61 protein-coding genes and 1 pseudogene (2 of these 62 only partly in view) are annotated in these 53,235 nt (G+C 70.6%); 35 read left to right on the forward strand and 27 right to left on the reverse strand.

What is annotated here, in order from left to right:
- Together pstA and pstB are read left to right on the forward strand one after the other, a co-directional pair.
- Positions 1-503, forward strand: partial view of a phosphate ABC transporter permease PstA gene (pstA, locus tag ACZ9QC_RS22485; RefSeq protein WP_472914765.1) — the end only. It extends 562 nt beyond the left edge of the window; only the last 503 of its 1,065 coding nucleotides appear in the window; its start codon lies off the left edge, out of view; it ends in the stop codon at positions 501-503.
- A 67-nt stretch (positions 504-570) separates the two neighbouring features.
- Positions 571-1,347, forward strand: coding sequence for a phosphate ABC transporter ATP-binding protein PstB (pstB, locus tag ACZ9QC_RS22490; RefSeq protein ID WP_037726303.1), 777 nt, complete (start codon positions 571-573; stop codon positions 1,345-1,347).
- A 441-nt stretch (positions 1,348-1,788) separates the two neighbouring features.
- Here the strand turns inward: pstB and ACZ9QC_RS22495 are convergent, their stop codons facing one another.
- Entirely contained in the window at positions 1,789-2,856 is a 1,068-nt protein-coding gene (locus ACZ9QC_RS22495; protein ID WP_472914766.1) for an alkene reductase, read from the reverse strand.
- A 129-nt stretch (positions 2,857-2,985) separates the two neighbouring features.
- On the opposite strand from ACZ9QC_RS22495, the gene ACZ9QC_RS22500 reads away from it, so the two are divergent.
- Together ACZ9QC_RS22500 and ACZ9QC_RS22505 are read left to right on the forward strand one after the other, a co-directional pair.
- Entirely contained in the window at positions 2,986-3,435 is a 450-nt protein-coding gene (locus ACZ9QC_RS22500) for a MarR family winged helix-turn-helix transcriptional regulator (protein ID WP_420802715.1), read from the forward strand.
- A gap of 69 nt (positions 3,436-3,504) precedes the next feature.
- Complete coding sequence (locus tag ACZ9QC_RS22505) at positions 3,505-4,002, forward strand: transposase (RefSeq protein WP_472914767.1); 498 nt, start codon at positions 3,505-3,507, stop codon at positions 4,000-4,002.
- On the opposite strand, the gene ACZ9QC_RS22510 is transcribed toward ACZ9QC_RS22505, so the two are convergent.
- The 3 genes from ACZ9QC_RS22510 to ACZ9QC_RS22520 all read right to left on the reverse strand — a co-directional run bounded on the left by ACZ9QC_RS22510 (position 3,959) and on the right by ACZ9QC_RS22520 (position 6,374).
- Complete coding sequence (locus tag ACZ9QC_RS22510) at positions 3,959-4,495, reverse strand: hypothetical protein (protein ID WP_472914768.1); 537 nt, start codon at positions 4,493-4,495, stop codon at positions 3,959-3,961. The two genes, ACZ9QC_RS22505 and ACZ9QC_RS22510, sit on opposite strands and share 44 nt — an antisense overlap.
- 252 nt (positions 4,496-4,747) lie before the next feature.
- Positions 4,748-5,746, reverse strand: a complete 999-nt coding sequence (locus ACZ9QC_RS22515) for an inorganic phosphate transporter (RefSeq protein ID WP_230217123.1) — start codon at positions 5,744-5,746, stop codon at positions 4,748-4,750.
- Positions 5,747-5,753: 7 nt separating this feature from the next.
- A complete protein-coding gene (locus ACZ9QC_RS22520) occupies positions 5,754-6,374 on the reverse strand; it encodes a DUF47 domain-containing protein (RefSeq protein ID WP_009326469.1) in 621 nt (206 codons plus the stop codon).
- Between the two features lie 188 nt (positions 6,375-6,562).
- On the opposite strand from ACZ9QC_RS22520, the gene ACZ9QC_RS22525 reads away from it, so the two are divergent.
- On the forward strand, positions 6,563-6,964 hold the full coding sequence (locus tag ACZ9QC_RS22525; RefSeq protein ID WP_472914769.1) for a metal-sensitive transcriptional regulator: 402 nt from the start codon (positions 6,563-6,565) through the stop codon (positions 6,962-6,964).
- Between the two features lie 132 nt (positions 6,965-7,096).
- Here ACZ9QC_RS22525 and ACZ9QC_RS22530 read toward each other — a convergent pair whose 3' ends face one another.
- A complete protein-coding gene (locus ACZ9QC_RS22530; RefSeq protein ID WP_467339168.1) occupies positions 7,097-7,282 on the reverse strand; it encodes a hypothetical protein in 186 nt (61 codons plus the stop codon).
- Between the two features lie 144 nt (positions 7,283-7,426).
- On the reverse strand, positions 7,427-8,260 hold the full coding sequence (locus tag ACZ9QC_RS22535; RefSeq protein ID WP_472914770.1) for an SCO4651 family lipoprotein: 834 nt from the start codon (positions 8,258-8,260) through the stop codon (positions 7,427-7,429).
- 295 nt (positions 8,261-8,555) lie between these two features.
- On the opposite strand from ACZ9QC_RS22535, the gene ACZ9QC_RS22540 reads away from it, so the two are divergent.
- Positions 8,556-8,723, forward strand: coding sequence for a hypothetical protein (locus tag ACZ9QC_RS22540; RefSeq protein WP_472914771.1), 168 nt, complete (start codon positions 8,556-8,558; stop codon positions 8,721-8,723).
- Positions 8,724-8,766: 43 nt separating this feature from the next.
- On the opposite strand, the gene ACZ9QC_RS22545 is transcribed toward ACZ9QC_RS22540, so the two are convergent.
- The 9 genes from ACZ9QC_RS22545 to mshD form a co-directional block, all read right to left on the reverse strand.
- Positions 8,767-9,189 (reverse strand): NUDIX hydrolase, encoded by a 423-nt coding sequence (locus ACZ9QC_RS22545; RefSeq protein ID WP_472914772.1) that lies wholly within the window; start codon positions 9,187-9,189, stop codon positions 8,767-8,769.
- On the reverse strand, positions 9,186-10,325 hold the full coding sequence (locus tag ACZ9QC_RS22550) for a CHAD domain-containing protein (protein WP_472914773.1): 1,140 nt from the start codon (positions 10,323-10,325) through the stop codon (positions 9,186-9,188). Before ACZ9QC_RS22550 ends, ACZ9QC_RS22545 begins: the two co-directional genes overlap by 4 nt.
- Entirely contained in the window at positions 10,306-12,540 is a 2,235-nt protein-coding gene (locus tag ACZ9QC_RS22555; RefSeq protein WP_472921764.1) for an RNA degradosome polyphosphate kinase, read from the reverse strand. Before ACZ9QC_RS22555 ends, ACZ9QC_RS22550 begins: the two co-directional genes overlap by 20 nt.
- Before the next feature lie 487 nt (positions 12,541-13,027).
- A complete protein-coding gene (locus tag ACZ9QC_RS22560) occupies positions 13,028-13,837 on the reverse strand; it encodes an ABC transporter permease (RefSeq protein WP_472914774.1) in 810 nt (269 codons plus the stop codon).
- On the reverse strand, positions 13,834-14,883 hold the full coding sequence (locus ACZ9QC_RS22565) for an ABC transporter permease (RefSeq protein WP_472914775.1): 1,050 nt from the start codon (positions 14,881-14,883) through the stop codon (positions 13,834-13,836). The genes ACZ9QC_RS22560 and ACZ9QC_RS22565 overlap by 4 nt, the downstream gene beginning before the upstream one ends.
- On the reverse strand, positions 14,880-15,905 hold the full coding sequence (locus tag ACZ9QC_RS22570) for an ABC transporter permease (RefSeq protein WP_472914776.1): 1,026 nt from the start codon (positions 15,903-15,905) through the stop codon (positions 14,880-14,882). The genes ACZ9QC_RS22565 and ACZ9QC_RS22570 overlap by 4 nt, the downstream gene beginning before the upstream one ends.
- Complete coding sequence (locus tag ACZ9QC_RS22575; protein WP_472914777.1) at positions 15,902-16,870, reverse strand: ABC transporter ATP-binding protein; 969 nt, start codon at positions 16,868-16,870, stop codon at positions 15,902-15,904. Before ACZ9QC_RS22575 ends, ACZ9QC_RS22570 begins: the two co-directional genes overlap by 4 nt.
- Positions 16,867-17,271, reverse strand: coding sequence for a GntR family transcriptional regulator (locus ACZ9QC_RS22580; RefSeq protein ID WP_472914778.1), 405 nt, complete (start codon positions 17,269-17,271; stop codon positions 16,867-16,869). Before ACZ9QC_RS22580 ends, ACZ9QC_RS22575 begins: the two co-directional genes overlap by 4 nt.
- A 113-nt stretch (positions 17,272-17,384) precedes the next feature.
- Positions 17,385-18,311, reverse strand: a complete 927-nt coding sequence (gene mshD / locus ACZ9QC_RS22585) for a mycothiol synthase (protein ID WP_472914779.1) — start codon at positions 18,309-18,311, stop codon at positions 17,385-17,387.
- Positions 18,312-18,575: 264 nt separating this feature from the next.
- Here mshD and ACZ9QC_RS22590 point away from each other — a divergent pair, with 264 nt between their 5' ends.
- On the forward strand, positions 18,576-20,378 hold the full coding sequence (locus ACZ9QC_RS22590) for a bifunctional metallophosphatase/5'-nucleotidase (protein WP_472914780.1): 1,803 nt from the start codon (positions 18,576-18,578) through the stop codon (positions 20,376-20,378).
- Between the two features lie 242 nt (positions 20,379-20,620).
- Positions 20,621-21,574, forward strand: a complete 954-nt coding sequence (locus ACZ9QC_RS22595; RefSeq protein WP_472914781.1) for an immunity 49 family protein — start codon at positions 20,621-20,623, stop codon at positions 21,572-21,574.
- 25 nt (positions 21,575-21,599) lie between these two features.
- Here ACZ9QC_RS22595 and ACZ9QC_RS22600 read toward each other — a convergent pair whose 3' ends face one another.
- Positions 21,600-21,908 (reverse strand): hypothetical protein, encoded by a 309-nt coding sequence (locus ACZ9QC_RS22600; RefSeq protein ID WP_472914782.1) that lies wholly within the window; start codon positions 21,906-21,908, stop codon positions 21,600-21,602.
- Positions 21,905-22,132, reverse strand: a complete 228-nt coding sequence (locus ACZ9QC_RS22605) for a hypothetical protein (protein ID WP_472914783.1) — start codon at positions 22,130-22,132, stop codon at positions 21,905-21,907. The genes ACZ9QC_RS22600 and ACZ9QC_RS22605 overlap by 4 nt, the downstream gene beginning before the upstream one ends.
- Before the next feature lie 149 nt (positions 22,133-22,281).
- Between ACZ9QC_RS22605 and ACZ9QC_RS22610 the strand changes: the two are divergent.
- The 4 genes and pseudogenes from ACZ9QC_RS22610 to ACZ9QC_RS22625 all read left to right on the forward strand — a co-directional run bounded on the left by ACZ9QC_RS22610 (position 22,282) and on the right by ACZ9QC_RS22625 (position 24,083).
- Positions 22,282-23,116, forward strand: a pseudogene (locus ACZ9QC_RS22610) (helix-turn-helix domain-containing protein).
- A complete protein-coding gene (locus tag ACZ9QC_RS22615) occupies positions 23,113-23,313 on the forward strand; it encodes a DUF397 domain-containing protein (RefSeq protein ID WP_472914784.1) in 201 nt (66 codons plus the stop codon). Before ACZ9QC_RS22610 ends, ACZ9QC_RS22615 begins: the two are co-directional and overlap by 4 nt.
- 66 nt (positions 23,314-23,379) lie before the next feature.
- Positions 23,380-23,688 carry a hypothetical protein gene (locus tag ACZ9QC_RS22620; protein ID WP_472914785.1) on the forward strand — a complete coding sequence of 103 codons (309 nt, stop codon included), beginning with the start codon at positions 23,380-23,382 and terminating at the stop codon, positions 23,686-23,688.
- The gene (locus ACZ9QC_RS22625) at positions 23,685-24,083 is read left to right on the forward strand and encodes a hypothetical protein (RefSeq protein WP_184892324.1); all 399 of its coding nucleotides are present in this window, start codon (positions 23,685-23,687) and stop codon (positions 24,081-24,083) included. Before ACZ9QC_RS22620 ends, ACZ9QC_RS22625 begins: the two co-directional genes overlap by 4 nt.
- A 24-nt stretch (positions 24,084-24,107) precedes the next feature.
- On the opposite strand, the gene ACZ9QC_RS22630 is transcribed toward ACZ9QC_RS22625, so the two are convergent.
- The 4 genes from ACZ9QC_RS22630 to ACZ9QC_RS22645 form a co-directional block, all read right to left on the reverse strand.
- Positions 24,108-25,577 (reverse strand): sensor histidine kinase, encoded by a 1,470-nt coding sequence (locus tag ACZ9QC_RS22630; RefSeq protein ID WP_472914786.1) that lies wholly within the window; start codon positions 25,575-25,577, stop codon positions 24,108-24,110.
- Positions 25,574-26,314: a response regulator transcription factor gene (locus ACZ9QC_RS22635; protein WP_472914787.1), complete on the reverse strand. Its 741-nt coding sequence runs from the start codon at positions 26,312-26,314 to the stop codon at positions 25,574-25,576. The genes ACZ9QC_RS22630 and ACZ9QC_RS22635 overlap by 4 nt, the downstream gene beginning before the upstream one ends.
- A 180-nt stretch (positions 26,315-26,494) precedes the next feature.
- The gene (locus tag ACZ9QC_RS22640) at positions 26,495-26,677 is read right to left on the reverse strand and encodes a hypothetical protein (protein WP_472914788.1); all 183 of its coding nucleotides are present in this window, start codon (positions 26,675-26,677) and stop codon (positions 26,495-26,497) included.
- A 124-nt stretch (positions 26,678-26,801) separates the two neighbouring features.
- The gene (locus tag ACZ9QC_RS22645) at positions 26,802-27,902 is read right to left on the reverse strand and encodes a S1C family serine protease (RefSeq protein WP_472914789.1); all 1,101 of its coding nucleotides are present in this window, start codon (positions 27,900-27,902) and stop codon (positions 26,802-26,804) included.
- Between the two features lie 337 nt (positions 27,903-28,239).
- On the opposite strand from ACZ9QC_RS22645, the gene ACZ9QC_RS22650 reads away from it, so the two are divergent.
- Positions 28,240-30,009, forward strand: coding sequence for a trypsin-like serine protease (locus tag ACZ9QC_RS22650; protein ID WP_472914790.1), 1,770 nt, complete (start codon positions 28,240-28,242; stop codon positions 30,007-30,009).
- A gap of 64 nt (positions 30,010-30,073) precedes the next feature.
- Here ACZ9QC_RS22650 and ACZ9QC_RS22655 read toward each other — a convergent pair whose 3' ends face one another.
- The gene (locus ACZ9QC_RS22655; RefSeq protein ID WP_472914791.1) at positions 30,074-31,096 is read right to left on the reverse strand and encodes a LacI family DNA-binding transcriptional regulator; all 1,023 of its coding nucleotides are present in this window, start codon (positions 31,094-31,096) and stop codon (positions 30,074-30,076) included.
- Positions 31,097-31,190: 94 nt separating this feature from the next.
- Positions 31,191-31,970 (reverse strand): response regulator transcription factor, encoded by a 780-nt coding sequence (locus tag ACZ9QC_RS22660; RefSeq protein WP_215456448.1) that lies wholly within the window; start codon positions 31,968-31,970, stop codon positions 31,191-31,193.
- 159 nt (positions 31,971-32,129) lie between these two features.
- On the opposite strand from ACZ9QC_RS22660, the gene ACZ9QC_RS22665 reads away from it, so the two are divergent.
- The 7 genes from ACZ9QC_RS22665 (at position 32,130) to ACZ9QC_RS22695 (ending at position 37,806) form a co-directional block, all read left to right on the forward strand.
- Positions 32,130-33,041: an alpha/beta hydrolase gene (locus tag ACZ9QC_RS22665; protein ID WP_472914792.1), complete on the forward strand. Its 912-nt coding sequence runs from the start codon at positions 32,130-32,132 to the stop codon at positions 33,039-33,041.
- A 31-nt stretch (positions 33,042-33,072) separates the two neighbouring features.
- Positions 33,073-33,327 (forward strand): MoaD/ThiS family protein, encoded by a 255-nt coding sequence (locus tag ACZ9QC_RS22670; protein ID WP_184892340.1) that lies wholly within the window; start codon positions 33,073-33,075, stop codon positions 33,325-33,327.
- Between the two features lie 10 nt (positions 33,328-33,337).
- Complete coding sequence (locus ACZ9QC_RS22675) at positions 33,338-34,627, forward strand: hypothetical protein (protein ID WP_472914793.1); 1,290 nt, start codon at positions 33,338-33,340, stop codon at positions 34,625-34,627.
- A gap of 394 nt (positions 34,628-35,021) precedes the next feature.
- The gene (locus ACZ9QC_RS22680) at positions 35,022-35,756 is read left to right on the forward strand and encodes an LmeA family phospholipid-binding protein (protein ID WP_472914794.1); all 735 of its coding nucleotides are present in this window, start codon (positions 35,022-35,024) and stop codon (positions 35,754-35,756) included.
- Between the two features lie 454 nt (positions 35,757-36,210).
- Entirely contained in the window at positions 36,211-37,050 is an 840-nt protein-coding gene (locus ACZ9QC_RS22685; RefSeq protein WP_184892347.1) for a sulfurtransferase, read from the forward strand.
- 112 nt (positions 37,051-37,162) lie between these two features.
- Positions 37,163-37,453, forward strand: coding sequence for a DUF1416 domain-containing protein (locus tag ACZ9QC_RS22690; protein ID WP_184892349.1), 291 nt, complete (start codon positions 37,163-37,165; stop codon positions 37,451-37,453).
- A gap of 89 nt (positions 37,454-37,542) precedes the next feature.
- Positions 37,543-37,806 (forward strand): DUF3099 domain-containing protein, encoded by a 264-nt coding sequence (locus tag ACZ9QC_RS22695; RefSeq protein ID WP_005476872.1) that lies wholly within the window; start codon positions 37,543-37,545, stop codon positions 37,804-37,806.
- 21 nt (positions 37,807-37,827) lie between these two features.
- On the opposite strand, the gene ACZ9QC_RS22700 is transcribed toward ACZ9QC_RS22695, so the two are convergent.
- Positions 37,828-38,190: a DsrE family protein gene (locus tag ACZ9QC_RS22700; protein WP_059084269.1), complete on the reverse strand. Its 363-nt coding sequence runs from the start codon at positions 38,188-38,190 to the stop codon at positions 37,828-37,830.
- Between the two features lie 228 nt (positions 38,191-38,418).
- Between ACZ9QC_RS22700 and ACZ9QC_RS22705 the strand changes: the two genes are divergently transcribed.
- From ACZ9QC_RS22705 to ygfZ, 6 genes are all read left to right on the forward strand, one after another.
- Positions 38,419-39,186: a hypothetical protein gene (locus ACZ9QC_RS22705; RefSeq protein ID WP_472914795.1), complete on the forward strand. Its 768-nt coding sequence runs from the start codon at positions 38,419-38,421 to the stop codon at positions 39,184-39,186.
- Complete coding sequence (locus ACZ9QC_RS22710) at positions 39,183-40,100, forward strand: hypothetical protein (RefSeq protein ID WP_472914796.1); 918 nt, start codon at positions 39,183-39,185, stop codon at positions 40,098-40,100. The genes ACZ9QC_RS22705 and ACZ9QC_RS22710 overlap by 4 nt, the downstream gene beginning before the upstream one ends.
- Entirely contained in the window at positions 40,097-41,071 is a 975-nt protein-coding gene (locus ACZ9QC_RS22715; protein ID WP_472914797.1) for a hypothetical protein, read from the forward strand. The genes ACZ9QC_RS22710 and ACZ9QC_RS22715 overlap by 4 nt, the downstream gene beginning before the upstream one ends.
- A 230-nt stretch (positions 41,072-41,301) precedes the next feature.
- The gene (locus tag ACZ9QC_RS22720) at positions 41,302-41,877 is read left to right on the forward strand and encodes a heme-binding beta-barrel domain-containing protein (RefSeq protein ID WP_472914798.1); all 576 of its coding nucleotides are present in this window, start codon (positions 41,302-41,304) and stop codon (positions 41,875-41,877) included.
- Positions 41,878-42,179: 302 nt separating this feature from the next.
- The gene (locus ACZ9QC_RS22725; RefSeq protein WP_472914799.1) at positions 42,180-42,617 is read left to right on the forward strand and encodes a Fur family transcriptional regulator; all 438 of its coding nucleotides are present in this window, start codon (positions 42,180-42,182) and stop codon (positions 42,615-42,617) included.
- A gap of 10 nt (positions 42,618-42,627) precedes the next feature.
- Entirely contained in the window at positions 42,628-43,593 is a 966-nt protein-coding gene (gene ygfZ / locus ACZ9QC_RS22730) for a CAF17-like 4Fe-4S cluster assembly/insertion protein YgfZ (protein WP_472914800.1), read from the forward strand.
- Between the two features lie 68 nt (positions 43,594-43,661).
- On the opposite strand, the gene dtd is transcribed toward ygfZ, so the two are convergent.
- Positions 43,662-44,087 carry a D-aminoacyl-tRNA deacylase gene (gene dtd / locus ACZ9QC_RS22735; protein ID WP_215457916.1) on the reverse strand — a complete coding sequence of 142 codons (426 nt, stop codon included), beginning with the start codon at positions 44,085-44,087 and terminating at the stop codon, positions 43,662-43,664.
- A gap of 216 nt (positions 44,088-44,303) precedes the next feature.
- On the opposite strand from dtd, the gene ACZ9QC_RS22740 reads away from it, so the two are divergent.
- From ACZ9QC_RS22740 to ACZ9QC_RS22750, 3 genes are all read left to right on the forward strand, one after another.
- Positions 44,304-44,948, forward strand: coding sequence for an RsiG family protein (locus ACZ9QC_RS22740; protein WP_472914801.1), 645 nt, complete (start codon positions 44,304-44,306; stop codon positions 44,946-44,948).
- A gap of 276 nt (positions 44,949-45,224) precedes the next feature.
- The gene (locus ACZ9QC_RS22745) at positions 45,225-46,490 is read left to right on the forward strand and encodes a GNAT family N-acetyltransferase (protein ID WP_472914802.1); all 1,266 of its coding nucleotides are present in this window, start codon (positions 45,225-45,227) and stop codon (positions 46,488-46,490) included.
- 375 nt (positions 46,491-46,865) lie between these two features.
- Complete coding sequence (locus tag ACZ9QC_RS22750; RefSeq protein WP_472914803.1) at positions 46,866-47,708, forward strand: winged helix-turn-helix domain-containing protein; 843 nt, start codon at positions 46,866-46,868, stop codon at positions 47,706-47,708.
- A 64-nt stretch (positions 47,709-47,772) separates the two neighbouring features.
- Here ACZ9QC_RS22750 and ACZ9QC_RS22755 read toward each other — a convergent pair whose 3' ends face one another.
- A complete protein-coding gene (locus ACZ9QC_RS22755) occupies positions 47,773-47,964 on the reverse strand; it encodes a hypothetical protein (RefSeq protein ID WP_215456424.1) in 192 nt (63 codons plus the stop codon).
- A 175-nt stretch (positions 47,965-48,139) separates the two neighbouring features.
- On the opposite strand from ACZ9QC_RS22755, the gene ACZ9QC_RS22760 reads away from it, so the two are divergent.
- On the forward strand, positions 48,140-49,030 hold the full coding sequence (locus ACZ9QC_RS22760) for a GntR family transcriptional regulator (protein WP_472914804.1): 891 nt from the start codon (positions 48,140-48,142) through the stop codon (positions 49,028-49,030).
- Positions 48,979-49,797 (forward strand): HAD family hydrolase, encoded by an 819-nt coding sequence (locus tag ACZ9QC_RS22765; protein ID WP_472914805.1) that lies wholly within the window; start codon positions 48,979-48,981, stop codon positions 49,795-49,797. Before ACZ9QC_RS22760 ends, ACZ9QC_RS22765 begins: the two co-directional genes overlap by 52 nt.
- Here the strand turns inward: ACZ9QC_RS22765 and ACZ9QC_RS22770 are convergent.
- Positions 49,697-50,035, reverse strand: coding sequence for an HAD family hydrolase (locus tag ACZ9QC_RS22770; protein WP_472921765.1), 339 nt, complete (start codon positions 50,033-50,035; stop codon positions 49,697-49,699). The two genes, ACZ9QC_RS22765 and ACZ9QC_RS22770, sit on opposite strands and share 101 nt — an antisense overlap.
- On the opposite strand from ACZ9QC_RS22770, the gene ACZ9QC_RS22775 reads away from it, so the two are divergent.
- The 4 genes from ACZ9QC_RS22775 to ACZ9QC_RS22790 form a co-directional block, all read left to right on the forward strand.
- On the forward strand, positions 49,922-50,329 hold the full coding sequence (locus ACZ9QC_RS22775) for a hypothetical protein (protein ID WP_472921990.1): 408 nt from the start codon (positions 49,922-49,924) through the stop codon (positions 50,327-50,329). The two genes, ACZ9QC_RS22770 and ACZ9QC_RS22775, sit on opposite strands and share 114 nt — an antisense overlap.
- 268 nt (positions 50,330-50,597) lie before the next feature.
- Entirely contained in the window at positions 50,598-51,698 is a 1,101-nt protein-coding gene (locus ACZ9QC_RS22780; RefSeq protein WP_472914806.1) for a phosphotransferase, read from the forward strand.
- A gap of 109 nt (positions 51,699-51,807) precedes the next feature.
- Entirely contained in the window at positions 51,808-52,383 is a 576-nt protein-coding gene (locus ACZ9QC_RS22785) for a TetR family transcriptional regulator (protein ID WP_472921766.1), read from the forward strand.
- Between the two features lie 81 nt (positions 52,384-52,464).
- Positions 52,465-53,235, forward strand: partial view of a HelD family protein gene (locus tag ACZ9QC_RS22790; RefSeq protein WP_472914807.1) — the 5' end (the start) only. It continues 1,467 nt past the right edge of the window; 771 of the gene's 2,238 nt are visible here — the first part of the coding sequence; the start codon lies at positions 52,465-52,467; the stop codon falls past the right edge of the window.

A 53,235-nucleotide genomic window follows, 5' to 3' on the forward strand; every position in this document is an offset into this window, starting at 1 on the left:
GTCTGTTCATCCTGAGTACCTGGATCCTGATCCTGGGCATGGGCCCCTCCGGCTTCGCCGGCGCGATGGCGCTGACCATCCTGATGCTGCCGGTCGTGGTCCGCTCCACCGAGGAGATGCTCAAGCTCGTCCCGAACGAGCTGCGCGAGGCCTCGCTGGCGCTGGGCGTGCCGAAGTGGCGCACCATCCTCAAAATCGTGCTGCCGACCGCGATCGGTGGTATCACGACAGGTGTGATGCTCGCGGTCGCCCGTATCGCCGGTGAGACCGCTCCGGTCCTGCTGCTGGTGTGGGGTTCGAACTACATCAACGCGAACCCCTTCGCCGACCCGCAGGCCTCGCTGCCGATGTACATCTATCTGCAGTTCCAGCAGAGCAGCGGCTCCGGAGCGGCGTACGACCGTGCCTGGGCGGCGTCGCTGACGCTGATCGCCTTCATCATGATCCTGAACCTGGCGGCCCGCGGCATCGCCCGCTGGAAGGCGCCGAAGACCGGTCGCTGACGCGGCCACCCAGCGACCAGACCCCCGAATTCCCCGCGAATTCCTCGCGAAAGAAGCAGTGATCCACATGGCCAAGCGAATCGACGTCAGCGGCCTCAACGCCTACTACAGCTCCTTCCGCGCCATCGAGGACATCTCGATGGCCATAGAGCCCCGCACGGTGACGGCCTTCATCGGCCCCTCCGGCTGCGGCAAGTCCACGTTCCTGCGCACCCTGAACCGGATGCACGAGGTCACGCCCGGCGGCCGCGTCGAGGGCAAGGTCATGCTCGACGACGAGAACCTGTACGGCGCGGGGGTCGACCCGGTATCCGTGCGGCGTGAGGTCGGCATGGTCTTCCAGCGCCCGAACCCGTTCCCCACGATGTCGATCTACGACAACGTGGCGGCGGGCCTGAAGCTGGTCGGCGGCAAGAAGAAGTCCGAGCTGGACGAGATCGTCGAGAAGTCCCTCAAGGGCGCGAACCTCTGGAACGAGGTCAAGGACCGCCTCAACAAGCCGGGCTCCGGGCTCTCCGGTGGTCAGCAGCAGCGGCTGTGCATCGCCCGCGCGATCGCGGTCGAGCCGAAGGTGCTGCTCATGGACGAGCCGTGCTCCGCGCTGGACCCGATCTCGACGCTCGCCATCGAGGACCTCATCGGTGAGCTGAAGGAGCGCTTCACGATCGTCATCGTGACGCACAACATGCAGCAGGCGGCGCGTGTCTCCGACCGCACGGCGTTCTTCAACCTCGCGGCCGTCGGGCAGCCGGGCAAGCTGATCGAGATAGACGACACGGAGCGGATCTTCTCCAACCCGTCCGTCCAGGCCACCGAGGACTACATCTCCGGCCGCTTCGGCTGAGCCGGCGCCGGCGAAGCTCCGGCCGCCGACTCCCCAAGACCCCTCGCGGCGCTGCATGGCGGTGCCGCCGCGAGGTAGATAAAGGGCCCGCCCCCGGCTCCCGGGGGCGGGCCCGTCGGCTTTGGTGCGGCGGAGGGACTGCCATCTGGGGGCGCTCGTCGGGGAGCCGGCGGCGGGGCCGGGGCCGGGGCGGTGGAGCGGGCCGGGGCGCCGGGTCCTGCCCGGCGGCGCGAGGTGGTTGGCGATCGGGTCGGTCGCGGTCGGCTCGGGGCGCCTTGGGGGCTCCCGACTTCGCTGCCCTCCAAGCCGAAGAAGTCCCCCGGACCCAGCCTCACTCTCCCTGACCGAGCGTCACCGTGACTACAGAGAGCTACTTGTCACTTCGTGGCAGCTACGGGAGAACATGGCCCGGTCCGCTGACGGCCGGTCGGCGCTCGGGCGTCACAGTGCCGGGTAGTCCGTGTACCCGCGCGCGTCCCCGCCGTGGAACGTGGTGCGGTCGGCCTCGTTGAAGGGGCCGCCGGAACGCAGCCGGGCCGGCAGGTCCGGGTTGGCCAGGAAGAGCTGGCCGTAGGCGATGAGGTCCGCGACGCCCTCCTCGATCAGGGTGAGGGCGTCCTGGCCCGTCGGGCCGTCGGTCGCGGGGTTGAGGATGAGTGCGCCGCTGAACTGCTTGCGCAGCTGAACGGTCAGTTCCCGCACCTTGCTGTCGAACTCCAGGACGTGCAGGTAGGCGAGGTCGAGCCGGTCCAGTTCGGTGACCAGCGCGGTGTACGTGGGCTCCGGGTCGGGCTCGTGGATGTCGTTGAGGGGGTTGCCGGGCGAGATGCGGATGCCGGTGCGTCCGGCGCCGATCTCGGCGGCGACCGCCCGGGCGGCCTCCACGGCGAACCGGATGCGGCCCTCGACCGAGCCGCCCCACGCGTCGTCGCGGTGGTTGGAGCCGGGGGCGAGGAACTGGTGGATCAGGTAGCCGTTCGCGCCGTGGAGTTCCACCCCGTCGAAACCGGCCGCCACGGCATTGCGGGCCGCCGTCGCGAAGTCGTCGACCGTGGCCAGGATCTCGTCGCCGGTCAGCTCGCGGGGCGCGACCATCTCCTCCTTGAAGCCTTCGACGGTGTAGATCTGTCCCTTGGCCGCCACGGGGGAGACCCCGACCGGGATCAGACCGTCCGGCAACAGCGACGGGTGCCCGATCCGGCCGGTGTGCATGAGCTGGGCGAAGATGCGGCCGCCGGCCCGGTGCACGGCGTCGGTGACCTCCCGCCAGGCGGCGACCTGCTCGGCGGAGTGCAGACCGGGCGTGCGCGGATAGCCCTGCCCGATGACGGAGGGCTGGATGCCCTCGGTGACGATGAGCCCGGCGGAGGCGCGCTGGACGTAGTACTCGGCCGTCAGGGCCGTGGGCAGTCCGCCCTCGGAGGCCCGGCTGCGGGTCATCGGCGCCATGACGAGCCGGTTGGCGAGCGGGATGCCGGAGAGGTGGATCGGGTCGAAGGCGCTGGTCACGCGTACTCCCAAGTAATTTATGTGGTCGGCCAAATAATTGAGCCGACGGCCACCATAGCGCATTACTTGGCCGACCAAATAACATTGCCTGAGTAAACTTCCCACCGACCCCGAGGAGAGATGGCCGCCATGGAGACCTGGGATTCGGAGCGCAACGGACCGGTGAGCCAGGCCCTCTTCCGGACCTTCCGACTGCATCGCCACAACGCCGCCGGGCTGCTGCGCGGCCTCGGGCTCCACCCCGGCCAGGAACTGGTCATGATCCATCTGGGGTGCACCGGTACTGCCCGCCAGTCGGACCTGGTCAAGCTGCTCGACCTCGATCCCTCCACCGTCACCAAGATGCTCCAGCGTCTGGAGCAGGCCGGTCACGTACGGCGGCTGCCCGACCCGGAGGACCGGCGCGCGGTCCTGGTCGAGGCGACGGACACCAGCTCGCACCTGCTCAACGAGATCGAGCGGGTGTGGCGCGAGCTGGAGGAGACCACACTCGCCGGGCTGACGGAGGACGAACGCGGTCAGTTCCTGGCCCTGCTCAACCGGATCGAGGCGAACCTCTCTGACCGGGACGGCTGCTGAGCCGGGCCGTTGCGGGCCGGGGCCAGGGTCCGCGAGAGGCTGGGCCGCGACACGGAGCCGAGTGCGGGTGTGATCGACTCGCGGTCCGTCAAGGCGGACGGCGTCGTCGGCTCCGACAGCCGCCGCTTCGACGGCGGCAAGCTGGTCGACGGCCGCAAGAGGCACGTCGTGGTCGACACCCTCGGCCTGCTGCTGGGCGTGATGGTCACCGCCGCGGACACCGGCGACCGCATCGCCGCCCAGGTGCTGCTTGCGCAGGTCGCCGACGCGCACCACCGTCTCGCGCTGGTCTGGGCCGACGTCGGCTGCACCGGCAGTCTCATCGAGTACTGCCTGGCCACGCTCGGGCTGGTCCTGGCGATCGTGAAACGCAGCGACGACATGCGCGGCTTCGTGGTGCTGCCCAGGCGGTGGATCGTCGAGCGGTTCTTCGCCCACCTGATGCGCAGTCGCCGCCTGGCACGCGACTTCGAGCGCCGCACCACCGGCGCCGAAGCGATGGTCTACTGGTCGATGACCCTGCTCATGACGCGCCGCCTTGCCCGGCCGGGCCCTGGGCGAGGGTGAACCGGCCCGGCTGCCGCTCGGCCAACCAGCCCCGCGCGACCAGGCGTTTCGCCTTCGACCGCAGCGCCTCCACCTTGGCCGGCACCGCATCCAGGCCGAACAAAGTGGCCAACTCCTGGCAGGTCAGCGGCCCTTGATGGAGCCGGTGTCGGTCCGCCAGGGCCTCAAGGATGCGCTGATAGTCCACCGACAGCACCGACCGGGCCAGTCCCTCACGCCACACCGGCACCTGCGACTTCGGTTGCGCCGCCTGTCCGGGCGCCGAGCGCACGTCCACGTCCCGCGGGCCGGGGGCGGCCTTCTCATCAGTGATGCCGCCGCCGTCCGGAGCCAAGACCGTGCCCACTCGCCTGCGAGCGATCACCCACTCCTGCCATTCCAGCTCGGCCGCGGCCAACTCGGCCTGGATGCGATCGGCTTCCTCACGCAACCCGTCGACCCGACGACGAGCAGCGAGCTCGTGCTCTTCCAGCAGTCCGACGACCGACGGCATCCGCAACCTCCCGGGGAGCGACGACACAACACGCCACCACTCCCACCGATTCACCGGCCCTATGCCTGACCAGCGAAAACACCGCCCTCAGATTCGGAACGACAACAGCTGCTCAGGGCCACGGGCCCGGTCGGGGTCCGCAGCTCTGCCTCCGACGGGCTTGCGCCGGACGACCTGGCAACAGGTCGGCGTGGCGCAGGTCCGTGTGCCCCGGCCTCACGGGGTGAGGAGGGGCGGGCGGACGCCGTGCGGTCAGAGGAACGCCAGGTTCACGATCCAGAAGCTCGTCGCGGCGACCAGGGCCGCCGCCGGCATCGTGATGAACCAGCCGAGGATGATGTTCTTGGCGACGCCCCAGCGGACCGCGTTGATGCGCTTGGTGGCGCCGACGCCCATGATCGCCGAGGTGATGATGTGGGTCGTGGAGATGGGGGCCTTGAAGATGAAGGCCGTGATGAACATGATCGACGCGCCGGTGGTCTCGGCGGCGAAACCCTGCGGCGGGTCGAGTTCGATGATCTTCCGGCCCAGGGTGCGCATGATGCGCCAACCGCCCGCGTAGGTGCCGAGGGAGAGCATGACCGCGCAGGCGATCTTCACCCAGATCGGGATCGGGTCGCCGTAGTCCTCGACGTCCGCGATGACCAGGGCCATCACCACGATGCCCATCGTCTTCTGGGCGTCCTGGAGACCGTGGCCGAGCGCCATGCCGGCCGCCGACACGGTCTGCGCGATCCGGAAACCGCGCTTCGCCTTGTGCGGGTTGGCGCGGCGGAAGATCCACATGATGCCCGCCATCACCAGGTAGCCGACGACCAGGCCGACCACCGGGGACACGAACATCGGGATGACGACCTTCTCCAGCACGCCGGACCAGTAGACCGTCGTGCCGCCGGCGAGGGCCGCGCCGACCATGCCGCCGAAGAGGGCGTGGGAGGAGGACGACGGGAGACCGAAGTACCAGGTGATGAGGTTCCAGGTGATCGCGCCGACCAGGGCCGCGAAGAGGATGCCCATCCCCTTGGAGCCCTCGGGCGTGGAGATCAGACCCTCGCTGACCGTCTTGGCGACACCGCTGCCGAGGAAGGCTCCTATCAGGTTCATGACCGCGGCCATCGCGAGGGCCGCGCGGGGTGTCAGGGCACGGGTCGACACCGAGGTCGCGATCGCGTTCGCGGAGTCGTGGAAGCCGTTGGTGTACGTGAAGAAGAGCGCGACGCCGATGGTCACGACCAGAGCGAAGGTGTCCATGAAGGGTTCAGGACTCCTTGACCGCGATGGTCTCCACCGTGTTCGCCACGTGCTCGAAGGCGTCCGCCGCCTCCTCCAGCACATCCACGATCTGTTTGAGCTTGAGGACCTCGATGGCGTCGTACTTGCCGTTGAAGAGGTGGGCCAGGAGCTTGCGGTGGATCTGGTCCGCCTGGTTCTCCAGTCGGTTCACCTCGATCCAGTACTCCGTGAGGTTGTCCATGGTGCGGAGGTTGGGCATCGCCTCGGCCGTCAGTTCGGCCGCGCGCGCCAGGACCTCGATCTGCTGCTCGACGCCCTTGGGGAGTTCCTCGACGTTGTAGAGGACGACCAGGTCGACGGCCTCCTCCATGAAGTCCATGATGTCGTCGAGGGAGGACGCGAGGGAGTAGATGTCCTCGCGGTCGAAGGGCGTGATGAACGAGGAGTTCAGTTGGTGGAAGATCGCGTGTGTGGCGTCGTCACCGGCGTGTTCCGCTGCCCGCATCCGCTCCGCGATCTCGGCCCGGGCGGAGGCGTCCGCCCCGAGCAGTTCCATCAGGAGCTTCGAGCCCGTGACGATGTTGTCCGCGGAGGCGGCGAACATGTCGTAGAAGCTCGTCTCCCTGGGGGTCAGACGAAAGCGCACGTGGGGTCCTCGGTATGCATGGGTTTCGGTCAGGCTGATGCTAGGCGCATCATCCGGCCACGGCTAATGGGCCGTCCCCCAGTGTCGCCCATCAGGGAGACGGGCAGACATGGGGGCTGCCCGCAGGGCGTATACCCGCCAAAGTTCGATACGATATACCCGGTAGGGGTATATGTCTGGAGGCTGCGATGACGACCACAGGGGCCGGAGCCGAGGTGCCCTCCGCCGTGGACGGTCCGGGACCGGGCGCGGAGCCGGGTGTGACGCCGGGTGTCCAATCGGGTGTGGTGACCGACCACGACCGTGGAATCCACGGGTATCACAAACAGAAGGACGAACACCTCAAGCGCCTGAGGCGTATCGAGGGGCAGATTCGTGGGCTCCAGCGGATGGTCGACGAGGATGTCTACTGCATCGACATACTCACCCAGGTCTCCGCCTCGACCAAGGCGTTGCAGTCCTTCGCGCTGCAACTGCTGGAGGAACACCTGCGGCACTGCGTCGCCGACGCGGCGCTCAAGGGCGGCACCGAGGTCGACGCGAAGGTGGCGGAGGCCACGAAGGCGATCGGGCGGCTGCTGCGGACCTGAGGGGCCGACCGGCCCGGGGCCCGTCGACGGGGGCGCTTTTCGGCCACCGGGTGCGGGCTTCCGGCGACGAGGACGGGGAGAACAGGGAGGGGACAGGGAGGTGCGGAGCGGTCGGGCGTGCGCAGACAGGCCTCAGCGGGGCGGTTCGCCCTCGTGGGCGCGTTCTTCCCAGACACGCAGGACCTCGTCGATGCGGTCGGGGCTGAGGCGGTCGCCGTCGGTGGCGGAGGCCGCGATGATGAGGTCGCCACAGAGCTCGATCTCGGCGAGGGCCACGTGGTCCTGAACCGCCGTACCGCCTGCCGGAGCCACGCGCATCACCTCTTCTCTGCCGTCACCGACTCCTAGGGTAGGCAGCGGCCCACAGCCCGCGCATGGCACCAACGGACCATTTCCGGCCCGGTGCCCTCCGCCCCGTCCGGTGCGGCCCGGGGGCTGCCGCGGGTGCCGGGCCGCCGCGGGCTACTCCTCCGCGATCTTTCCGGCGTAGATGTCCTCCGGCCGCGGCAGGCGTACGGCGACGGGGACGCCGAAGTCGAACAGCAGGGTCGTCGAGGTGACCGCCACGGTGCCCTGGCCGCCCCCGTTGACGAAGCTGAACCGGTGGCGGATCTTGCGGATGCGGCCGTCGTCGTCGAGGTAGGCGTCGAAGGGGACGCGGGCCGTGGCGAAGCCCTTGGCGGCGGCGCGCAGCGGGGCCCTGTTGCCTTCGGAGGCCGCGCGGGAGGCCGTCGTGAGGTCGGCGGTGCCGCGGTAGTGGCGGACCCGGGTGCCCTCGACCTCGGTCTCCCCGACGAACTCCGCCGTACGCGCCCCGCGCAGCACCTCGGCGGCCGCGAACGGGTCGGTGGCGCCGCCGGTGACCAGATTGCCGTCGGAGAGGGTGCCGGTGTCGACGCGGACCCATTTGTCGGCGGGGACGCCCGCGCCCCGGTTCTTCATGAACAGGGCGCCGGGGGCGAGGAGTTCGGTGATCGGGCGGTGTTCGCTGCGGCCGGCGGGGTCGTGCGGCAGCAGCACTCTGAGGCGGCCGAGCTGTCTGCCGTAGTCGTAGACGCCCTCGCCGTGGATGGTCACCCGGGTGCCGCCGGTCGCCATCTCCATCTCCGTACGGGCCTTGGAGCTGCCCGCGCGGACGAGGGCGGGGGCTGCGCGGTGCATGAGGTCGACGGGGTCGGTGGGGAGGGGGTCGTCGGTGACGCCGCCCAGGGCGCAGCCGGTGACGCCGGTCGCGCCGGCGATGAGTCCCGCCGCGACGAGTGCCGCGCCCGTCCTGCTGTGCCGCCGCGTCACCATCGCCTGCCGATCCCCTGCCGGGTTTGCCGGGTTCCTGTGGTCGTTTCGGATAACGACGGCCCGGGGTGGTCGTCACGCCGGGAGGGTGTGGGGGAGGGGGCGCCTCAGAGCTCGGGGTGGTCGGTTGTGGGGCGAGTGCGGGTTCGGTGGGGGCTGGTCGCGCAGTTCCCCGCGCCCCTTCACGGGCTTCGCCCGCTCAAGGCGCCTCGGCCTGTGGGGTTCGAAGGGCGCCGCCTGTTGTGGGCGCTTCGGTGCTGGGGGCGTGGGGGTGTTTCGCTTGGGTAGCGTTGTCGGTGTGGTGCATCAGGACGAGTCGGAGACGCCGCAGCAGCACCGTACGACCACCGTCGATCAGGGGCGCTTCTGCGTGGCGCGCTGTACCTGCGGCTGGCGCGGGCCGGCCCGGCGGGCGCGGAGTCTGGCCCGGACCGACGCGGAGGGGCACGCGTTGAGCGGGGTGTAGCCGGGCGGGCGGCGGTCCTGTGTGCCGGTGTGTGGCGGCGTTCTTACGCGTGGCGGAGGGTCGTCAGGAACTCGTCGATCAGTTCCCGGTCGCGGGGCTGGGTCAGCCGGTCGCGGGCGGCGGCCGGGGGCAGCCACGCGATCCGGTCCACCTCGGCGGTGGGCGCGAAGTGGCCGTCGGTCGCCTCGGCCGCCCAGTAACTCACCGTCTTGGCGCGGCCGTTGACGAAGTAGCGGGCCTTGGACAGCCGGGGCCCCGGCGCGCACCGGTGGCCGGTCTCCTCCTCGACCTCGCGCAGCGCGCCCGTGAGGGCGTCCTCGGTGCGCTTCAACTTGCCCTTCGGATGCGACCAGTCGTCGTACTTCGGCCGGTGGACCAGGCAGATCTCCAGCTCCCCGCCCTCGGGGGAGTGGCGCCACAGGACGCAGCCGGCCGCCCGGACGACGGCGTCGGTGTTCTCGGTCATGACGTGCTCACCGCCTCCTTCTGCCAGCACTGCTGGAACGCGAACCGGGACGCCTCCACTTCGTGGCGCTGGTCGGCGTGCAGGACGCCGAGGGCGTAGGCGGTGGCCGGGGCGATCCGCGGGGTGCGGGCGGCGGCGGCCGCCGCGGAGGCCGCCTCGCTGGCGTCCCGGTGGCGGTTGAGTGCCTCACCGGCGGCGAGGAGGCGCAGGTCGACGGGGACGGCCTCGGGGTGCAGGACCTCCAGGGCGTAGCGGTGCAGGCGGAGCAGCAGCCGTACCTGGTGCCAGGGGGCGTCCTGGGGGTGGGGCGCGGTGTCCGGGGAGAGGCCGTGGATGAGGGCCTCGCCGTTGTAGGGCTGGCCGGCGGTGTGCAGGGGGAGGCCGGTGACCGCGTCGCGGAGGCGGTCGTGGGCGGCGGCGGCGAGCGGGCCGAGGTCCATGGCGGCGGCGGACGGGGTGAGGGGGACCTCGCTGGCGAGGACGGCGACGCTGTCGGCGACGGCGTGGAAGCGGGACGAGCCGAGGGCCTGGAGGGCCGCCGAGTGGGCCCGGGTGCGGGCGAGGGTGAGCTGGCGGTCCAGGAGGGCGCCGGCCTTCGCGGCGCCGACGGTGAGGTTGCCGCGGTCGGGGGTGGCCGGGGGGTGTTTCCGCTGCTCGGCGGTGTGAGGTGCCGCTGCGCCCACCCGTGCCGCCCCAGCGGCACGATTGCCCGCAGCTAGGGAGGACGGGGACGTACCCGTGTCGGGGCGGGCCGCGACTGCCGTCTGCGCCGGGAGGTGCGTCGCGCCCGACAGGCGGTTCAGGGCGTTGACCAGGCGGTCCAGGCGGGCCGCGTAGGCGTGTTCGCGGCCCAACGTGCCGGAGAGCCAGGCCAGTTCGGGGCGGAGGGACTCCGACCACTCGGCGTCCAGCAAGGGGCGGAAGGTGTGCAGCGTGCCGCTGATGCGGCGGGCCGAGCGGCGCAGGGCGAGCGCCGCGTCGGTGGACTCCTCGGCTCCGGATGCCGCGCCCCCACCGTTCTCCCGGTGGGTGCGCAGCGCGCGGAGGAACTCCGTGGCCCGCTCCCGCAGATAGCCGGCGACGGCGTCCGCGGGAGCGGCCGTGGTGTTCGTGGGGTCAAGGTGTCGCTGTGCCACGCCGGCGCCTCCGGGCGTCAATGAGCATCTCCTGGACGTTGCGCAGGGGCTGTCCGTCCGCGTCGGTCGAGTGCCGGGTCCACTCGCCGTCGGGACCGAGGTGCCAGGAGGAGGTCGTGTCGGACATACCGGTCTCCAGCAGGCGGTTGAGCGCCGCCCGGTGGGCCGGGTCGGTGATCCGGATCAGGGCCTCGATCCGGCGGTCGAGGTTGCGGTGCATCATGTCGGCGCTGCCGAACCACACCTCCGGCTCGCCGCCGTTGCCGAAGCCGAAGATCCGGGAGTGTTCGAGGAAGCGGCCGAGGACGGAGCGGACGCGGATGTTCTCCGACAGGCCCGGGACGCCGGGCCGTATGGCGCAGATGCCGCGTACCCACACGTCGACCGGCACACCCGCCATCGAGGCCCGGTACAGGGCGTCGATGAGCGCCTCGTCCACGATCGAGTTGACCTTGATGCGGACGTGCGCCGGGCGTCCGGCACGGTGGTGCTGGACCTCCTTGTTGACGCGGGCGATCAGTCCGTCGCGCAGGGACTTGGGCGCGACGAGCAGACGGCGGTAGGTCTCGCGCCGCGAGTAGCCGGAGAGCCGGTTGAAGAGGTCGGAGAGGTCCGCGCCGACCTGTGCGTCGGACGTGAGCAGGCCGAGGTCCTCGTACAGCCGTGCCGTCTTCGGGTGGTAGTTGCCCGTGCCGACGTGGCTGTAGCGCCGGAGGGTGTCGCCCTCCTGACGGACCACCAGGGACAGCTTGCAGTGGGTCTTCAGGCCGACCAGGCCGTAGACGACGTGGCAGCCGGCCTCCTCCAGCTTGCGGGCCCACTTGATGTTGGCGTGTTCGTCGAAGCGCGCCTTGATCTCGACCAGGACGAGGACCTGCTTGCCGGCCTCGGCGGCGTCGATGAGCGCGTTGACTATGGGGGAGTCGCCGGACGTCCGGTACAGGGTCTGCTTGATCGCGAGGACGTCCGGGTCCTCGGCCGCCTGCTCCAGGAACGCCTGCACCGACGTCGAGAACGAGTCGTACGGGTGGTGCAGCAGCACGTCGCGGTTGCGCAGGGCGGCGAAGATGTCGGGCGCGGACGCCGACTCGACCTCGGCCAGGTCGCGGTGGACGCCGGCGACGAACTTGCGGTACTTCAGCTCCGGCCGGTCCAGGGAGGCGATGCGGAAGAGGCCGGTGAGGTCCAGGGGCCCGGTCAGCGGGTAGACCTCGGACTCCTTGATCTTCAGCTCGCGCACCAGCAGGTCCAGGACCTCCTGGTTGATGTTCTCCTCGACCTCCAGGCGCACCGGCGGCCCGAAGCGGCGCCGCATGAGCTCCTTCTCCAGGGCCTGGAGGAGGTTCTCGGCGTCGTCCTCCTCGACCTCCAGGTCCTCGTTGCGGGTGACCCGGAAGGCATGGTGCTCCAGCACCTCCATGCCCGGGAACAGCTCCTCCAGGTGGGCACCGATCACGTCCTCCAGCGGGACGTACCGGCCGGGGGAGGCCTCCAGGAAGCGGGAGAGCAGCGGCGGCACCTTGACGCGGGCGAAGTGCGAGGTGCCGGTGACCGGGTTCTGGACGCGGACGGCCAGGTTCAGGGAGAGGCCCGAGATGTACGGGAAGGGGTGCGCCGGGTCGACGGCCAGCGGGGTCAGCACCGGGAAGATCTGGTGGCGGAAGAGCGTGAAGAGGCGGGCCTGCTCCTTCTCCGCCAGCTCGCTCCAGCGCACCAGGTGCACGCCCTCCTCGGCCAGGGCCGGGGCGACGTCCTCGTGGAAGCAGGCGGCGTGCCGGGCCATCAGCTCGCGGGAGCGGGCCCAGATCATCTCCAGCACCTCGCGGGGCTGGAGGCCGGAGGCGGACCTGGTGGCGACGCCGGTGGCGATGCGGCGCTTCAACCCGGCCACCCGGACCATGAAGAACTCGTCGAGATTGCTGGCGAAGATGGCCAGGAAGTTCGCTCGTTCGAGCAGGGGGGTGGCCGGGTCCTCGGCCAGCTCCAGAACGCGTTCGTTGAAGGCGAGCCAGCTGCGCTCCCGGTCGAGGAAGCGGCCCTGGGGCAGCCTCTCGCCGCCCTGCTCGTCCTCGTCGTACGCGTCGAGGTCGGCGTCGATGTCGGGTTCCAGGTCGGACACCACGGCCGACACCGTGTGGGGGCGGTGGCCGGTTATGGAGCCGACGGACGGCTGCGCGTGCTGGACCTGGGCTGCCTGGGCGTTGGACTGGCTCATGGCACCATTCTTCCGCGTCGCGAGCATCACGGGCGCGTCGGACAGGGCCGGTGGGAGTGCGGGGACGCGCGAGGAGGCGTTCGCGGCGGTGTTCTCGGCGATGTCGGCGTCGATGCGCGCCACGACGTCGATGACGTCGACGGCCTCGGCGGTGTGGTGCGGCGCGACGGGCGCGGGCGTGCTGGGGTCGTCCCCCGGACTGTTCCCGCTGCTTGGGCCGCTGCGTGGGGGAGGCGAGGGCTCGGGCACGACGGGGTTCATTGCGGAAGCGTCGCAAGGTCGTCTGAATCGCCGGTTACGGAGACCTTACGTGCGGGATAGCGGGGGGAGGACCGCCGGTTCCGGAGACACGTGCGGGGCGCCCCGGCGCACGCCTTCTCGTGATCACACGCCGTTCACCGCCCGCACGCCGTCGGCACGCCCCTCCCCCCGTAGGAGGGGCGTGCCTGGTTCGGGGCCCGGGCCGGGAGTTCGGGCTGCGGCGCCGTCAGCGGGTGCGGCGACGCACCAGCCAGAATGCGGCGACCGTGGCCAGGGCGGTGACGGTGAGCACGACGCCGGTGGCCATGAGGTGCAGGGGCCAGAAGTCGGAGGGCGGACGTGTCTCCATGGTCGGGGCGGTGGGCCACAGGTCGTCGGTGCGCCGGTCGAGGTACACGTGGAACCAGACGATGAAGCCGAGAGCAACGGCGAGCGCGGGCAGCGCCCGCTTCAGGGCCAGGCCCGCGAGCGCGCCCACGGCCAGCGCGCACAGGGCGTACGCCACGAGCAGCGGGCCGCGGTTCACCATCGGGTCCGGGTAGTGCCACTCGTCGCCCATGACGGTCCGGTCCGTGCCCCAGGCGGAGCGGTAGAGCAGGACCAGGACGGTGGCGCCGAGGACGAGCACCGCCGCGGGTACCGCCAGTTTGACGGTGAGCCACCGGGTCGGGGTGACCGACTGGGTCCAGGCCAGCCTGGCCGTGCCCTGCTCCATTTCGCGGCCGGTCAGCGAGGCGCCGGCCCAGGCGGCCACGCCGTAGCAGAGGTAGGAGACGAGTGTGCCGATCATGCTCATGCCCGTGTCGTACGTCAGCACGGATTCGAGGTCGATGCAGCCGCCGTTCCTCCTGCACGCAGCCGTCTCCCGCCGTATGTCGTCCAGGACGACGATCCGCAGCCAGAGCATCCACCCCGCCATGGCCAGCACGTACGCACCCCACACCAGCAACGCCGGGCGGTGCAGGCGCAGTACGGTCCGGACGATGTCGCGGAGGCGGACGCGGGCGAGGTCGGAGGGCGCGGTCGTGGTGGTCATGTCGTTCCTCCCTTGCGTTGTGGCGTGCCGCCGCCCGTGCGGCGTCGGAGCAGGCGGAAGGCGGCGTGGACCAGCAGGGCGGTGAGGGCGAGGACGATGCCGGTCTCGATGAGGTGCAGGGGCCAGAAGTGGGAGGACGGGTGGTGGTCGGTGTAGTAGCCGACCAGGTCGGGGACGCTGTCACAGCCTGCGGAGGTGTGGCAGGGGTCCGGGACGCGGGTGCCGTCGGAGGTGAGCGCGCCCTGGTCGACGAGGAGGCCGGTGGGGTCGGAGCCGCGCTGCTCCACCGTCGTCGTCACGGTGACGGGCGGCCAGAGGTACGGGCGCAGCTGGGCGAGCGCGTACACCAGACCAGTCATGGCGAAGAATCCGTAGCCCAGTGCGGGCAGCGAACGGCGGACGAGGAGTCCGATCAGGGCACCGACGGCAAGGCCGAGGAGAACGCGGCTGACGGCGAGCGGGCCGTTGCCCACGAAGAACTCGTCGTAGTACTCCTGCCAGTACCACGGTCCACCGCCCCGTTCGATGTGCGCCGACCACATCACCCGGTGGAGCAGGACGAGCAGAAGGGTGCCCGCCGTGAGCAGGGCGGCCGGGACCGCGAGTTTGGCGGCGAGCCACCGGGCCGGGGTGACGGACTGGGTCCACGCGACCTGGGCCGTGCCGGTTTCCAGCTCGCGGCCGATCAGCGCGGCTCCGGCCCAGAGGGCGACGAGGAGGGGCGCCAGGCTGATGAGCGAGGAACCGACGGTGACGGCTGTCTCGTACCGTTCCAGGGCGGGGGCGCCGAAGTCGCAGTCGACGCTCATCTGGCCGGTGTCCCGGCAGTTCTCCGTGTGGTAGCCCGCCCAGGCGGCATCCACGCCCGGCCCCGCCGCCCAGAGCAGCGTCCCCGCGGCCACGACGATCAACAGCGCCCAGCACAGCGCCGCCGAGCGGTGCAGGCGCAGGGTCAGCCAGATCAGTCCGTGGAGGTCCCGCTTCGTGCGTCGGCCTTCGGGGGCGACGGGGGCCCGGGTCGGCGGTGTGGTGGTCGTGATCGTCATACGGCCCCTCCCGCAAGGCGGCGCAGCAGGCGGAACGACGTCCAGATCAGCAGGGCGGTGGCGGTCAGGACGATGGCCGTCTCGACCAGGTGGAGGGGCCAGAAGTGGGAGGAGGGGTGGAAGTCGGCGTAGAAGCTGACGGCGTCGGTCCGGCCGCAGGAGTCGTCCGTGCACGCCAGGTCCGAGACGCGTTCACCGGTGCCGGTGATGAAGCCGCGGTCGACCAGCTCGCCGTTCCAGTCCCGGTCCGCGGTCTTGGAGACGAGGGTGTCCACGGGCCACAGCAGGTGCCGGTTCGACTGGAGCAGGCCCGCCAGGAGACCGGTGCCGACCAGACCGACGGCCAGCCCGGGGAGCGAGCGGCGCAGCAGCAGGCCGGCGAGAGCGCCGACCGCCAGGCCCAGCAGGGCGTACGCCGTGCCGACGGTCCCGTGGGCGACGAAGACGGTGGACTCGAACCAGTCCCGGGTCCCCAGCGCCTGCCGCAGCCGCTCCTCGCGCCACCACACCAGGCGGTTCAGCAGGGTCAGCAGGACCGTCCCGGAGACGATCACGGCGGCCGGGACCGCGAGTTTGGCGGCGAGCCAGTGGGCCGGGGCGACGCCCTGGGTCCAGGCCAGCCGGGCCGTGCCGCTCTCCAGCTCACGGGCGATCAGGGCACCGCCCGCCCAGGCACCGATCAGGGCCGGGGTGATGGTGAGGACCGCGGGGCCGAGGGTGGCGGCCAGCCCGTAGAGGGAGTACGCGGGGCCTGTCGAGCAGTAGTCGATCGGCACGCAGCCGCTCTTGAGCTGCTCGGTCCAGGCCGCGTCGAGCCCCGGTCCGGCGGCCCACACCAGTCCGGCGGAGACGAGGCCCACCAGCAGCCCCCAGAACCACAGGGCCGACTGGTGCACGCGGAACGTCGCCCGGATCAGCCCCCGGGTCGGGGTCATGGCCGGGGCGGGGTCCCCGGAGCGAGCGGTTCCGATGGTCTCCGTGGTCTCGGTGGGCGAGGTAGCCGTGGTGGTCGTGGTGTTCATACGGCCGCCCCCCGGGTCTCGGCCCCGTTGGTGTCGTCCGCCCCGTCGGTGTGGTCCGCGTCCGTGTTTCCTTCGTCCGCTTCGTCCGCTTCGTCCGCGTCGTCGATCGTCAGGCCCGGGGCCTCCGGTGACCGCAGATGGGCGAGGACCAGCTCCTCCAGGGTCGGCTCGGCTGTCTGCCAGCCCCCGCCGACCGGACCACGCGGGCGGATCAGCGCGGTGAGCTGGCGGCCCGTCGTGCGGGACTCGACCACGGTGTGCGGGGCGAGGTCGCCCGCCGGGCCGGTGACCAGGGTGTGCGCGGCGAGGACCTCGTCCAGCGGGCCCGCGAGCCGGACGCGCCCGGAGCCCAGCAGGGCCAAGTGGTCGCAGGAGCCCTCCAGTTCGGCCACGACGTGCGAGGACATGACAACCGTGGTGCCGTGTTCGGCGGAGTCCGCGAGCAGTATGCCCATCAGCTGGTGCCGGGCGAGCGGGTCGAGGTCGGCCATCGGCTCGTCCAGGAGCAGCAGTTCGGGCCGCTTGCCGAGGGCGAGGGCGAGCGCGACCCGGGTGCGCTGACCGCCCGAGAGGGAACGGATCTTCGCGTTCCTGTTCAGGTCGCCCTCGTCCACCACCCGCTCGGCGGCGGCCGAGTCCCAGCGCCGGGTGTTGAGCTCGCGGCCCAGCCGCAGGGTCTCGGCCACGGTCAGCTGGGGATAGAGGGGCTTGTCCTGGGCGACGTAGGCGATGCGCTCGCGGGCCTCGGCCGGGGTCGTGCCCAGCACGCTGATCGTGCCCTCGGTGGGGGCGAGCAGTCCGGCCGCGTGGGCCAGGAGGGTCGACTTGCCCGCGCCGTTCGGTCCGACGAGCGCGCACACCCGCCCCGACGGCAGCCGCAGCGTGCACTCGCGCAGCGCCCAGCTCGCCCGCCGCCACCCGAACTTCCTGCCGAGCGCGGCCGCTTCCAACGCGGTCCCCGTCATGCCTGGTCCCCCTGCTCTCGCTTGTCGGTCGTGAAGTGTTCGTCGAGTACGGACGTGAAGAGGGCCTCCACGTCGTCCCGTTCGAGCCCGGTCTCCCGGGCCCGTACGGCCCAGCTGTGCAACTCGGCCCGCAGCGGGGAGTCGACGGGCGCGGTCCCCAGTGACCTCCGTACGAACGTGCCGAGGCCGCGGCGGGCCTCGACCAGGCCCTCGCGCTCCAGTTCGCGGTAGGCCTTCAACACCGTGTTCGGGTTGATCGCGGTGGCTTCCACGACCTCGCGGGCCGTGGGGAGCTTGTCGCCCGGTTCCAGCAGCCCCATCCGCAGGGCCTGTTTGGTCTGCTGGACGATCTGGACGTAGGTGGCGACACCGCTGCGCCGGTCGATGCGGTACTCGACCACTCGAAACAACCACCCTTTCACTAATTGAGTAGTGAAAGGGTGGTGCAAGAGAGGGGGCGGTGTCAACCACACCGCCCCCCGCCTGTGGAAAACTCCGCTTGCGCGCGGCTGTGTCAGGTTTCGCTGCGGTACATCAGGTCCGTCTCGTACGTCACGAAGCCGAGGCGCTCGTACACGGTCACGGCCGCCTTGTTGTCCGCGTCGACGTAGAGCATCGCGGTGGGCAGGCCCTGGGCGGCGAGGTGGCGCAGGCCGATCGTGGTGAGGGCCTTGCCGAGGCCGCCGCCCTGCGCGCCGGGGCGTACGCCGACGACGTAGACCTCGCCGAGCTGCTCGGCCGCGTGCGCCTTCGTCCAGTGGAAGCCGACCAGTTCCTCTCCCTTGAAGGCCAGGAAGAAGCCCGCCGGGTCGAACCAGGGCTCGGCCTTGCGGTCGTCGAGGTCGCGCTGGGTCAGGGAGCCCTGCTCGGGGTGGTGGGCGAACGCCTCCGCGTTCGCGGCGAGCCAGGCCGCGTCGTCCGCGCCGGGGACGAAGGTGCGCACGGTGACCCCGTCGGGGAGCACGGGCTCGGGCGGGTCGAAGTCGGCCAGGGGGCGGCGCATCTGGCGGAGTTCGCGGAAGAGGGTGAGGCCGAGCACCTGGGCCAGGTGGCGGGCGGCGCTGTGGCCGCCGTGCGCCCAGACCCGCAGCCGCTTGCCGGACTCGGCGAGCAGGGCGGAGCCGAGGGCGCGGCCGTGCCCGTGACCGCGGTGGGAGGGGTGGACGACGAGTTCGGCGGCCGGGGCCTCGACGGGGTCGTTGTCCTCCAGCTGGGCGTACCCGACGAGGGTGTCGCCGACGGTGAGCAGGAGGTGGGCCACGCCTTCGCGGGGGCCGCCGCGGAGTTGGAGGCGGCCCTGCTCGGACACCGCCTGTTGGCCGTCGACCTGGGCGGCCTCGTCGACGAGGGTGAGGACGGCGGCCTTCTGGTCGGGGGTGAGGTCCAGGCTTGTCTCGATGCGGCGCGCTCCGCTGGGCTGGGCCGTGTCGTCGCTGGTCATGGGTACGAGATTAGCTCCGCGGGGGGCGCCTGCCGGGTGGGTCGGTTCCGGCGTCTCGCGGGTGCGGCCTGAATGCGGCTGGTCGCGCAGTTCCCCGCGCCTCATCGGGTGCGCGGTGTTGTCCCCCTTTGTTATCAGTCCTCCCTGACGGCAATCAGGTCGTAACCATGAACCCCCTGCCGCGCTACGCGCGTTGACCCTAGGCTTCGGCCGGACGGGGCCTGTCTCACGTTTCTCTTACTTCCATACGAACCAGGGGGGCACATGTCAGCCACACCCCATGCCCAGCACCGCAGAAACCGCCGTAACCGGATCCTCGCCGTCGCGGCCGGGCTGGCGACCGTCGGTGCGCTGGCCGCCGCGATCCCGGCGAGCGCCGGTGAGACGCAGACCGGCAAGGAGAAGCCGAACCGGTACCAGGACGTGCAGCTGCTGTCGTTCAACGACCTGCACGGCAACCTGGAGCCGCCGGCCGGTTCCTCGGGCCGGGTGACCGAGCTGCACGAGGACGGGACGACCACCACGATCAACGCCGGTGGTGTCGAGTACCTCGCCACGCACCTGCGCGAGGCGCGCCGGGCCGACGACTACACGATCACGGCCGCCGCCGGCGACATGGTCGGTGCCTCCCCGCTGATCTCGGGCCTGTTCCACGACGAGCCCACCATCGAGGCGCTCAACGGCCTCGACCTCGACGTCACCAGCGTCGGCAACCACGAGTTCGACGAGGGCGCGAAGGAACTGGCCCGCCTGCAGAAGGGCGGCTGCCACCCGACGGACGGCTGCTACGTCAAGGGCAAGAAGTTCAAGGGCGCCGACTTCCCGTACCTCGCCGCCAACGTCATCGAGAACAAGACCAAGAAGCCGCTCCTGAAGCCCTACTGGGTGTGGAAGAAGAACGGCGTCAAGATCGGCTTCATCGGTGTGACGCTGGAGAACACCCCGGGCGTCGTCTCCGCCGAGGGCGTCAAGGGCCTCACGTTCAAGGACGAGGTCAAGACGATCAACAAGTACGCCAAGGAGCTGGAGCGCCAGGGCGTCAAGTCGGTCGTCGCGCTGATCCACGAGGGCGGTGCCCCCGCCTCCACGTCGTACAACTACGACTGCGACTCGCCGGGCGCCGGTGACGGCATCTCCGGTCCGATCGTCGACATCGCCAAGAACATCACGGCCAAGGTCGACGCCGTGGTCACGGGCCACACGCACGCCGCGTACGCCTGCACCATCAACGACCCGGCCGGCAAGCCGCGCATGGTCACCTCCGCCGCGTCCTTCGGCCGCCTCTACACCGACACCACGCTGACGTACGACCGCAAGACCGGCGACATCTCCCGTACGGCCGTGGACTCCGCGAACCACGTGGTCACCCGTGACGTCGAGAAGGCTGCCGACATGACGGCCCTCATCAGCAGGTGGAACACCCTCGCCGCGCCCATCGGCAACCGCGCCATCGGCTACATATCCGCCGACGTGCCCAACGCCGGCACCGAGTCCCCGATGGGTGACCTGATCGCCGACGCGCAGTACTGGTACGGCAAGACGCTCGACCCCGAGGTCGACCTCGCGCTGATGAACCCCGGTGGTGTGCGCGCTCCGCTGACCTACGCGGCCAAGGGCACCGAGGGCGACGGCGTGGTGACCTACGCCGAGGGCTTCACCGTCCAGCCGTTCTCCAACACGGTCAACCTGCAGAACTTCACGGGCACGCAGCTCATCTCGATCCTCAAGGACCAGGTGAGCGGCACGAACGCGGCTTCGCCGAAGGTGCTGCTGCCGTCCTCGAACCTGAAGTACACGCTCGACCTGACGAAGACCGGCGCGGACCGGATCGTCGTCGACAGCGTCAAGCTCAACGGTGCGGCGATCGACCCGGCCGCCACGTACCGCATCGCGACCAACAGCTTCCTCGCGGGCGGCGGCGACGGCTTCCCGACGCTGGGCCAGGGCACGAACGACCTGGTCGGCGGGGACGACCTGGCGGCCCTTGAGCAGTACCTGCTGGCCAACTCCTCGGCCACGAGCCCGCTCGCGCCGCCGGCGGCCAACCGGATCACGATCATCCAGTAGCCGGACCGGACCGGACCGAACTGGACCGGATCGAACCGAACTGGACCGGACCGAGCTGGGCGGGTGCCCCGTGTTCCTCTTGGGACGCGGGGCACTGCTGTGTCGGCGACCGTACGGCGGCGGCGGTGGTGGTGGCGGGTGGCGGTGATCCGGTCCTCCCCCGCCCGTGAGCGGGGCGCATGCCCGCTGCTAGCGTGCCGGGTCGGGTCCGGTCGGGGAGACCAGGAGAGGGCGGGCGGCCAGTGCGGGAAGTAGCGTGTCATGAGGTCGGCGCGGGACGGGTGGCCGAGGCGCTCGACGACATCGAGGGGCGGACCCTCAGGTACTGGCGCGGGCTGTTCTACGGCGCGTACTCCCTGAACGCGATGCGGGAGATGCGTGACGACCTGCTCGACCACGTCGCCGCCCGCACTCTCCAGGACCCGGCGCTGGACGATCACGCACGCACGGCCCTGCGGACGGCGGCGGAGTGCTCGCTGGGGCTGCTGAACGTCGGCTGCTACCCGAAGGGCGACCAGGAGATCTCCTTCCCGCTCATCGGCCGGGACCTCACGAGCGAGGACGTCGAGTTCCACCGCCTCATCGAGGAGGCTCCCACGGCCGCGACCTGGGTCGAGACCTTCGAACTGTGCGTGGTGAGCGGTCTGGTGTGGGAGTGGCGGCGGGTGATCGGCCTGCTGCTGCGGGGCGATGCCGCGCGCACGATCCACGAGGGGGTGCCGTACTCCGACCTGGACTCGGTTTCCGACCCGGCCGACCTCGCGACGATGGACGCGCTGTGCGGCTATCTGACGCCCTCCGCCGGGCATCTGCCCCGTGACTGGCCGACCGTGCCGCTGTGCGAGCCGGGCGCCGACGAGCGGGCGGAGGCCGCGCGGCGACTGGACGCGGCCGGACCACTGACACCGGATCAGCGCCTGCTCCGCGTGCTCCTCGACGGCGACCGGGACGCCTTCGACAGGGCGCTCGCTGCCCGGCTCGTCGAGCACCGGGAGCAGGTGGGAGCCGATCCCGCCCCCAGGACCCTGCTGCCCCTCGGCCCGCTCGCGCTCGCCGCCCTCGCGGTCCAGGTCCACGGGTGGGAGCCGCGGGTCCGCTCCGGCTTTCTCCCGCACGCCCTGCTCGGCTCCACGGACGCGCTGCGACGCGCGGCGGACGGCGAGACGAACACGCTCGGCCTCTGGGGCGCGAGGTAGTCGGCCCCTTGGCCGGCGCCGACGCCTAGAGGTGGTTCTCGGGGCCGTCGCCGACGCGCTGGATCCGCCACCCCCTGCTGACCGCGATCCGCACCACGTCCTCCAGGGACTCCACAGCCCGCGTCAGCGCGAACCGCACGGCCCGCTCGCCGGCCGCCTCGTCCCCGAGTACGGCCTTGCTCCCGGCCAACACCTCCTCGGCCGACCCCAGTTGGGAGGACTCCACGCTGTCGGCGAGCAGGGAGAGGGCTCCGGGGCGCGCGGTGTCCGGGTCGAGATAGCAGGGCTTGCCGTCGGGGGTGGTCCACGGCAGCAGGCGCAGGCCGTCCATCATGCGAGCACCTCGTCCGGGACGCCGTACACGTAGAGCTCCTCCGGGCTGAGGACGTAGGGCCGTACGAGGTTGTCGTACGACTCGAAGGGCCAGATGTCGTCGGGCTTCCGGGGCGGCGGAGGCGGCGGAGCGGGTTGCGGCGGCTCCTCCGCCTCGGACGGCGACGACCTGTGCGCGGCCCAGCGGAGCAGTGCCTCACAGAGCCGTTCGATGAATGCGCGCATGCCGGTGCCTCGACTTTCGTCTCAGGGTTTTTTCAGGGTCGGTCTGACGAGCGGCGATTACCGTTCGTGTCCTGATCGTCACGCGTGCGTCGTACGTTGGGGAAGAGGCCTGGCGTTGTCTGGAGCGCCAGGCAACGGCGAGGGGTGACATGGGCGAAGTGGTTGACGGGGAGCGGGAATCAGGGCGGGTAGCGCTGGGGCGGACCCTGCTGTTCCTGCGTGAGAAGGCGGGCAAGACGCTGACGCAGCTGGCGGCGGAGACGTCGTACGACAAGAGCTATCTCTACCGCCTGGAGAAGGGGGAGAGGCTCTCCAAGCGGGCGGTCATGGAGGACTTGGACACCTACTACGGGTCCGGTGACCTGCTGGTTCGGCTGTGGCGGGATGCCCGCAAGGAGGTCATCAAGGACAAGTACAGGGCGTTCATGGAGTTGGAGGCGACGGCTCGCGTCATGCGGATGTTCCAGCTCGCGGTGCCGGGGCTATTGCAGACGGAGGAGTACGCCCGCACCGTGTTGTCGGGGTTGTCCAGAGCTCAGACAACCGCAGGCAACAGAGAGGAGATCGAGGAACAGGTGGCCGCGAGGATGGGACGGCAGGAGTTGCTGTATCGCGAACCGGCACCCAGCATCCGCGTGATCCTGGACGAGGGGGCCGTGCGGCGGCCCGTTCCCAATGCGCAGGTGTGGGCGGACCAGCTGTCGCGACTGTTGGAGGCCGCCGAACTGCCTTCGGTGGCTCTTCAAGTGCTGCCCTACGCGGCGGGTGTGCACGATGTCATGAACAGCCACCTCACGCTCTTGTGGCAGCGGGTGGGCGAACCTGTCGCGTATGTCGAAGGCAACGGGGTTCGGAGTGCTGATCGATGATCCGGACAAGGTTCTGTCCTTTCGCCTGTCCTACGATCTCGTCCGGGACGCGGCGCTGACTCCGGAGCAGTCGACGGCGTTCATCAAGCGCCTCTGGGAGGAGTCCAGATCATGAACCGAACCCCCGACCTCAGCACCGCCGTTTGGCGCAAGTCGTCCTACAGCGATGGCGGTCAGACGAACTGCCTCGAAGTCGCTGACGAAGTCCCCGGCATAGTCCCCGTCCGGGACAGCAAGGCCCCGGACCGCCGTCCTCTCCTGTTCTCGCCCCGGGCCTGGGCCGCCTTCGTCAAGGTCGTCGCGGCCGACTGAGCACCTTCGAGTGAAGGCGGGCTCCGAGGCGGGACACCCGGTTCATGGTGTGGCTATGGTGAATCCATGGCAGACAGTACGACCATTCAGGTCTCCAAGCAGGCCCGTGATCACCTCGCCCAGGTCGCCAAGGAGCGCGGCATGACCCTCGGCCAGCTGATCGAGCAGCTGGCCTCGGAACAGCCGACGGCGGAACAGATCGCGGAGCGGGTCGCCGCCACCCGCAAGGTCCTGCGTGAGCGCATGGGCTGCACGCTCACCGACGAGGAGTTCGACAACGGGCCCGACGTCCTGGCCAACATCTACGCCATGGCCGCGGAGAAGATGCACTCCGGCCGACAGACGACGCGCTCCGACCGGGGGCGTGCCGCGTGATCGTTCTCGACACGGACGCGGCCCTCGCGCTCGCTCGTGGCCACGAAGCCCTGCACCGGCTCGTCGACAACGTCGCGCACACCCCCGGTGACTGGTTGCACATCCCCTCGCTGTGCCTCATGCGGGCAGAGGAAAAGGACGAGGGCGTCGGGCGGGCACTGCTCGCGCTGCCGGGCATCCAAGTGGACTCACTCGGGCAGACAGCTGCTGTCACGGTGGGCGGGATGGTCCGTGACGGATGGGGCGGAGCCGATACCTGCCACGCTCTCTACGTCGCCACACCACACCTGGAGACGGGTGGCATGTCCATCATCCTGACTGGGCGCGAGGACGACTACCCGCCGGGCGTACTCGCCATCGACATCGACTCCCCGGGAATGCTCGGCTTCCACTGAGGTCATCCCCTGATCCCTGATCCCCTACGGCGTCCCCGGTACCTCCGGCGGAGCCGTCGGCGCGCCCGGCAGTCGTACCGTCGCCAGCGTCCCGCCGCCGTCCGCTCGGGACAGGGACACCTCGCCGCCCGCCTGCTCCACCGTCCGCGCCACGATGGAGAGGCCCAGGCCGGATCCCGGCAGCGAACGTGCCGACGGGGAGCGCCAGAAGCGGTCGAAGACGTGGGGGAGTTCGTCGGCCGGGATACCGGGGCCGTGGTCGCGGACCGTGAGGACCCCGGCGTCGAGGGAGACCTCGATCGTGCCGCCCTCGGGGCTGAACTTCACCGCGTTGTCGAGGATGTTGACTATGGCCCGCTCCAGCGCGGACGGCTCGGAGCGGACGTACCAGGGGTTCAGGTCCGCCGTGATCGTCAGCTCGGGGCCGCGCAGGCGGGCCCGGCGCAGGGCCGCCTCCACCGTCTCCTGGAAGTCGACGACCTGGAGGTGCCGGCCGCCCTGCTGACCCGATTCCGAGCGGGACAGCTCCTGCAGGTCGCCGATCAGCGAGGCGAGTTCGGTCATCTGGGCCGTCACCGAGGCGAGCAGGGCCTTGCGGTCCTCCGCCGGGATCGGGCGGCCCGTCTCCTCGCTGCGGGTGAGGAGTTCGATGTTCGTACGGAGGGAGGTCAGCGGGGTGCGGAGCTCATGGCCCGCGTCGGCGATCAGCTGTCGCTGCAGGTCGCGGGAGCTCGCCAGCGCGCTCGTCATCGAGTTGAAGGAACGGGAGAGACGGGCCACCTCGTCCTCGCTCTCCTCCTCGACGGGGATGCGGATGCTCAGGTCCTCCGTGCGCGCCACGTGTTCGACGGCCTCGGTGAGCTTGTCGACCGGGCGGAGACCCGCCCGAGCCACGGCCAGCCCGGCCGCTCCGGCGCCGACGACTCCGATGCCGGAGACGACGAGGAGCAGCAGCGCCAGCTCGTTGAGCGTGGACTGGGTGCCCTTGAGGGGGAGGGCCACGACGTAGGCCGTGCCCGGCATCACGTACTGTCCGTCGCCGTTGTCGACGACGAGTGCCGTGGCCAGCACGCGCACCGGGTTGCCCTCGCTGTCGGTGCCGTTGCGGATCGTGCCGCGCTTGATCCTGGGGTTCGCGGCCACTTCCTTGTCGCTCTCGGCGACGTTCACCACGCCCGTGGAGTTGGGGAAGACACACGTCGTGCCGTCCGTGGTCACCACCTGGGAGTAGCCCTTGTTCTTCGGCCCCCAGAAGGACTGCGACGGCGCCTCGGGGCAGGCGGTGAGGACGTCGTCCTGCACGATCTGCTCGGGCAGCGCTCGGCTGACCATGGCCTCCAGGTCGTTGTTGACCTCCTCGTACAGCTTGCCCTGGACGATGAACCAGCACGTCACCGACACCGCCGCCACCGCGAAGGCCACCGCCGCCGCGACCAGCATCGACAGCCGGGCCCGGATGGGCAGGGAGCGATAGCGGCTCAGGAGCCTCTTCACTCCGCGCCGCCTTGTCGCAGGACGTATCCCACGCCCCGCACGGTGTGGACGAGCCGCGGCTCGCCGCCCGCCTCGGTCTTGCGGCGCAGGTACATGACGTACACGTCGAGGGAGTTGGAGGACGGCTCGAAGTCGAAGCCCCAGACGGCCTTCAGGATCTGCTCGCGCGTGAGGACCTGGCGCGGGTGCGCCAGGAACATCTCCAGGAGCGTGAACTCCGTGCGGGTCAGCTCCACCGGCCGCCCGCCCCGCGTGACCTCCCGCGTCGCCAGATCCATCCGCAGGTCCGCGAAGGTGAGCGCCTCGTCCACCTCGGCGTTCTGGGCGACGGCCGCCGCGTACGAGCTGCGGCGCATCAACGCGCGGACCCGGGCGAAGAGTTCGTCCAGTTCGAACGGCTTGACCAGGTAGTCGTCCGCGCCGGCGTCGAGGCCCGTGACGCGGTCGCCGACCGTGTCACGGGCGGTGAGCATCAGAATCGGCGTCGTGTCGCCCGCGCCGCGGATCCGGCGGGCGGCGGTCAGCCCGTCCATGCGCGGCATCTGTACGTCGAGGATCACCAGGTCCGGCCGGTACGCGGTCGCCTTCTCCAGCGCGTCGGAGCCGTCGACGGCGACCTCGGTGTCGTAGCCCTCGAAGGCGAGGCTGCGCTTGAGCGCGTCACGTACCGCCGGCTCGTCGTCGACGATGAGGATGCGCTGGGGTTCGGGGGCGCGGGCGCCTTCGGCGGAGCTCATGTGGTCTTCGTTCCTCGGAAGCGGTGGATTGCGGGGGCCGGGGCGCCGTGGGGGTTCTCGTGCGTTGCCCGGTGCGGGTCCGGTGGGGCTTCTCGCGCAGTTCCCCGCGCCCCTGATGGGGCGCGCGCGGTTTCGCCCTAGCCTTGCACGTCCCCTGGCCGCGCAGTAGGCCGTACCGGATCAGCCGCGAACCGTACGTCGGCGCGGGCGCGCGGCCGTGTTGCGACGGGCCGGGCCATGGGTGGCCGCCACCTCGGGGGCCCGCGTCACCGCCGGGTGAAGTTCGGCCGCCACCGCGAGGGCGAGGTCCAGCCCGGCCGGGTCGGCGGCGGTTGCGACGGTGTGGGAGACCTGCGTGATCATGTCGAACTCCTTGGACTCAGCGGGACTGACGGGACGGAGGGGGAAAGACCTGCTCGGAGGGAAAGACCTGGTCGGAGCGTCGGACCTCAGTCCGGGCATCGGACCTCAGTCCGGGCGTCGGGCCTCAGTCCGAGCCGCCCGCCCGCAGGGTGCTCAGGTCGGCCTTGACCGTGTCGACCGGGATGGCGAAGCCGAGGCCGACGCTGCCGGCGCTGGAGGAGGTGGCGTCCGCGGCGGAGTACATCGCGGAGTTGATGCCGATGATGTTGCCGTTCATGTCGATGAGGGCGCCGCCGGAGTTCCCGGGGTTGAGCGAGGCGTCGGTCTGGAGCGCCTTGTACGTGGTGGTCGAGGAGCCGGTGTCACCGTTGAACTGCTGGCCGCCGAACTCGAACGGCCACTGCCCGCCACCGCCCTGCTGCCGGCCCTGGCTCTCGTCCGTCGAGACCGTGACGTCACGGTCGAGCGCGGAGACGATGCCGCTGGTCACGGTGCCGGTCAGACCCTCGGGGGAGCCGATCGCCACGACCTGGTCGCCGACCTTGACCCCGGCGGAGTCGCCCAGCGTGGCGGCCTTCAGCCCGGAGGCGTCCCGGAGCTTGATGAGGGCGAGGTCCTTCTTGCTGTCGGTGCCGACGACCTCGGCCGTGTAGGACTTGCCGTTGCTGGTCGTCACCTTGATCTGGGAGGCGCCGGAGATCACGTGGTTGTTGGTGACGATCTCACCGTCGCTGGTGATGATCACACCGGAACCGGTGGACTCACCCGCGTTCGAGGTGGCGTTGATCTCCACGATGCTCGGGCTGACCGCCGAGGCGACCCCGGAGACCGTGCCCTTCTGGCTGGTGGGCACCACGCTGGTGCTGGTGGAGCTGGAGGTCACGGTGTCCGTGCCGGTCAGCTCCTGGATGCCGTACGCCGTACTGCCGCCGATCGCCGCCGCGACGAACGCCACGGCCGCGAGCAGTGCGATGGGGCCCCGGGTGCGCCTTCTCGACGTGGGCGCGGAGGACACCGGCTCGGTGAGGAGCGCGGTGGGGGCGGCCTGTGCCGAGGCCGCGGTCGCCGGGTCGTACGCCGACGGGGGCGGCCACTCCGGGTTCACGGGGTTCGCCGGGTTCACCGGGTTCAGCGGGGCGGAGGCGTGCTGCTGCCCCTGGTACGGGTTCTGCTGCCCCTGGTAGGGGTTCTCGTACTCGCCGCTGCGGCGGAAGCTCTCGGTCATGACTCAGAGCCTGCCGCCCGACCATGAGACCTTCCTGAGTGCTCCCTGAGAACCCCGGCAGAACCTCGTTCGCCCCATATAAAGGCGCGGGGGCCCGCCCGCAAGGGAAACAGAGGGTGGCCGGGCGGTGATGCCACGGAACGCGGCATCCGAATACTTGCCCGACCTCGCAGGATTCCGTGTCCGGTGGGACGGCCGAGGCCTACGATCACCCAGCCGGAGGGGGGCTCCGCGATACGACCCGAGGCCGGGGCAACCGGTGACGGGGCGGTCGGTGTCGTACGCCCTGCTCGGGCGCGCACGACACCCACGCACCCACGCACCCCAGGAGCCCTGAGTGATACGTGCCTTCAAGGCACTGCCCGCCGCCGCCCTCGCGCTCGCGCTGAGCGGCACCGGCGTCCTCGCGGCGCAGCCCGCGACGGCGGCCGACGCACCGACGCACCCCACGGTCACCCTCGACCAGCCCGCCGCACCCGCGACCTCCGCCAAGGAACTGCGCCAACGCGTCATCAAGGCGGCGGAGGACCAGGCGAGACAGTCCTCGGACGAGCCCGAGGCATCCGACGGCACCGCGTCGTCCCCCTCCACGCCCCCCTCCTCCCCGTCCCCGTTCATCATCGGCGGCAGCGAGACGACGATCTCCGCGGCGCCCTGGATGGTCCAGCTCGCGTACTACGACGCGACCACCGACGAGGGCTACTTCTGCGGCGGCACCCTGGTGGCCCCGAACAAGGTCCTCACCGCCGCCCACTGCCTCGACGGCCTCGACTGGACGGCGAACGGCGCGGTCCTGGCCGGTACGACCGACCTGTACGACGACACGACAGGCACGGTCGCGGGCGTCCTGCGCGCATGGCAGCACCCGAAGTACGACGGCGACACCATCAGGAACGACGTCGCCGTCCTGACCCTGGACCGCCCGCTGGAGCAGAAGACGCTGCGCCTGGCCGCGTCCGACGACGGCGCGCTCTACACCGCCGGCACGAACGGCACCGTGTACGGCTGGGGCCTGACCTCCGGCGGCGAGGACGCCCAGCTCTCCACGAAGCTGAAGAAGGCGACGCTGCCGTTGGTCAAGGACGCGACCTGCGACAGCGCGATGAAGTCGGTGCTCGGCACGGACTACTTCGCCGAGGGCTCCATGGTCTGCGCGGGCACCCCGGCCTCCGGCGGCGACGCGGGCACCACGAGCACCTGCAACGGCGACTCCGGTGGTCCGCTGGTCGTCGGCGGCAAGGTCGTCGGCATCGTCTCGTGGGGCGTCTCGGGCTGCACCGCCAAGGGTGCCTACCCGGTCTTCACCAAGGTCTCCTCGTACACCTGGGCCGCCCAGCCCCGGATCGACGACACCGACCTGACGTACGACGGCCGTGCCGACCTCCTGGCGCGCACGCCCTCCGGGAACCTCTTCCAGCAGAACAGCAAGGGCACGTCGCTCACCACACGCGCCTACCAGGGCAACGGCTGGCAGAACGCGAGCTGGGGCATGCAGACCGACCTGGACCGGGACTTCTACCAGGACCTGATCATCCGGGACAAGAACGACGGCAAGCTGTACCGCAGCTACATGGACCACTCCACCTGGGAGTGGACGTGGACGCAGATCAGCTCGGTCTGGGGCGGCTACAAGTCCTACGCCGTCCCCGGCGACCTCACCGGTGACGCCCTCCCCGACCTCGTCGCCCTGGACGCCGACGGCTCGGTCTACCTGTACCCCGGCAAGGGCAACGGCCAGTTCAACGCCAAGATCCGGGTCGTGAACAAGGCTTGGAAGGGCGCCAAGCTCCTCGGCCGCGGTGACCTCTCGGGCGACGGCAAGCCCGATCTCCTGGTCCGCTTCTCCGACGCCACGCTCTACCTCTACAAGGGCACCGGCAAGGCGGCGACCCCCTGGTCCCCGCGCATCAAGGCCCGCACCGGCTGGAAGTTCACGGCCTACGTGACGAACGGCGACGTCACCGGCGACGCCGTCGCCGATGTCCTCGCCCGTGACTCGGGCGGCATCCTCTGGCTCTACCCCGGCACCAACAAGGCGTCGACGTCCCTGTTCGGCAGCCGTATCAACCTGGGCACGGGCTTCAACCAGTACAACGCGTTGTTCTAGGCCCGCTCGTGGCGGCAGACCCCCGCGCCTCGCCTGCTTCCGAGGGGCGCGGGGCCCTGCGGAGCTACTCGCAGCCGCACGACCGTCGAGCGACCAGCTTCGACGGGAACAGCTTCACCCGCTCGCCCCGGGACCCGGCCACCCGGATGCCGTCGTCCAGCACCAGGTCCACCGCGGCCCGGGCCATGCCCGTACGGTCCGTCGCGATCGTCGTCAGCGGCGGGTCCGTCAGCGCGGCCTCCTTGACGTCGTCGAACCCGGCCACGGCCAGCTCGCTCGGCACCTCGATACGCAGTTCGCGCGCGGCGCGCAGGACCCCGATCGCCTGGTCGTCGGTGGAGCAGAAGATCGCCGGGGGCCGGGCAGGGCCCGACAGCAGCTCCAGCGCCACCTGGTACGCGTCGTAGCGGTTGTAGGGCGCCTGGAACAGCCGCCCCTCCGTGGAGATCCCGGCCTCGTCCATCGCCTGCCGCCAGCCCTCGACGTGGTCGGAGACGGGGTCGCCGACGAGCGGGGTCTCGGCGAGGCCACCCATACAGGCGACGTACGCGTACCCGTGGGAGAGCAGATGGTCGACGGCGAGCTTCGCGCCGCCGATGTCGTCGGTCACCACGGCCACGTCGTCGATCGCCTCGGGCCGCTCGTGCAGCAGCACGACCCGTGCGTCCCACGCGTCTATCTCGGCGGCGGCGTTGTCGTTGAGGGCGTGGCTGACGAGGATCAGCCCGGAGACGCGCATCCCGAGGAACGCCCGCAGATAGTGGACCTCGCGCTCGGCGACGTAGTCGGTGTTGCCGACGAGCACCATCTTCCCGCGCTCGGCGGCGGCCTGCTCCACGGCGTGGGTCATCTCGCCGAAGAAGGGCTGGCGCGCGTCCGGCACGATCATGCCTATGAGATCCGTACGCCGGGAGGCCATCGCCTGGGCGACTCGGTCCGGGCGGTACCCCAGCTCCTTGATGGCGGCGAGGACACGCTCGCGCGTGGCCGGTGCGACCGGCCGGGGTCCGTTGTTGATGACGTAGCTGACGACGGCGGTCGATGTTCCCGCCAGTCTTGCCACGTCATCCCGAGTCACCTTGGCCACGCGCGGAGTCTACGCGGATGGACCGCCCCTGGGCAGGGCGTACGACGGCGCACCTGTGAGTTACCTGTGCGTACGCCGCCCGGGGTGTCCGTCACTACGCCTCGGCCGGGATCTCCACGGCGTCCAGGGGCGCCGTCTCGTCCGCATCCGCCGCCTTTGAGGGGGCGGCCTTGGCCTTTGCCTCGTCGCCGGCGCGCTCCGCCTTCTCGGGCGTAACGAATCGATAACCGACGTTCCGGACGGTTCCGATCAGCGACTCGTGCTCGGGGCCGAGCTTGGCGCGCAGCCGCCGTACGTGCACGTCGACCGTCCGCGTACCGCCGAAGTAGTCGTAGCCCCAGACCTCCTGGAGCAGCTGTGCGCGGGTGAAGACGCGGCCCGGGTGCTGGGCGAGGTACTTGAGGAGCTCGAACTCCTTGAAGGTGAGGTCGAGGACGCGTCCCTTGAGCTTGGCGCTGTAGGTCGCCTCGTCCACCGAGAGGTCGCCGTTGCGGATCTCCATGGGGGAGTCGTCGTTGACGATCTGCTGCCTGCCCATGGCCAGCCGCAGGCGCGCCTCGACCTCGGCCGGGCCGGCCGTGTCGAGGAGCACGTCGTCGATGCCCCAGTCGGCGGTGACGGCCGCGAGACCGCCCTCGGTCACGACGAGGATGAGGGGGCAGCCGGGCCCGGTGGAGCGCAGCAGCTGACACAGGCTGCGGACCTGCGGCAGGTCACGGCGCCCGTCGATGAGGATGACGTCGGCACCGGGGGTGTCGACGAGGGCCGGGCCTTCCGCCGGGGCCACGCGCACGTTGTGCAACAGCAGGCCGAGGGCCGGAAGCACCTCCGTGGATGGCTGGAGGGCGTTGGTCAGGAGCAGCAGAGAACTCATACGTCTGGTTCCTCCTCGGTCCCTGCGAGGACGCGTGTGGCGGGCGCTCGTACAGCTGCGGTCACCTGGCGTTTTTCCGCTCGTATACAAGCTTGCCTAAAGCACGAAAGGACCCGGGGGCGACATTGCCCGAGTCCTCTGTCCAGCAGAATAGCCCACATGAGTGCTGGTCCGGCAGGTCATGTGACGCGATCTTTCGACATTCCGAACTCTGAGACGGCCGATCGAACCCTTTCGAGGCCGCCGCGAACCCCTTTGCGCAGGTTTCTACGGACTGACGACGGGGTGAATATCGAGGCCGTATACGATCCGAAATCCGTTGTATACAACGGCGCGGACGACACCGGAACTCCACCTTCCGGCCACCTGGCCGACCCCGACGCCGGGCAGCTCGCCCTGGTTGTCGCGCACGGCTTCACCGGCGACGCGGATCGTCCGTATGTTCGAAGAGTGGTGGAGGCGTTCGCCCGCCACGCGTCCGTCGTCACCTTCTCCTTCCGGGGCCACGGAAGATCAGGCGGCCGCTCCACGGTCGGCGACCGCGAGGTGCTCGACCTCGCGGCGGCGGTCCGCTGGGCCCGTGAACTCGGCCACACGCGCGTCGCCACCGTCGGCTTCTCCATGGGCGGCTCGGTCGTCCTGCGGCACGCGGCCCACCCCGACGCGGGCACCGACGCCGTCGTCTCGGTCAGCGCCCCCGCCCGCTGGTACTACCGGGGCACGGCCCCCATGCGCCGGGTCCACTGGCTCATCACCCGCCCCGAGGGCCGCCTCCTCGGCCGCTACGGCTTCCGCACCCGTATCCACCACCGCGACTGGGACCCCGTTCCCCTCTCCCCGGTGGAATCCGTGCCCCTCATCGCCCCGACCCCCCTGCTGATAGTCCACGGCGACCGCGACGGCTATTTCCCGCTCGACCACCCGGAGATGCTGGCCGCGGCGGCGGGTGACGACGGCGAACTCTGGCTGGAACGGGGCATGGGCCACGCGGAGAACGCGGCGAGCCCGGAATTGCTGGGGAGGATCGGGGAGTGGGTGGTGAAGGCGGTCGCGGTCAGGGGCGTAGCCTGACCCCGTCACGACTCATACATGAGGAAAGCAGATGCCAAAGGGCACCGTCCGCTACTGGGCCGCAGCCAAGTCCGCAGCCGGCGTCGCCGAGGAGCCCTACGACGCGGCCACCCTCGCGGACGCCCTGGACGCGGCCCGCGACCGCCACCCCGGCGAACTCGTCCGCGTGCTGCGACGCTGCTCCTTCCTCGTCGACGGAAACCCCGTGGGTACCCGTGCGCATGAGACGGTACGTCTGGCCGAGGGCGGCACGGTCGAGGTGCTCCCGCCGTTCGCAGGAGGGTGACCCCCACATCATGAGCAACCAGCCGTACGGGTACGAGGGCCACCAGGGACAGCAGGGCCACCAGGGACAGTCGGGGCACGGGCACGAGGGGCACCAGGGCTACGACGCGTACCAGCAGCCGCAGCACGCGCAGCCCCATGCGCAGCCGCAGCCGCAGCCGCACTGGCAGGGCTACGACGAGAGCCAGGCCGCCCATGCCCAGCAGTACACCCAGCAGTGGGAGGGCCAGACCTGGGAGACCCAGATCCAGCCGCAGACCCCTCCCGCCGCCGCCAACCTGACGGAGACGGCGTACCTGCCCCAGCAGTCGGCCGCCCCGAGCGGACAGTACGGCGGCGGCCAGTACGCCCCTCAGGCCCAGGTCCAGCACCCCGCCCAGGCGCGGCACCAGACGCACGCACCCCAGTCCCACGCCCCCCATGCCCATGCCCATGCCCATGCCCAGGCCCAGCCTCAGGCGGAGCCCCGGGGGCAGGCCGGTCCGGAGGCCGGTGCGGAACCCGCGCCCGGCTACGGTCCGCCGACCCTCACCGGCAACGCCCGGATCACCGACGCCCAGCGGGCGCGGGCCGAGGGCCGGTCGCCGATCATCGAGCCCGGGATGCAGCCAGCGCTGATCACGGCCGTTCTGGGTCTGCTGCTGGCCGGGGCCGCGGCGGTGGGGGAGTACGCCCTCGCCGTACCCCTCGTCGTCCTCCAGGCCGTGACCGCGGCGGGCTGGTTCCGGCTGAACGGCATGTGGCCGGCCCGGCAGGGCATCGTGCTGGCCTTCGCGGGCGCCCTCGCGGCGGACGCGGCCCTCTTCGCCGCCGGCCGGGAGCACGCGCCCGCCGCGATCCTCGGGACGCTCGGTGTGTGGGTGCTGCTCGGCATCGTGCTGGGGCTGCGCAGCCACGCGGACCCGGACGAGCGGATGTACGGACTGATGGCGACCGTGGCCTCGTCGGCGCTGGCGATCATCGCGACCGGCTATCTGGCGGCCGTGGCGGACGCGGTGACGGTGGGTGGGGTCGCGGTCGCGGTGGCGGTCCTGGCGCGGGCGTTGCCGCTGCCGACGCCGGCCTCGGTGGTCGTGTCGCTGCTGGCGGCGGCGGGGGCGGGGATCGCCGTCGGGGGTGCGACCGGGTTGGGGGCGGCTGGGGCGTTGCTCGGGGGTGGGGCCGGGTTGTGTGCGCTCATCGGCCACCGGGTCGCCGGCTACGACTACCCGTCGCGGTTCGTCCACTTCACCGCGGGTGTGGCCCTGCCGCTGACGGCGGCGGCCCCCGCGGTCTATCTGCTGGGCCGCGCCCTCGCCTGACCCCAGCGTTTGCTCGCCCCCGCCGCCCCTACCCGTCCCATCCCCAGGGGCTGCGCGCCCCTTCGACCCCCGGGTCACAGATTCGGGGCTCCGCCCCGGACCCCGTTCGCGCAGTTCCCCGCGCCCCTGATGGGGGCAGGGGGAACTGCGCGAGAAGCCCCACCGACCCGCGGACGACCGACAAGCGAGCGGGGTCGAAGGGGCGGCAGCCCCTGGGACGGGACGGGTAGGGGCGGCGGGGGCGAGGGACCCGGGAGGCGCGCCGGGGGCTCCTGTCACAGGTGATCAACAACGCACACGAACCCACTCCACCCCGACAGCCCCACGATTACCCTCGGGCAGAACGGCCACCGGCCCGCGGCCGTCAAGCGGACAACGTGGGGAACACCGAGACATGCGCGCACTGCGAATACTTGTCATCGTCGCCGTGATCCTGGGCGGCCTCTTCGTCGCCGCGGACCGCCTGGCCGTCGGTTTCGCCGAGGACGAGGCGGCCCAGCAGTTGAAGGCCAGTGAGGGCCTGACGACCACCCCGGACGTGTCCATCAAGGGCTTCCCCTTCCTCACCCAGGTCGCGGGCGGCGAACTCGACGACGTCGAGGTCGGCATCGAGAACTTCGAGGCGAGCACCGGCAAGCCCGGCGAGAGCATCCGCATCGCCGACCTGCAGGCGAACATGCGCGGCGTCGCCTTCTCCAGCGACTACAGCTCCGCCACGGCCGACAGTGCCAACGGCACCGCGACCATCGGATACGACGAACTCCTCAAGGCCGCCAAGTCGGAGCCCACCGACGTCGGCCTCGGCTTCACCGCCCGCGTCGTCGGCCTCTCCGACGGCGGCAAGGGCAAGATCAAGGTCAACGTCGAGATCGACCCGCCGGCCCTCGACCCCCAGACCGTCTCGGTCCTCAGCAGTGTCAGCGTCAAGGGCGACAGGGTCGAGGTGCAGGCCGACTCCCTGCCCAGCCTGGGCGGAGCCGACCTCGCCGAGAACGTCGTCCGTTCCATCACCGACTTCCAGCAGGCCATCGACGACCTCCCCGGCGGCATCAAGCTCGACAAGGTCGAGGCCGCGCCGGACGGCGTGGAGATCACGGTCAAGGGTTCGAACGTCAAGCTGGCGGGGTAGGACGAGGATCGGCTCGCCCCCTCGTCGGCCGGCGACGGGCCGCGCTTGTCGGCGCCGTCCGCGTCCGCGTCCGAAAGGCGAGACGCCGCCGTCCGTACCGTAGATGTGACGACGGCTACAGGGGCCCGTCGGCCCCGCCACCGCAGCCTCGACAGTCACTTCATCCCACATTCCGGACGATCGCGTCTCAGAATACGACATGCCGGTGACACGCCCGCCTGTCCGTCCCTACGATCGACACTCATGAAGCGACAGGCGGATCTCACGAAGCGGCGGGCAGTAGACCTGTGCCGCGTCGCCGCCATGCTCTGTCGCCCCTTCTGAGCGACGGAATCTGCCGCCGCGTTCCCAGATGCCCGCCCTGTTTCCAGCCAGGGCCCACCCCTGCGCGCCCCCCGGCCGAACCGCCGGAGGCCCCCGCACACCGCCGCAACTGCCCCGGAGGAGAAAGAGCATGAGCCGCAGCGACGTCCTGGTCGACGCCGACTGGGTCGAGGCCAACCTCGACGACCCGAACATCGCCATCGTCGAGGTCGACGAGGACACCACCGCGTACGAGAAGAACCACATCAAGAACGCGATCCGGATCGACTGGACCAAGGACCTCCAGGACCCGGTCCGCCGTGACTTCGTCGACCAGGAGGGCTTCGAGAAGCTCCTGTCGGAGAAGGGCATCGGCAACGACACCCTCGTCGTCCTCTACGGCGGCAACAACAACTGGTTCGCGTCCTACGCCTACTGGTACTTCAAGCTGTACGGCCACGAGAACGTCAAGCTGCTCGACGGTGGCCGCAAGAAGTGGGAGCTCGACGCCCGCGAGCTGACCGACGAGGTGCCGGTGCGCCCCGCCACCGAGTACAAGGCCAAGCCGCAGAACACCGCGATCCGCGCCTTCCGTGACGACGTCGTCGCCGCGATCGGCTCGCAGAACCTGGTCGACGTGCGCTCGCCCGACGAGTTCTCGGGCAAGCTGCTCGCCCCGGCCCACCTGCCGCAGGAGCAGTCGCAGCGTCCGGGCCACGTCCCGTCCGCGCGCAACATCCCGTGGTCGAAGAACGCCAACGACGACGGCACCTTCAAGTCGGACGACGAGCTCAAGGAGCTCTACGCCGAGGAGCAGGTGGACCTGGCGAAGGACACCATCGCCTACTGCCGTATCGGTGAGCGCTCCGCGCTGACCTGGTTCGTCCTGCACGAGCTGCTCGGTGTCGAGAACGTCAAGAACTACGACGGCTCCTGGACCGAGTACGGCAGCCTCGTCGGCGTCCCGATCGAGCTCGGCGCCAACAAGTAAGCACCACCAGCACAAACAGCACAAACAGCACAAACAGCACCACCAGCGGTACCCGCACACCCCGTTCGTCCCGACCGGCCTTCCTCCGGTCAGACCCCTTATGGAGAAAGACATGTGTGGAGCGAAGGCCGGCGGCCCGGACGCCTCGACGATCAAGCCCGGTGAGACCACGATCCAGGGTCAGGTGACCCGCGACGGCGAGCCGGTGACGGGCTACGTCCGTCTGCTGGACTCGACCGGCGAGTTCACGGCGGAGGTCCCGACCTCCGCGACGGGCCAGTTCCGCTTCTACGCGGCCGAGGGCACCTGGACCGTCCGCGCGCTCGTCCCCGGCGGCACCGCCGACCGGACCGTCGTCGTCGCCGAGAAGGGCGGCCTGGCGGAGGTCGCGATCGCCGTCTGAGGCGGTGGTTCCGATACGGCGGAGGGCCGTACCCAGGATGTCCGAACCGGGGTACGGCCCTCCGCCGTGCGCGGGCCTACGCTGGAGACATGTACGCCCGCCGGCGTCACGCCTACTTCGCCATGATGGGTACGTGCCTGGCCCTCTTCGTTCTGGCCTGGGGCGTCGTACGCCTCTGGTCGGTCCCGGTGGCGGTCGGCATGTGCGTGGTCGCCATGGTCATCCCGCCGCTCGCCGCGGTCGTCGCCAACCGGCGCGGCCCCGACGACCGCTGGTGGGACGACCCCTCCGGCGACCCGAAGTCCGACGAGTGGTGGGACGAACTGGACGGCAGGAGACGGCCCAGGCCGTAGCCGGGCGAAGGCCCTCGGCGCTCAGTAGACGAGTGCCTGGGCGTCGTCCGCCAGCGCCTCCTGCACGAACACTTGCGCCCCCGCGATCCGGACGCCCTCGATGACGTCCTTCTCGGTGATGTCGCGGCGGGCGGCGCACTGCGTGCACAGGGTGAGCCGGCCGCCCGCGAGAACCGAGTCGAGAAGGTCGGGGAGCGGGGCGGCGTGCGGCAGTTCGAACTCGGCGGCCCGGCCCGGCAGCGCGAACCACGCGGACTCGCCGGTCAGCCACAGGGACACCTCCACCCCGCTGGCCACGGCCACCGCCGCCACCGTGAACGCCTGCGAGCACCGCTCGGGAGCGTCCGCTCCCGCCGTCACCTTGATCACGAGCTTCTTCGCCATGGATCGAATGGTAGTCCGAATCGTGATCATTTCCGGGGCAACCCTGTGCCGGTGTCCGTGGTCTCCTGTCCGCTGATACGCGTTCCGTGCTTCATGTGTGATGGGGGAAACGTCTTGGAACCAGGGGAAAGACCCGAAGCGCCGGGGGCTTCCGAAGCGCCGCGGGCTTCTGCGACCCCCGGGGTGTCGGTCGACCATGACGCGATCGTCTCGCCGACAGCGCCCTTGATGCCCATGACGCTTGAGGTGCCCGTGGGGCCCGAGGTGCCTGCGGCGCCCGTCGCGCGCACGCGACGTAGGGGACGTACGGCGCTGCTGATCTCCGCCGCGGCCGTACTGGGGCTGGTGGCCGGGACCTGTGCCGGTTATCTGGTGCAGGCCGACCGGGAGCCCACCGCGCTGCCCCCGCTCTCGCAGCCGTCGCTGAAGCGGGCCGACGGCGAAGGGCCGGAGCCGCTGTCCGCCGCTCGCGACCCCAAGGTGAGGACCGAGGGCGACCTGCGCGAACTGTTGCTGGACAAGCCGCGTGGCACACGTGAGCTCCCCCTCCGGGGAGAGACCGACGGCTGGCTCGATCTGGCTGGTCTGGCCGGCTACTACAAGAAGCCCGCCGGAGCCTTCATCGACCTCGTCGACGGGGAGTTCCGCCGTGCGGCGATCACCGGCTGGGCCAAGGGCTCGACGGGTGTCGTGGAGATCCGCCTCGTGCAGTTCCACCAGGAGGAGCAGCTGGGCGCGGCGGATTTCGCCGACGGCGCGTACTACTGGGCCGGTCAGGACGCGGACACCGACAGCTGGCCCGTCCCCGGTACCGGCGACGGCATGGCCTATGTGCGCAACACCCCGCACACGGAGCCCGGCTACCAGCCGTTCTACGTGGCCGAGGCGTTCGCCTGGCGCGGCGACATCATGATGTCGATCTGGGTCAGCGACACCCGGCCCCTGTCCAAGAAGAAGATCATGGACCTGGCCGAGCGACAGATGGAGCGGCTGTGAGCGAGAACCCGCAGGACCGCGCGGACGCCGCTCCCGACACCGCGCCCACGGGCGCAGCGGCCACCGACATCGCGGCCATCGGCGCCACGGCCCCCGCGGGCGGGCTGATCGGAGACGTCGAACCGGAGGGCGGGACGACCGTCGTGGCCGCCCCGACGGCGCGGAAGCGGATGAGCCCGGGCCGTCTCGCCGCCGTCGCCGGCTCGGTGCTGCTGGCCGTCTCGGTCGTCGCCGGAGTCTGCTTCACCGTGGTGAACGTGCAGAACGCCGACCGCGACGCGGGCGCGCCCGTCTGGAAACTGCCGAAAACAGAGAAGGAGAAGGCCGAGAAGACGGCCGTCACCGGCGGCTCCTCCGGGCTGGCCGGGATGCTCGTGCCGTACGACGATGATTGGACCCGGGGTCCCGACATCGGCGGGTTCGGCTCGGACTCCGCGCTCGACGGCGGCGAGGCAGCGGCGCTGCGCAAGGAGTCCCTGAGCGACCTGCCCCGTTCCGAGCGGCGCCGACTGGCCCGGCAGATCGACAAGCAGGACATCCAGGGCCTGGCGATGCGCAGCTATCTCGGCGATGGCGGCTCGTACTACCAGGAGGACCCCTTCACCGTCAGCGTCGAACTCGTCCGGATGGACAGGAAGGCGGCCCGGGACAGCGCCGCCTTCCAGAAGGCCTTCATCGAGATCCTGGACGTGTTCCGCAAGGGCCCCGAGATCGAGGGCTACAAGAAAGCGCACTGCTTCCTGCCGCCGAAGGAGGCGGACCTGAAGATCGACGCGATGCTCTGTCAGGCGGTCCAGGGGGACGTCGTCGTCACCGTGAACGCCTACGGCGTCAGACCGCTGGACACCAAGAAGGTCGCGCGGCTCGTCCGGGAGCAGCTCGACCGGATCACCGAGCCGGGGGAGGCGGTATGACCGAGAAGACGGAACAGCCACAGCGGGCGACGGTGGCCCCGGCACCCGCGCCCCCGGCGCCGCTCGACGTGTCGCCGCCGCCGGAGACGCGGACGACGGCCCAGGCGGTGGCGCAGACAGAGGCACAGACGGATGCGCAGACGGAGGCGAGGACTGAGACGGGGCCTGCGGCCGGAACCGGTACGGCTCCGCGCAGGGATCGCCGGGCACTCCGAGGGCTCCGGGCGGCTCTGCGGTGGACGGCCGCCCTCGTGGTGTTCGCCTCGGTCGGCGCGGCCACCGGGTACGGGATCACGCGGATGGAGCGTACGGACGTACCGGGACTCGCGACCGAGCCGGACGGCCGCTGGGAGTACCCCGAGCTGACTCTCCCCCCGCTGCCCTCCGGCAGCCCGGCCCCCTTCGCCGAAGAGAACAAGGCCGGCGCGCACTACGCCGACCTGCGCGAACTCGTACTCCCCGCGCCGAAAGGGGCGAAGGCCGACAAGGCACTCGCCGGTGCCGACGGCTGGCTGCCGGCCGAGGACTTCCTCAAGGAGTACGAACCGGAGGACGACCTGGACAGCCTCGGGCAGATGTTCACCGACCACGGGCTGCGCCACGTCGCCGCCCGGGGCTGGACCATGCCCGACGGCACGCACACACGGATCTATCTGCTGCGATTCGGTACGGCGGCCGTCGCGGACGCGCTGTACTCGGACAAGCTGACCGACTACAACAGCCCGCGTTACGTCGTCCGGGGGTCGGACGGGGTGTTCAGCCGGGACGAGGACTTCGCCCCCCGCTCCGACCTTGCCGACGTCGAGCGTGCCGCCTACGTCGAGGGCAAGCCGTACGGCAAGGAACAGGTCCGCCAGGCATACCTCTCGGCGGGCGATACCCTCGCGCTGATCGTGCAGTCCCGGAAGGGCGGCACCGAGGCCCTGCCCTTCCAGCAGACCGTGGTGCTGCAGAGCCAGTTGCTGAGCTGACGCCCGCGGAGCCGGAAGGGGACCACCTCACGGCGAGGCCCCGGCCCCGGCCGCGTAAGCTGGGGCCCGGCCTTGTGCAGTACCGAACCCCGCTCATCCGAGGAGCACCCCGTGGAACTCTTCTTCGAAATCCTGCTGGTCCTGGTCGCCGTCGGCGTTCTCGCCTTCGCCGGTCTGACCGTGAAGAAGCTGTACCAGGGCCAGCGCTGACCCACTGCTAGGAAGAACCGATGATCGAGATCCCGTCCGACCTGCACAAGGACCTCGTCCCCCTCGCCTTTCTGCTCGGCGACTGGGCGGGCGCGGGCGTCCACGACTTCCCCGGTGCGGAGAAGTGCAACTTCGGCCAGGAGATCACCTTCTCCCACGACGGCCGGGACTTCCTGGAGTACCACTCCCACACCTGGGTGCTGGACAAGGACGGCAACAAGGTCCGTCCGCTGGAGACCGAGTCCGGGTTCTGGCGCATCGACGCCGACCGCAAGGTCGAGATCGTCATGACCCGTGACGACGGTGTCGTCGAGGTCTGGTACGGCGAGCTGGCCAAGCAGAAGCCGCAGATCGACGTGGTCACGGACGCGGTCGCCCGCACGGCGGCCTCCGGCCCCTACAGCGGCGGCAAGCGGCTCTACGGCTACGTGAACAGCGACCTGATGTGGGTCGGCGAGAAGGCCACCCCCGATGTCGAGCTGCGCCCCTACATGTCCGCGCACCTGAAGAAGGTCGTCACCCCCGAGGACGTCGAACGCTGGGCGAAGGCCCTCCCGGACGACATGCCGGACGACGGCATCGCCTTCTTCAAGTAGCGCGCGAGACGTCTCAGCAGGCGGAGGCACCAGAAGTGACCCTGCGCTCCTGCAACGAGGCGGCGAACCGGCTCGCGGTCTGTCTGGGCAGCCCGCACTCCATGTGCTGCGGAAGGTGGCGGATTCCGACCACGTTTCGTACGGGGGCGGCTCAGCCGTTTGATGATCGCTGCCTGTCCTGGCGATTCGACACCACCACGGTGTCGAATCGGACCACCGGTGGGCGATTGAAGAGCGTCGATGACCTGAGCGCAAACCCGGGACGGCTCCCTGGGTGGCTGGCGTAGTTCTAGACTCGACGTGTGGTGAGCACCGACTGGAAGAGTGATCTCAGGCAGCGTGGCTACCGGCTGACGCCGCAGCGGCAGCTCGTGCTCGAAGCCGTGGACACCCTGGAGCACGCGACTCCCGACGACATCCTCGGGGAAGTGCGGAAGACCGCGTCGGGGGTCAACATCTCCACGGTCTACCGGACCCTTGAACTCCTGGAGGAGCTCGGGCTGGTCAGCCACGCCCACCTGGGGCACGGGGCGCCGACGTACCACCTCGCCGACCGGCACCACCACATCCATCTGGTCTGCCGGGACTGCGAGAACGTCATCGAGGCGGACGTGGGCGTGGCGGCGGCGTTCACGGCCCAGCTGCGCGAGACCTTCGGGTTCGACACCGACATGAAGCACTTCGCGATCTTCGGCCGGTGCGAGAACTGCACACTCAAGGCTTCAAATACCAAGTCGTAGGCTTAGGCATATGAAAAGCCCTCTGCTGTCCCTGCCTGGCGCCGTCCCCGCCGAGGGTGTGGACGACGGCGTCGCCGCCCACTACGGCGACCTGTTCCGTGAACAGCGCGCCCTCGCCGACGGCACCGGATTCGTCGACCTCTCCCACCGGGGCGTGATCACCGTCTCCGGCGAGGACCGGCTCAGCTGGCTGCACCTGCTGCTCACCCAGCACGTCAGCGAGCTGCCCACCGGCGAGGCCACCGAGGCGCTGATCCTCTCCGCCAACGGTCACATCGAGCACGCGCTGTACCTGGTCGACGACGGCACGACCGTCTGGGCGCACATCGAGCCCGGCACCCGGGACGCGCTGCTCGCCTACCTGGAGTCGATGAAGTTCTTCTACCGGGTCGAAGTGGCCGACCGCACGGGCGACTTCGCGGTCGTCCACCTCCCGGCCGGTTCGATCGCCGAGGTCCCGGAGGGCACGGTCGTCCGCGAGACGCCGTACGGCCGTGATCTGTTCCTGCCGCGCGCGGACCTGGAGTCGTACGCGGAGAAGGCCGGCCCCGCCGCCGGTCTGCTCGCGTACGAGGCGCTGCGGGTCGAGCACCACCGGCCCCGCCTCGGCTTCGAGACCGACCACCGCACGATCCCGCACGAGCTGGGCTGGATCGGCACGGCCGTGCACCTGCAGAAGGGCTGCTACCGGGGCCAGGAGACCGTTGCCCGGGTCCAGAACCTCGGCAAGCCCCCGCGCCGCCTCGTCTTCCTCCACCTGGACGGCAGCGAGGTGCACCTCCCGCCGCGCGGCGCGGAGATCCGGCTCGCGGACGACGGCCCCGACGGCCGCAAGCTCGGCTTCATCACCACGTCCGTACGCCACCACGAACTGGGGCCCGTGGCGCTGGCCCTGGTCAAGCGCAACATCCCGGTCGACGCGAGGCTGATGGCCGACACCACGGCGGCGGCGCAGGAGGTCGTGGTCGAGCCGTAGGCGGCCCTCGGACGCCTCACATCCCCACCAGTCCCCACCAGCGCGCGTCACATCTCCACCACCGCGCGTCACATCTCCAACAGCACCGTGAACGGGCCGTCGTTCGTCAGGGACACCCGCATGGACGCGCCGAACCGTCCCGTGGCCACCGTCGCCCCCAGCGCCCGCAGCTGTGCGACGACCTCGTCCACCAGCGGTTCGGCGACGTCACCGGGCGCCGCCGCGTTCCACGTCGGCCGCCGGCCCTTGCGCGCGTCCCCGTACAGCGTGAACTGGCTGATCACCAGCAGCGGCGCGTCCACGTCGCTGCACGACTTCTCGTCGTGCAGCATCCGCACGGACCACAGTTTGCGCGCCAGCTGCGCCGCCTTCTCCTTGGTGTCGTCGTGCGTCACCCCCACGAGGACGCACAGCCCCTCGCCCTCGATCGCACCGACCGTCTCACCGTCCACGACGACGCTCGCGCCGTCGACCCTCTGCACCACCGCACGCATGCCGACCATGATGCCGCCGTCGTCCATCAGCCGTACGCGAGGGGGTCCCCCTTACGGGGGGTTTGTGATCTCGGGGGTTTGAAGAGCGCTTTGCCCGGTCTTTCTCATTGATCCATTACCGCCCATCTGGGGTGGATCGCGGGGACTCGGTCACAAAGTGGCCACGGAGAGTGGCACGATGCTCACACACACCGGTCGAGGGGACGGTTGAGGCGCATGAGCACATCGAGTACCGGGCAGCCCCCGGGCACTGCGACATTTACCCGTACGACGCCGGGGCCCGGCCCCGGCGTCCGTCGGCCACCGGTTCAGCGTACGGACAGCGGACCACTGCCGCCGCCGGACCCGGCCGAGCCCGAACTGTCCCGGCTGCGGCTGCCCGAACTGCGCACCCTGCGCCGGGACGCCCAGCGGGACGAGGCCGACCTCAGCTATCTGCGGCGGCTGCTCCAGGGCCGTATCGACATCCTGCGCGCCGAACTGACCCGCAGGGGCGGTGCGGCGGCCGACTCCGGGGCCCCGGGCTCGGCGGAGCCCTCGGCGCTCGTCGACCGGCTCTCGGCGATCCTCACGGACGCGCCGGCCCGGCAGCGGTCCTCGGCCCGCCATGTCACCGTGGGCACGCCGCGCGGCGAGGAGTACCGGCGGCTGGCCGCCGAGATGCTGGACGAGGTCGAACTCTCCGACCTCCAGGCCCGCACCGACGAGGAACTCACGGCGGGCCTCGCCCGTCTGGTCCACCACGAGCAGCAGATCTCCGGCCGCCGCCAGCACCTGCAGCGCACGGCCGACGACTGCAGCGCGGAGATGGCCCGCCGCTACCGGGAGGGTGAGGCTCAGGTGGACGATCTGCTGACGTAGCGGGCGGGTGTTGTTGTCGGTGCGGGTGCGGGTGCGGGTGCGGGTGAGTGGGGGCTGGTCGCGCAGTTCCCCGTGCCCCTGAAGGTGCCTTCGGCCCTTCATCGAAAAGCATGGGGCGCAGCCCCTGCTTTTCAGGGGCGCGGGGAACTGCGCGAGAAGCCCCACCGGGCCCGCGGACGGGGTCGAAGGGGCACCGCCCCTGGGGTTGGGACGGGTAGGGGCGGCGGGGGCGGAAAACCCGGAGACAGCGCGCCGCCACCCCCCTAGCGTGACCCCATGAGCCCCTCCCACGACACAGCCGTACGCCCCGTCACCGAGGACGAGATCCCGGCCTGGCTGAACGCTCTGAACACAGGTTTCCTCCGAGCCCCGGAGACCCTGACCCCCCAGGAGCTCAAGGACCGCTCGTTCCACATAGACCCGTCCCGAACGCTCGCCGCGTTCGACCCGACCGCCCCCACCGACCAGCCCGTGGCGACCTTCCGCTCCTTCCCCCAGGAGCTCACCGCCGTCGGCGGCCGCACCGTCCCCGCCGACGCCATCACGAACGTCACCGTCAGCCCCACCCACCGCCGCCGAGGCCTGCTCACCCGGATGATGGCCCACGACCTGGCCGCCGCGAGGGACCGCGGTGACGTCGTCGCGACCCTGATCGCCGCCGAGTACCCCATCTACGGCCGCTACGGCTTCGGCCCCGCCACCTGGACCACGGAGTGGACCATCGACGTCCCCCGCACCGGCCTGGACCCCCGCTGGTCCGGCCCGGCGGACGGCGGCCGGGTCGACCTCGTCGACGGCGCGGCCGTACGCGCGCTAGGCCCCGCCCTCCACGACCGCCTGCGCGCCGCGCAACCCGGCGCGGTGAGCCGCGACGAGCGCTGGTGGCGGATCAACACCGGTGACCTGCGTGTGTCCGGCTCCTGGACCGAGCCGTTCTACGCGGTGTACCGCTCGGCGGCCGGCGAGGTCGAGGGCATGGTCTCGTACGAGGCGGACGACACCTGGCAGATGAAGCAGCCGCAGAACACGGCCGACGTCAACTGGCTGATCGCGACGAGTCCGGCCGCCGAGCGCGCCCTGTGGCACTACCTCTGCTCGATCGACTGGATCACCAAGGTCAAGTGCGGCTGGCGGGCGCCCGACGACCTCCTGCCGCACTTCTTCCCCGACCCGCGCGCCGTGAGCGTCACCACCCACGCGGACTGGATGTGGGTACGGATCCTGGACGTCGTACGGGCGCTGGAGGCGCGGACGTACGCGGGGACCGGGACGCTGGTGCTGGAGGTCGTGGACCGGGGAGGCTTCGCGGACGGGCGGTACCGGCTGGACGCGGGCCCGGACGGGGCGAGTTGTGTGCCGACGAGCGAGGACGGCGACCTCGTCCTGGAAGCCGGGGACCTGGCGACGCTGTGGCTGGGCGACGAGTCGGCCGCACGGCTCACCGCGCTGGGCCGGGCCCGGGAACAGCGGAAGGGCGCCGCCGCCATGGCCGACGCCCTGCTGCGGACGTCCAGGCGCCCGTGGTGCCCGGACATCTTCTGACCTTTCTGGGTGAGGGTGCGCGTATCCGTAGCTGTTCAGTTGTGGCTGCGCATTCAGTTGTGGCTGAGCCATTCAGTTGTGACGGTGCGGACCGGTCGAACTCCCGGCTCCCCTCCGGAAGGGAGGTCGATCGGTCGGTCTGGGTGATGGTCGGCGGCAGTTGCCAGAGTCACCAACCATCCGAAAGTTTAACCATGTTGCGAAAGTTGGCGACCAACTTCACCTTACTTATCTCCGCTTGGAGTCGTCTCATAACCACCTTCCCGCGAACTGCCCAAAGATGGCGAGAAGTTGTAGTGTTTGTGCGTGGAGCGGGAACGCACGGCCGTCGATGGGCGGAAGTCGTCACAGCGGCCCCAGAGGTCACACCACGAGGTGGCCGACGTGTTGCGCGGCCGGATCAGGTCCGGCGAGCTGCGACCGGGACAGCGCATGCCCACACAGGCGAAGCTGGCCGACGAGTTCGGCGTCGAGCGCGGCGCCGTGCGCCAGGCCCTGCGCATCCTGCAGTCGGAGCACCTGCTCACCAACGTTTCCAAGGGCAGCCCGGCGACTGTCGCCCCACGCCTGGGCACGGCGGCCGTCGGCGGTCCGGGAGCGGCCCCGCGGCCGACGATGGTGGAGCTTGCCCCTCGCATATCCGCCGCCTTCGCGGCCCCGCACGTGAAGATCGACGCGCTCTGTCTGACCTCCGTGTCCCTCACGCTCGCCGTGAGTGAGCCGTTGCGCGAGATTCACGCGGGGCGCATAAAACCGGCCAGAGTCGATGTCCGGGTGATGCTGCCCAGCCGGGACATCCCGCTCGCCTTCCCGGCCCCGGTCGACGCGTCCGTCGACGGCCGGCTGCAGCGCCGTTGGCTGGCCCAGCGCAACGCCCAGGGCCAGGTCCTCAAGCACAACCTGCTGGCCCTGCGGTCCACGCACGGCGTGGACGTCCATGTGTCCTTCCGCGCGCTGCCCTTCACACCGCCCGTGAAGCTGTACCTCCTCAACGGGCGGGAGGCGCTGTTCGCGTACTACACGGTGCAGCGGAAGGAGGCCGAAGTGGACAGTGAGCAGCTGGAGATGTACGACGCCGAGGGCACTCAGTCCACGCTGTTCGCGTTCGAGCGGAGCGCGGTCGCCGAGCCCCGGGACACGACCTTCGTGGAACAGTCCCGCCTGTGGTTCGACGCGCTCTGGGACACCATCAGCTCGGACCTGCTGCTCACGAGCTGACGGTCCACGGCCACCGGCTGACGGCCGCCGGCACCGGCTTCCTCCTGCTCGAGAGCGCGTCGCCTCACATCGCCGGTCCGGCGAACATCACCGCGAGGATGACCGCTCCGATCGAGCTGCACGTGTGGTTGTTGGCCTTCAGCCCGATGGTGAGGAACAGCAGGCCGACGATTCCCAGGGTGCCGTAGCGCCACTCGACGAAGCGCTGGAAGGCGATGACGGCGAGGGCGGAGACGAGGGCGATGGCAGCGGGCATGGTGGTACCTCCTCCGAGGGGCTGGCGCGGGCGGGGCGGTGCGGAAGCGGTGTGGGGGAGAACTCTGCCAACTTGACCAAGTTGGCGGCCAACTTTGTTTAAATGGTTCCCACTTGGTCTATGTTCATAACCACCTTCCCGTGAACTCCCCAAAGATGGGTGAGAGTTGTAGCGTTTGGTCGTGACCCAGGAGAACGTTGCAGTGAACGGCAGCAGAAAGCTCTCGTCCCAGGAGATCGCCGCCACCCTGCGGGAGCGCATCCGCAGCGGCGACCTCCGGCCCGGCGAGCGCCTGCCCACCCAGGCCGAACTGGCGGAGGAGTTCGGCGTGGAGCGCGGCACGGTCCGTCAGGCCCTGCGCGCGTTGCAGGACGACGGGCTGCTGAGCAACGTGAGCAAGGGGAGCCCGCCCCGGGTCGCCGAGGTCGGCCACCACGCGGGCAACGAGCCCCAGCCGACGATGGTGGGCCTCGGCCCCCGTCTGGCCGAGGCTTTCTCCGCGCCGCACGTCCGCATCGACGCGGCCTGTCTCACCGCCGAGACCCTGATGCTGGCCCTCGGCGAACCGGTCCGCCGTATCCACGAGGGAACGATCCGCCCGGAGTCCATCGACGTCCGTATCCTCCTGCCCTCCCGAAAGATCAACCTGGCGTTCCCGGTGCCGGTCGAGGGGCGCGGCGAGGACGACGAGGAGGATCCCGTCCACAAGCGCTGGCTCGACCAGCGCAACGCCCAGATCCGCGTCCTGCGCCACAACCTCCAGGCCCTGCGCACCTCGCACAAGCTCGACGTCCGCGTGACGTTCCGGGCTCTGCCCTTCACGCCGCCCGTCAAGCTCTACCTCCTCAACGGCCGGGAGGCCCTGATCGCCTACTACATGCTCATGAAGCGCGAGGAGCAGATGGCGGACGGCCCCCTGGAGATGTACGACGCCTTCGGCACCCAGTCCCTCCTCTTCTCCTTCGAGAAGGAGACCGGCCCCCGGGACGCCGCCTTCGTCGAGCAGTCGCAGCAATGGTTCAACGCCCTCTGGGAAACCATCACGACGGACCTGACACTCTCCTAGTGACTCCTGACACGGCTGATACGGCGCAGACTGAACCGGTGACAGAAGAGACAGCGGCCGCAGCGGCCCTTCGAGAACTGATCACACCCGTCCGCTTCGTGCTCTGGGACCTGGACGGGCCGATCTGTCGACTGTTTTCCGGGCACCCCGCGCACCAAGTGGCGCGAGACCTGGTGGAGTTGATCGACAGGCGCGGGCTGGGCGGTCTGCTGACGGAGCGGGAGCGGAGTACGGCCGACCCGCAGGTGGTCCTCCTGGGGCTGGCCCGGCGCCATCCGAGCAGCGACCTGATCATCGACGTGGAGAAGTGGCTCACCCAGCAGGAGCTGACCGCCGCGCCCAAGGCGTACCCCACCACCTGGGCCGACCCGCTCATCCGGACCTGGTCCCGGCGGGCCAGGTTCGCCATCACCACCAACAACTCGGCGCTGGCGGCCGCCCGTTACATCGCGACCCGGGGCCTCACCGACTGCTTCCCGTACATCTACGGCCGTACGCGCGACCTCGACCGGATGAAGCCGCACCCCCACACCCTGCGCCTGGCCCTCAACGCGATGGGCGCCGAACCGTCCCGCGCCCTGATGCTCGGCGACGCCCCCACCGATTTCGAGGCCGCCCGCGACGCCGGCGTCCCCTTCCTGGGCTACGCGCGTAACGAGGGCAAGCTCAAGGCCCTCCTGGACGTCGGCGTCCCCCTGGCCCACACGGTGAACTCACTGAAGCCGGTTCTGGACGTCCTGCGCACGCAACTGCCGGATCAGGCCTGAACCATGAGGAGGACGAAGACGAGCGCGGCCCACAGGGCCAGGCGCTGTCGTTCGACCCGGAGGGACACGGCCGCGACGACGAGCGGTCGCGGCCGCAGACCGCCTCGAACCTGCGGGACATCCCGTGAAGTTCGAGGAAATCGCGTACAGGTCCTTCGGCGTTGTTCGTCACGATCGCCAGCCGTTTCCCCTCCCCCGACAGGGTGTCCAGCAGCAGCGGGACCCCCGGTGCCGGCACCGCGCGGCCCACGGCCTCGGCCTCGTACCGCGTGACGATGTCGCTCGCCGTGCGCAGGACGGCGGGGTCGAGCGCGGCGCCCCCGTCGTGGTCCAGCATGTCCCTGAGGAGCTGGAGGACGCCGTGCGAGTCGTCGCACGCCTCCACGGCGGGGGCGAGCGCATTCCACTTCTTCCGCGCCATGGCCTTGATCTCCATGGCGACGGGCCCGGTCGACCGTCCGGCGAACAGATCGCAGACCGGGCCGTCGAAGTCGAGGAGGACGGCTTCGGCCCTGCCGAGCGGCCCGCGTGACCGGGGCGGCTCGGTCGTCTCGTCAAGGGTGGGGTTCATGGCACTCATCGGGGTCAGTGTGGTGCAGCCGACCGCCCGACCCGTGGGTGGGACACCTTCGGACAGGCGCGCGACGCGTGTCAGTACGGGGCGGGGCGCGTGAGCGTTCAAGTGGTGGAAGGCCGCCTGCCAATGCCTGGCTTCTGGCACGATGCTCGCCCACGAAGGAGTAACGTGCCTCCACTTCCTGGATTTCACCACGGGTGCGACCACGGCGAGAGAACGGGCGATGCCAGCTGATTCGGATTCCACGGGGCGGCGCCGCGCCGGTGAGATGAGCGCCGACCCGGGTGAGGTGGAGGGACCGCTCAGCGGCTACCACCACGAGACCTATGTCTTCCGCCTGCCGCCCGAGGCCGGTGTCGGGGAGGGCGGACGCTGGAAGTGCCGTGAGCCGCGCGAGAGCCTGCTGTGGTTCGACCGGCGCTGCTTCGACTCGGAGGAACGCCTGCTCACCGAGCTTCAGGGGCGTATCGACAACATTCCCGACCTCATCGAGGTCGAGGGCACCGTCCTCCAGCGGTTCATCGAGGGAGAGACGCTCGGGGCGCTCCACGCGTCCGGCACAACCGTCCCCGAGGAGCAGTTCGAGCAGATCCTCACCCTGTTCCGGCAACTGGTCGCCGTACGCCCTCGCACCCTGCTGGTGAAGCGGAGGTGCGAGGGGCAGGACCGCGCGCGGGAGAGCGACAGCGCGGGATTCCTCGACCGGCTGATCTGCTTCACCGAGGACCGGGTGTACGGGGAGAACCTGCCGGAGTACGGGGACCTGTTCGCGGATCTGCATCTGGACCACGACTCCTTCAAGCAGCTCAGGAAGCACGTGTCAGGCCTGAGCGAGCGCCCCTTCTGCCTCCTGCACGCCGACCTTCACCGGGAGAACCTCGTCGTCGACCGCGAGCGGCGGCTGTGGGCCATCGACTGGGAACTCGCGATGTTCGGCGACCCGCTCTACGACCTCGCCACCCACCTCTACCTGATGCGCTACCCGCGGGAACAGGAACGGCGCATGACGGAACGCTGGTGCGCGCTCGTGGAGGGCGTCCGCCCGGGAAGCTCCCGAGGCTGGCAGGACGACCTGCCGAAACTCCTCGACTACAAGAAGGCGCAGTCGGTGTTCACCGACGTCATCCGCACCTCACAGGCGCTCCGCCTCGCGCCCACGGCGGATCGCCCGGCGTACCAGGCCCTGCTCCGCCGCGCCAGCCGGGCGCTCCGTGACGTGCTGAGCAGGGGCGCGTACCCCCTGGGTGTCGAACAGGTCCCGGGCGTGCCGGCGATCGAGGCCGCGCTCACCCGGTGGCTCCGGACACCCGCCGGTAGTGCCTAGGCTCGACGGCATGAGTGAGAGCGGGAGCGGACGCGGCGGGGGCGGTGGGGGCGGCGGTGGGAGCCTGAGCCCGCAGCGGAGCGGGCTGCGGGAGCGCAAGAAGCTGCGGATGTACGAGACGGTGTCGGACGTGGCGATCCGGCTGTTCCTGGAGAAAGGGTTCGACGCGGTGTCCGTGGCCGAGGTGGCCGCGGCGGCGGAGATCTCCAAGCCGACGCTCTTCCGGTACTTCCCGGCCAAGGAGGACCTCGTCCTATACCGGATCGCCGATCACGAGGACGAGACGGCGCGGGTGGTCGCGGGCCGGGCCGCGGGGGAGTCCGTGGTGGGGGCGGTGCGGGCGCACTTCCTGGAGGGACTGGCACGGCGGGACCCGGTGACCGGGCTCAACGACCATCCGCAGGTGCTCGCGTTCCACCGGCTGCTCTACGGGACGCCGTCGCTGGTGGCGCGGGCGTACGGCCATCTGGAGCGGGCCGAGGCAGCGCTGGCCGAGGTGCTCGGGGGCGGGCTCGACGCGCGGGTCGCCGCCGGGCAGATCGTGACCGTACGGCGGGTGCTGGCGGAGGAGAACCGGCGGCGGGTGGAGCGGGGGGAGCCGGTCGAGGAGGTCGAGCGGGACGCCGTCGCGGCCGCCGTGCGGGTGTTCGGGCGGTTGGAGGGGGCCCTGCCGCTCGGGGTGTGATGAAGGGGGTTCGCACCGAGGAATTGCGATCCTCGGTAATAAATTTAACTCGGTTACATTTTTTTCGGTACGCTCGGCGGAATGACGCCTCCTCGCGCATCCGCCGACCCTGCCGACCCCGCTGACGCTGCTGACCCTGCCGCTGATGTCGCCGATGTGGCCCTCCTCCAGGACGCCCTGGCCCATGAACGCGCGTACCACGACACCTGCCGTGCCGCTCTCGCCGCCATGGTCGAGGGGGCGGACGAGCAGGTCGTCGTCGGTGAGGACGTCTCCGCCTCGGGCGCCGACGCGGAGGTGCTCGGGTACCGGCTGCGCAGCCGGGCCAAGGAGATGCGCGAGCTGCCGGAGGGGCCGTTGTTCTTCGGGCGGCTCGACTTCGCCGCTCGGGCCCCCGGTGACCACGCCGGGCAGAGCTATCACCTGGGGCGGCTGCGGATCAGCGAGGACCCGGCCGTGCCGCCGCTCGTGGTGGACTGGCGGGCCCCGGTTTCGCGGGCCTTCTACCAGGCGAGTTCCCGTGATCCCCAGGGCGTCGCCGTCCGACGCCGCTTCGGGTGGGCGCCGGGGAGCCGGGGGGACTCGGCGGACCTGACGGGGTTGGAGGACGAGCATCTGGAACGCCGGGCGCCCGCCCCGGACGACCCACGCCCCGCCTCTGCTGCGGCTTCCCCGGGCAGCCTCCTCGCCGCCGAGATCGAGCGGCCCCGGCTCGGGCCGATGCGGGACATCGCCGCCACCATCCAGCCCGAGCAGGACGATCTGGTGCGGGCCGACCTCGCGACCTCCGTTTGTGTGCAGGGCGCCCCCGGCACCGGCAAGACGGCCGTCGGGCTGCACCGCGCCGCGTAC

This window comes from Streptomyces sp. HUAS MS02, assembly GCF_055702265.1.

Coding starts and splice junctions, on each gene's coding strand:
- pstB (WP_037726303.1), top strand. CDS start 571: ATGGCCAAGCGAATCGACGTCAGCGGCCTCAACGCCTACTACAGCTCC.
- ACZ9QC_RS22500 (WP_420802715.1), top strand. CDS start 2,986: ATGGAGACCTGGGATTCGGAGCGCAACGGACCGGTGAGCCAGGCCCTC.
- ACZ9QC_RS22510 (WP_472914768.1), bottom strand. CDS start 4,495: ATGCCGTCGGTCGTCGGACTGCTGGAAGAGCACGAGCTCGCTGCTCGT.
- ACZ9QC_RS22515 (WP_230217123.1), bottom strand. CDS start 5,746: ATGGACACCTTCGCTCTGGTCGTGACCATCGGCGTCGCGCTCTTCTTC.
- ACZ9QC_RS22525 (WP_472914769.1), top strand. CDS start 6,563: ATGACGACCACAGGGGCCGGAGCCGAGGTGCCCTCCGCCGTGGACGGT.
- ACZ9QC_RS22530 (WP_467339168.1), bottom strand. CDS start 7,282: ATGCGCGTGGCTCCGGCAGGCGGTACGGCGGTTCAGGACCACGTGGCC.
- ACZ9QC_RS22535 (WP_472914770.1), bottom strand. CDS start 8,260: ATGGTGACGCGGCGGCACAGCAGGACGGGCGCGGCACTCGTCGCGGCG.
- ACZ9QC_RS22545 (WP_472914772.1), bottom strand. CDS start 9,189: ATGACCGAGAACACCGACGCCGTCGTCCGGGCGGCCGGCTGCGTCCTG.
- ACZ9QC_RS22555 (WP_472921764.1), bottom strand. CDS start 12,540: ATGAGCCAGTCCAACGCCCAGGCAGCCCAGGTCCAGCACGCGCAGCCG.
- ACZ9QC_RS22560 (WP_472914774.1), bottom strand. CDS start 13,837: ATGACCACCACGACCGCGCCCTCCGACCTCGCCCGCGTCCGCCTCCGC.
- ACZ9QC_RS22565 (WP_472914775.1), bottom strand. CDS start 14,883: ATGACGATCACGACCACCACACCGCCGACCCGGGCCCCCGTCGCCCCC.
- ACZ9QC_RS22570 (WP_472914776.1), bottom strand. CDS start 15,905: ATGAACACCACGACCACCACGGCTACCTCGCCCACCGAGACCACGGAG.
- ACZ9QC_RS22575 (WP_472914777.1), bottom strand. CDS start 16,870: ATGACGGGGACCGCGTTGGAAGCGGCCGCGCTCGGCAGGAAGTTCGGG.
- mshD (WP_472914779.1), bottom strand. CDS start 18,311: ATGACCAGCGACGACACGGCCCAGCCCAGCGGAGCGCGCCGCATCGAG.
- ACZ9QC_RS22590 (WP_472914780.1), top strand. CDS start 18,576: ATGTCAGCCACACCCCATGCCCAGCACCGCAGAAACCGCCGTAACCGG.
- ACZ9QC_RS22600 (WP_472914782.1), bottom strand. CDS start 21,908: ATGATGGACGGCCTGCGCCTGCTGCCGTGGACCACCCCCGACGGCAAG.
- ACZ9QC_RS22605 (WP_472914783.1), bottom strand. CDS start 22,132: ATGCGCGCATTCATCGAACGGCTCTGTGAGGCACTGCTCCGCTGGGCC.
- ACZ9QC_RS22615 (WP_472914784.1), top strand. CDS start 23,113: ATGAACCGAACCCCCGACCTCAGCACCGCCGTTTGGCGCAAGTCGTCC.
- ACZ9QC_RS22620 (WP_472914785.1), top strand. CDS start 23,380: ATGGCAGACAGTACGACCATTCAGGTCTCCAAGCAGGCCCGTGATCAC.
- ACZ9QC_RS22635 (WP_472914787.1), bottom strand. CDS start 26,314: ATGAGCTCCGCCGAAGGCGCCCGCGCCCCCGAACCCCAGCGCATCCTC.
- ACZ9QC_RS22640 (WP_472914788.1), bottom strand. CDS start 26,677: ATGATCACGCAGGTCTCCCACACCGTCGCAACCGCCGCCGACCCGGCC.
- ACZ9QC_RS22645 (WP_472914789.1), bottom strand. CDS start 27,902: ATGACCGAGAGCTTCCGCCGCAGCGGCGAGTACGAGAACCCCTACCAG.
- ACZ9QC_RS22660 (WP_215456448.1), bottom strand. CDS start 31,970: ATGAGTTCTCTGCTGCTCCTGACCAACGCCCTCCAGCCATCCACGGAG.
- ACZ9QC_RS22665 (WP_472914792.1), top strand. CDS start 32,130: ATGAGTGCTGGTCCGGCAGGTCATGTGACGCGATCTTTCGACATTCCG.
- ACZ9QC_RS22670 (WP_184892340.1), top strand. CDS start 33,073: ATGCCAAAGGGCACCGTCCGCTACTGGGCCGCAGCCAAGTCCGCAGCC.
- ACZ9QC_RS22675 (WP_472914793.1), top strand. CDS start 33,338: ATGAGCAACCAGCCGTACGGGTACGAGGGCCACCAGGGACAGCAGGGC.
- ACZ9QC_RS22680 (WP_472914794.1), top strand. CDS start 35,022: ATGCGCGCACTGCGAATACTTGTCATCGTCGCCGTGATCCTGGGCGGC.
- ACZ9QC_RS22685 (WP_184892347.1), top strand. CDS start 36,211: ATGAGCCGCAGCGACGTCCTGGTCGACGCCGACTGGGTCGAGGCCAAC.
- ACZ9QC_RS22690 (WP_184892349.1), top strand. CDS start 37,163: ATGTGTGGAGCGAAGGCCGGCGGCCCGGACGCCTCGACGATCAAGCCC.
- ACZ9QC_RS22695 (WP_005476872.1), top strand. CDS start 37,543: ATGTACGCCCGCCGGCGTCACGCCTACTTCGCCATGATGGGTACGTGC.
- ACZ9QC_RS22700 (WP_059084269.1), bottom strand. CDS start 38,190: ATGGCGAAGAAGCTCGTGATCAAGGTGACGGCGGGAGCGGACGCTCCC.
- ACZ9QC_RS22705 (WP_472914795.1), top strand. CDS start 38,419: ATGCCCATGACGCTTGAGGTGCCCGTGGGGCCCGAGGTGCCTGCGGCG.
- ACZ9QC_RS22715 (WP_472914797.1), top strand. CDS start 40,097: ATGACCGAGAAGACGGAACAGCCACAGCGGGCGACGGTGGCCCCGGCA.
- ACZ9QC_RS22720 (WP_472914798.1), top strand. CDS start 41,302: ATGATCGAGATCCCGTCCGACCTGCACAAGGACCTCGTCCCCCTCGCC.
- ygfZ (WP_472914800.1), top strand. CDS start 42,628: ATGAAAAGCCCTCTGCTGTCCCTGCCTGGCGCCGTCCCCGCCGAGGGT.
- dtd (WP_215457916.1), bottom strand. CDS start 44,087: ATGCGTGCGGTGGTGCAGAGGGTCGACGGCGCGAGCGTCGTCGTGGAC.
- ACZ9QC_RS22740 (WP_472914801.1), top strand. CDS start 44,304: ATGAGCACATCGAGTACCGGGCAGCCCCCGGGCACTGCGACATTTACC.
- ACZ9QC_RS22745 (WP_472914802.1), top strand. CDS start 45,225: ATGAGCCCCTCCCACGACACAGCCGTACGCCCCGTCACCGAGGACGAG.
- ACZ9QC_RS22755 (WP_215456424.1), bottom strand. CDS start 47,964: ATGCCCGCTGCCATCGCCCTCGTCTCCGCCCTCGCCGTCATCGCCTTC.
- ACZ9QC_RS22765 (WP_472914805.1), top strand. CDS start 48,979: ATGGTTCAACGCCCTCTGGGAAACCATCACGACGGACCTGACACTCTC.
- ACZ9QC_RS22780 (WP_472914806.1), top strand. CDS start 50,598: ATGCCAGCTGATTCGGATTCCACGGGGCGGCGCCGCGCCGGTGAGATG.
- ACZ9QC_RS22785 (WP_472921766.1), top strand. CDS start 51,808: ATGTACGAGACGGTGTCGGACGTGGCGATCCGGCTGTTCCTGGAGAAA.